64 protein-coding genes and 1 tRNA gene (2 of these 65 only partly in view) are annotated in these 54,248 nt (G+C 69.8%); 60 read left to right on the forward strand and 5 right to left on the reverse strand.

Annotation, left to right across the window (positions count from 1 at the left end; genetic code table 11):
- From J2Z33_RS12740 to recO, 8 genes are all read left to right on the forward strand, one after another.
- Nucleotides 1-22, forward strand: the 3' portion of a protein-coding gene (locus J2Z33_RS12740; protein ID WP_209841620.1) for a hypothetical protein. Its footprint begins 782 nt before the window's first position; 22 of the gene's 804 nt are visible here — the last part of the coding sequence; its start codon lies beyond the left edge, outside the window; its stop codon occupies nt 20-22.
- Complete coding sequence (gene acpS, locus J2Z33_RS12745; RefSeq protein ID WP_209841622.1) at nt 19-426, forward strand: holo-ACP synthase; 408 nt, start codon at nt 19-21, stop codon at nt 424-426. Before J2Z33_RS12740 ends, acpS begins: the two co-directional genes overlap by 4 nt.
- A gap of 92 nt (nt 427-518) precedes the next feature.
- Nucleotides 519-1,430, forward strand: a complete 912-nt coding sequence (gene lepB / locus J2Z33_RS12750) for a signal peptidase I (protein ID WP_209841624.1) — start codon at nt 519-521, stop codon at nt 1,428-1,430.
- A gap of 11 nt (nt 1,431-1,441) precedes the next feature.
- On the forward strand, nt 1,442-2,497 hold the full coding sequence (gene lepB / locus J2Z33_RS12755; RefSeq protein ID WP_209841626.1) for a signal peptidase I: 1,056 nt from the start codon (nt 1,442-1,444) through the stop codon (nt 2,495-2,497).
- A complete protein-coding gene (gene rnc, locus J2Z33_RS12760; RefSeq protein ID WP_209841628.1) occupies nt 2,494-3,168 on the forward strand; it encodes a ribonuclease III in 675 nt (224 codons plus the stop codon). The genes lepB (J2Z33_RS12755) and rnc overlap by 4 nt, the downstream gene beginning before the upstream one ends.
- A gap of 5 nt (nt 3,169-3,173) precedes the next feature.
- Nucleotides 3,174-4,124 (forward strand): GTPase Era, encoded by a 951-nt coding sequence (gene era / locus J2Z33_RS12765; RefSeq protein ID WP_342454180.1) that lies wholly within the window; start codon nt 3,174-3,176, stop codon nt 4,122-4,124.
- 65 nt (nt 4,125-4,189) lie between these two features.
- Nucleotides 4,190-4,528 (forward strand): DUF1491 family protein, encoded by a 339-nt coding sequence (locus J2Z33_RS12770; protein ID WP_209841632.1) that lies wholly within the window; start codon nt 4,190-4,192, stop codon nt 4,526-4,528.
- 811 nt (nt 4,529-5,339) lie between these two features.
- A complete protein-coding gene (recO, locus tag J2Z33_RS12775) occupies nt 5,340-6,062 on the forward strand; it encodes a DNA repair protein RecO (RefSeq protein ID WP_245218829.1) in 723 nt (240 codons plus the stop codon).
- Here recO and J2Z33_RS12780 read toward each other — a convergent pair.
- The 4 genes from J2Z33_RS12780 to J2Z33_RS12795 all read right to left on the reverse strand — a co-directional run bounded on the left by J2Z33_RS12780 (nt 6,059) and on the right by J2Z33_RS12795 (nt 8,469).
- The gene (locus J2Z33_RS12780) at nt 6,059-6,616 is read right to left on the reverse strand and encodes a cob(I)yrinic acid a,c-diamide adenosyltransferase (protein ID WP_209841634.1); all 558 of its coding nucleotides are present in this window, start codon (nt 6,614-6,616) and stop codon (nt 6,059-6,061) included. The genes recO and J2Z33_RS12780 overlap by 4 nt on opposite strands.
- A gap of 5 nt (nt 6,617-6,621) precedes the next feature.
- Nucleotides 6,622-6,831 carry a twin transmembrane helix small protein gene (locus J2Z33_RS12785; protein ID WP_209841636.1) on the reverse strand — a complete coding sequence of 70 codons (210 nt, stop codon included), beginning with the start codon at nt 6,829-6,831 and terminating at the stop codon, nt 6,622-6,624.
- 144 nt (nt 6,832-6,975) lie between these two features.
- Nucleotides 6,976-7,821, reverse strand: coding sequence for an SDR family NAD(P)-dependent oxidoreductase (locus J2Z33_RS12790; protein WP_209841638.1), 846 nt, complete (start codon nt 7,819-7,821; stop codon nt 6,976-6,978).
- 72 nt (nt 7,822-7,893) lie between these two features.
- A complete protein-coding gene (locus J2Z33_RS12795) occupies nt 7,894-8,469 on the reverse strand; it encodes an SH3 domain-containing protein (protein WP_209841640.1) in 576 nt (191 codons plus the stop codon).
- A gap of 136 nt (nt 8,470-8,605) precedes the next feature.
- Here J2Z33_RS12795 and J2Z33_RS12800 point away from each other — a divergent pair, with 136 nt between their 5' ends.
- Entirely contained in the window at nt 8,606-10,948 is a 2,343-nt protein-coding gene (locus J2Z33_RS12800; RefSeq protein ID WP_209841641.1) for a DNA topoisomerase IV subunit A, read from the forward strand.
- A 285-nt stretch (nt 10,949-11,233) separates the two neighbouring features.
- Here the strand turns inward: J2Z33_RS12800 and J2Z33_RS12805 are convergent, their stop codons facing one another.
- Entirely contained in the window at nt 11,234-11,689 is a 456-nt protein-coding gene (locus J2Z33_RS12805) for a hypothetical protein (protein ID WP_209841643.1), read from the reverse strand.
- A gap of 180 nt (nt 11,690-11,869) precedes the next feature.
- Between J2Z33_RS12805 and tuf (J2Z33_RS12810) the strand changes: the two genes are divergently transcribed.
- From tuf (J2Z33_RS12810) to J2Z33_RS13060, 51 genes are all read left to right on the forward strand, one after another.
- Entirely contained in the window at nt 11,870-13,045 is a 1,176-nt protein-coding gene (tuf, locus tag J2Z33_RS12810) for an elongation factor Tu (protein WP_209841645.1), read from the forward strand.
- Nucleotides 13,046-13,217: 172 nt separating this feature from the next.
- Nucleotides 13,218-13,895 carry a tellurite resistance TerB family protein gene (locus tag J2Z33_RS12815; RefSeq protein ID WP_209841647.1) on the forward strand — a complete coding sequence of 226 codons (678 nt, stop codon included), beginning with the start codon at nt 13,218-13,220 and terminating at the stop codon, nt 13,893-13,895.
- An 85-nt stretch (nt 13,896-13,980) separates the two neighbouring features.
- Nucleotides 13,981-14,056 (forward strand) — tRNA-Trp (locus tag J2Z33_RS12820).
- 155 nt (nt 14,057-14,211) lie between these two features.
- On the forward strand, nt 14,212-14,583 hold the full coding sequence (locus J2Z33_RS12825; RefSeq protein WP_209841649.1) for a hypothetical protein: 372 nt from the start codon (nt 14,212-14,214) through the stop codon (nt 14,581-14,583).
- 121 nt (nt 14,584-14,704) lie between these two features.
- Nucleotides 14,705-15,229, forward strand: coding sequence for a 2'-5' RNA ligase family protein (locus tag J2Z33_RS12830; RefSeq protein WP_209841652.1), 525 nt, complete (start codon nt 14,705-14,707; stop codon nt 15,227-15,229).
- A 64-nt stretch (nt 15,230-15,293) separates the two neighbouring features.
- Nucleotides 15,294-15,491, forward strand: coding sequence for a preprotein translocase subunit SecE (secE, locus tag J2Z33_RS12835; RefSeq protein ID WP_209841654.1), 198 nt, complete (start codon nt 15,294-15,296; stop codon nt 15,489-15,491).
- Between the two features lie 182 nt (nt 15,492-15,673).
- Entirely contained in the window at nt 15,674-16,207 is a 534-nt protein-coding gene (gene nusG, locus J2Z33_RS12840; RefSeq protein WP_209841656.1) for a transcription termination/antitermination protein NusG, read from the forward strand.
- Nucleotides 16,208-16,354: 147 nt separating this feature from the next.
- Nucleotides 16,355-16,807 carry a 50S ribosomal protein L11 gene (rplK, locus tag J2Z33_RS12845; protein WP_209841659.1) on the forward strand — a complete coding sequence of 151 codons (453 nt, stop codon included), beginning with the start codon at nt 16,355-16,357 and terminating at the stop codon, nt 16,805-16,807.
- Between the two features lie 2 nt (nt 16,808-16,809).
- Nucleotides 16,810-17,508 carry a 50S ribosomal protein L1 gene (gene rplA, locus J2Z33_RS12850; protein WP_209841661.1) on the forward strand — a complete coding sequence of 233 codons (699 nt, stop codon included), beginning with the start codon at nt 16,810-16,812 and terminating at the stop codon, nt 17,506-17,508.
- A 402-nt stretch (nt 17,509-17,910) separates the two neighbouring features.
- Complete coding sequence (rplJ, locus tag J2Z33_RS12855; protein ID WP_209841663.1) at nt 17,911-18,426, forward strand: 50S ribosomal protein L10; 516 nt, start codon at nt 17,911-17,913, stop codon at nt 18,424-18,426.
- 69 nt (nt 18,427-18,495) lie between these two features.
- Nucleotides 18,496-18,873: a 50S ribosomal protein L7/L12 gene (rplL, locus tag J2Z33_RS12860; protein ID WP_209841665.1), complete on the forward strand. Its 378-nt coding sequence runs from the start codon at nt 18,496-18,498 to the stop codon at nt 18,871-18,873.
- Nucleotides 18,874-19,117: 244 nt separating this feature from the next.
- Entirely contained in the window at nt 19,118-23,254 is a 4,137-nt protein-coding gene (rpoB, locus tag J2Z33_RS12865) for a DNA-directed RNA polymerase subunit beta (RefSeq protein WP_209841760.1), read from the forward strand.
- Nucleotides 23,255-23,335: 81 nt separating this feature from the next.
- Entirely contained in the window at nt 23,336-27,535 is a 4,200-nt protein-coding gene (gene rpoC / locus J2Z33_RS12870) for a DNA-directed RNA polymerase subunit beta' (protein WP_209841667.1), read from the forward strand.
- 576 nt (nt 27,536-28,111) lie between these two features.
- Nucleotides 28,112-29,005: a DMT family transporter gene (locus J2Z33_RS12875; protein ID WP_209841669.1), complete on the forward strand. Its 894-nt coding sequence runs from the start codon at nt 28,112-28,114 to the stop codon at nt 29,003-29,005.
- Nucleotides 29,006-29,306: 301 nt separating this feature from the next.
- Complete coding sequence (gene rpsL, locus J2Z33_RS12880; protein WP_209841671.1) at nt 29,307-29,678, forward strand: 30S ribosomal protein S12; 372 nt, start codon at nt 29,307-29,309, stop codon at nt 29,676-29,678.
- An 11-nt stretch (nt 29,679-29,689) separates the two neighbouring features.
- Entirely contained in the window at nt 29,690-30,160 is a 471-nt protein-coding gene (gene rpsG, locus J2Z33_RS12885) for a 30S ribosomal protein S7 (RefSeq protein ID WP_209841673.1), read from the forward strand.
- A gap of 219 nt (nt 30,161-30,379) precedes the next feature.
- Entirely contained in the window at nt 30,380-32,497 is a 2,118-nt protein-coding gene (gene fusA / locus J2Z33_RS12890) for an elongation factor G (protein ID WP_209841675.1), read from the forward strand.
- A gap of 90 nt (nt 32,498-32,587) precedes the next feature.
- Nucleotides 32,588-33,763, forward strand: a complete 1,176-nt coding sequence (gene tuf, locus J2Z33_RS12895; RefSeq protein WP_209841645.1) for an elongation factor Tu — start codon at nt 32,588-32,590, stop codon at nt 33,761-33,763.
- 131 nt (nt 33,764-33,894) lie between these two features.
- On the forward strand, nt 33,895-34,209 hold the full coding sequence (gene rpsJ / locus J2Z33_RS12900) for a 30S ribosomal protein S10 (RefSeq protein ID WP_139078564.1): 315 nt from the start codon (nt 33,895-33,897) through the stop codon (nt 34,207-34,209).
- 10 nt (nt 34,210-34,219) lie between these two features.
- On the forward strand, nt 34,220-35,074 hold the full coding sequence (gene rplC / locus J2Z33_RS12905) for a 50S ribosomal protein L3 (protein ID WP_209841677.1): 855 nt from the start codon (nt 34,220-34,222) through the stop codon (nt 35,072-35,074).
- Nucleotides 35,074-35,691, forward strand: a complete 618-nt coding sequence (rplD, locus tag J2Z33_RS12910) for a 50S ribosomal protein L4 (RefSeq protein ID WP_209841679.1) — start codon at nt 35,074-35,076, stop codon at nt 35,689-35,691. Before rplC ends, rplD begins: the two co-directional genes overlap by 1 nt.
- Nucleotides 35,688-35,987 (forward strand): 50S ribosomal protein L23, encoded by a 300-nt coding sequence (locus J2Z33_RS12915; protein WP_209841680.1) that lies wholly within the window; start codon nt 35,688-35,690, stop codon nt 35,985-35,987. Before rplD ends, J2Z33_RS12915 begins: the two co-directional genes overlap by 4 nt.
- 129 nt (nt 35,988-36,116) lie before the next feature.
- The gene (rplB, locus tag J2Z33_RS12920; protein WP_209841682.1) at nt 36,117-36,956 is read left to right on the forward strand and encodes a 50S ribosomal protein L2; all 840 of its coding nucleotides are present in this window, start codon (nt 36,117-36,119) and stop codon (nt 36,954-36,956) included.
- Nucleotides 36,957-36,959: 3 nt separating this feature from the next.
- Nucleotides 36,960-37,238 (forward strand): 30S ribosomal protein S19, encoded by a 279-nt coding sequence (gene rpsS / locus J2Z33_RS12925; protein ID WP_209841684.1) that lies wholly within the window; start codon nt 36,960-36,962, stop codon nt 37,236-37,238.
- Nucleotides 37,239-37,241: 3 nt separating this feature from the next.
- Nucleotides 37,242-37,634, forward strand: coding sequence for a 50S ribosomal protein L22 (gene rplV, locus J2Z33_RS12930; RefSeq protein WP_209841686.1), 393 nt, complete (start codon nt 37,242-37,244; stop codon nt 37,632-37,634).
- Entirely contained in the window at nt 37,634-38,368 is a 735-nt protein-coding gene (gene rpsC / locus J2Z33_RS12935) for a 30S ribosomal protein S3 (protein WP_209841688.1), read from the forward strand. The genes rplV and rpsC overlap by 1 nt, the downstream gene beginning before the upstream one ends.
- 13 nt (nt 38,369-38,381) lie before the next feature.
- Complete coding sequence (gene rplP / locus J2Z33_RS12940; protein WP_209841689.1) at nt 38,382-38,795, forward strand: 50S ribosomal protein L16; 414 nt, start codon at nt 38,382-38,384, stop codon at nt 38,793-38,795.
- A gap of 241 nt (nt 38,796-39,036) precedes the next feature.
- Entirely contained in the window at nt 39,037-39,249 is a 213-nt protein-coding gene (gene rpmC / locus J2Z33_RS12945; protein WP_209841692.1) for a 50S ribosomal protein L29, read from the forward strand.
- Between the two features lie 5 nt (nt 39,250-39,254).
- Nucleotides 39,255-39,494 (forward strand): 30S ribosomal protein S17, encoded by a 240-nt coding sequence (gene rpsQ, locus J2Z33_RS12950; RefSeq protein ID WP_209841693.1) that lies wholly within the window; start codon nt 39,255-39,257, stop codon nt 39,492-39,494.
- Between the two features lie 79 nt (nt 39,495-39,573).
- Nucleotides 39,574-39,942, forward strand: coding sequence for a 50S ribosomal protein L14 (rplN, locus tag J2Z33_RS12955; protein WP_002722508.1), 369 nt, complete (start codon nt 39,574-39,576; stop codon nt 39,940-39,942).
- Nucleotides 39,942-40,250 carry a 50S ribosomal protein L24 gene (gene rplX, locus J2Z33_RS12960; RefSeq protein WP_209841695.1) on the forward strand — a complete coding sequence of 103 codons (309 nt, stop codon included), beginning with the start codon at nt 39,942-39,944 and terminating at the stop codon, nt 40,248-40,250. The genes rplN and rplX overlap by 1 nt, the downstream gene beginning before the upstream one ends.
- On the forward strand, nt 40,250-40,813 hold the full coding sequence (gene rplE / locus J2Z33_RS12965) for a 50S ribosomal protein L5 (RefSeq protein ID WP_209841696.1): 564 nt from the start codon (nt 40,250-40,252) through the stop codon (nt 40,811-40,813). The genes rplX and rplE overlap by 1 nt, the downstream gene beginning before the upstream one ends.
- 21 nt (nt 40,814-40,834) lie before the next feature.
- On the forward strand, nt 40,835-41,140 hold the full coding sequence (rpsN, locus tag J2Z33_RS12970) for a 30S ribosomal protein S14 (protein ID WP_209841699.1): 306 nt from the start codon (nt 40,835-40,837) through the stop codon (nt 41,138-41,140).
- A 10-nt stretch (nt 41,141-41,150) separates the two neighbouring features.
- Nucleotides 41,151-41,543: a 30S ribosomal protein S8 gene (gene rpsH / locus J2Z33_RS12975; protein ID WP_209841702.1), complete on the forward strand. Its 393-nt coding sequence runs from the start codon at nt 41,151-41,153 to the stop codon at nt 41,541-41,543.
- Between the two features lie 10 nt (nt 41,544-41,553).
- Entirely contained in the window at nt 41,554-42,093 is a 540-nt protein-coding gene (rplF, locus tag J2Z33_RS12980; protein WP_209841704.1) for a 50S ribosomal protein L6, read from the forward strand.
- Nucleotides 42,094-42,105: 12 nt separating this feature from the next.
- Nucleotides 42,106-42,465, forward strand: a complete 360-nt coding sequence (gene rplR, locus J2Z33_RS12985; RefSeq protein ID WP_209841706.1) for a 50S ribosomal protein L18 — start codon at nt 42,106-42,108, stop codon at nt 42,463-42,465.
- Between the two features lie 11 nt (nt 42,466-42,476).
- On the forward strand, nt 42,477-43,040 hold the full coding sequence (gene rpsE / locus J2Z33_RS12990) for a 30S ribosomal protein S5 (RefSeq protein ID WP_209841708.1): 564 nt from the start codon (nt 42,477-42,479) through the stop codon (nt 43,038-43,040).
- Between the two features lie 3 nt (nt 43,041-43,043).
- Entirely contained in the window at nt 43,044-43,235 is a 192-nt protein-coding gene (rpmD, locus tag J2Z33_RS12995) for a 50S ribosomal protein L30 (RefSeq protein WP_209841710.1), read from the forward strand.
- Between the two features lie 334 nt (nt 43,236-43,569).
- Nucleotides 43,570-44,061: a 50S ribosomal protein L15 gene (rplO, locus tag J2Z33_RS13000; RefSeq protein WP_209841712.1), complete on the forward strand. Its 492-nt coding sequence runs from the start codon at nt 43,570-43,572 to the stop codon at nt 44,059-44,061.
- A 104-nt stretch (nt 44,062-44,165) separates the two neighbouring features.
- Nucleotides 44,166-45,530 (forward strand): preprotein translocase subunit SecY, encoded by a 1,365-nt coding sequence (gene secY / locus J2Z33_RS13005; RefSeq protein ID WP_209841715.1) that lies wholly within the window; start codon nt 44,166-44,168, stop codon nt 45,528-45,530.
- A 32-nt stretch (nt 45,531-45,562) separates the two neighbouring features.
- Nucleotides 45,563-46,231 (forward strand): adenylate kinase, encoded by a 669-nt coding sequence (locus J2Z33_RS13010; RefSeq protein ID WP_209841717.1) that lies wholly within the window; start codon nt 45,563-45,565, stop codon nt 46,229-46,231.
- A 179-nt stretch (nt 46,232-46,410) separates the two neighbouring features.
- Nucleotides 46,411-46,779 (forward strand): 30S ribosomal protein S13, encoded by a 369-nt coding sequence (rpsM, locus tag J2Z33_RS13015; RefSeq protein WP_209841719.1) that lies wholly within the window; start codon nt 46,411-46,413, stop codon nt 46,777-46,779.
- Nucleotides 46,780-46,792: 13 nt separating this feature from the next.
- Nucleotides 46,793-47,185, forward strand: a complete 393-nt coding sequence (gene rpsK / locus J2Z33_RS13020) for a 30S ribosomal protein S11 (RefSeq protein ID WP_037277351.1) — start codon at nt 46,793-46,795, stop codon at nt 47,183-47,185.
- Between the two features lie 120 nt (nt 47,186-47,305).
- The gene (locus J2Z33_RS13025; protein ID WP_209841721.1) at nt 47,306-48,322 is read left to right on the forward strand and encodes a DNA-directed RNA polymerase subunit alpha; all 1,017 of its coding nucleotides are present in this window, start codon (nt 47,306-47,308) and stop codon (nt 48,320-48,322) included.
- 104 nt (nt 48,323-48,426) lie between these two features.
- Nucleotides 48,427-48,852, forward strand: coding sequence for a 50S ribosomal protein L17 (gene rplQ, locus J2Z33_RS13030; RefSeq protein WP_209841723.1), 426 nt, complete (start codon nt 48,427-48,429; stop codon nt 48,850-48,852).
- 106 nt (nt 48,853-48,958) lie between these two features.
- Nucleotides 48,959-50,281, forward strand: a complete 1,323-nt coding sequence (locus J2Z33_RS13035; RefSeq protein ID WP_209841725.1) for a replication-associated recombination protein A — start codon at nt 48,959-48,961, stop codon at nt 50,279-50,281.
- A gap of 58 nt (nt 50,282-50,339) precedes the next feature.
- Nucleotides 50,340-50,687: a fluoride efflux transporter FluC gene (locus tag J2Z33_RS13040; RefSeq protein WP_209841727.1), complete on the forward strand. Its 348-nt coding sequence runs from the start codon at nt 50,340-50,342 to the stop codon at nt 50,685-50,687.
- Nucleotides 50,684-51,715, forward strand: a complete 1,032-nt coding sequence (locus J2Z33_RS13045; RefSeq protein ID WP_209841729.1) for an RluA family pseudouridine synthase — start codon at nt 50,684-50,686, stop codon at nt 51,713-51,715. Before J2Z33_RS13040 ends, J2Z33_RS13045 begins: the two co-directional genes overlap by 4 nt.
- A complete protein-coding gene (locus J2Z33_RS13050) occupies nt 51,712-52,437 on the forward strand; it encodes an ATP12 family chaperone protein (protein ID WP_209841732.1) in 726 nt (241 codons plus the stop codon). The genes J2Z33_RS13045 and J2Z33_RS13050 overlap by 4 nt, the downstream gene beginning before the upstream one ends.
- 201 nt (nt 52,438-52,638) lie before the next feature.
- On the forward strand, nt 52,639-53,655 hold the full coding sequence (locus J2Z33_RS13055) for an amino acid ABC transporter substrate-binding protein (protein WP_209841734.1): 1,017 nt from the start codon (nt 52,639-52,641) through the stop codon (nt 53,653-53,655).
- Nucleotides 53,656-53,725: 70 nt separating this feature from the next.
- A protein-coding gene (locus J2Z33_RS13060) for an amino acid ABC transporter permease (protein WP_209841736.1) crosses the window boundary here: on the forward strand, nt 53,726-54,248 show its start. The gene runs 701 nt beyond the window's last position; 523 of the gene's 1,224 nt are visible here — the first part of the coding sequence; the start codon lies at nt 53,726-53,728; its stop codon lies beyond the right edge, outside the window.

Raw genomic sequence — 54,248 nt, forward strand, 5'->3', positions numbered from 1 at the left:
CTTCGGCAGGGAGCCGGCATGATCCTCGGCATCGGCACCGACCTGTGCAACATCGAGCGGATCGAGGGCACGCTCGCCCGCTTCGGCGATCGCTTCCGGGATCGCGTCTTCACCCAGACCGAGCTGGGCAAGGCCCGCTCGCGCCCCGGCGAGGCGGCGACGCTCGCCAAGCGCTGGGCGGCCAAGGAGGCCTGCTCCAAGGCGCTGGGAACGGGGCTCCGCATGGGGATATCCTGGCGCGACATGGCGGTGACGAACCTGCTCACCGGTCAGCCGGTCATGCGCGTCACCGGCTGGGCGGCGGAGCGGCTGGCCGGGATGACCCCGCCGGGGCACGAGGCGGTGATCCACGTCACGCTGACGGACGACCACCCCTGGGCGCAGGCCTTCGTCGTCATCGAGGCGCGGCCCCTGGCCGGGGGCTGATCCTGGCATCCGCGTGAGCGGCGGGGACGCGCCGGTTGACTTGGGGGGGCGGGGGCGTCAAGGAGGCCTCCGTCGCAAGGAGGCGTTGGGCCATGGCATTCGGACGGGACCGCCGCGCGGCGGCGCAGGAGGAGCGGAGCGCGCTCGGGAGCGTCTGGGAGACGGTCAAGACGGTCTTCTGGGCGCTTCTGATCGCCGGCGTGTTCCGCACGCTGTTCTTCCAGCCGTTCTGGATTCCCTCGGGCTCCATGAAGGACACGCTGCTGATCGGCGACTTCCTGTTCGTCAACAAGATGGCTTATGGCTACTCCTACGCCTCCTGCCCCTCGATCCCGCTGGGGGTCATTGGGCTCGACATCGGCGCGGACGACCTCTGCGGCTGGGCGGACGGCGACAACACGCGCATCTGGGGCGGGGAGCCGCAGCGCGGCGACGTGGTGGTGTTCCGCCATCCGGTGAACGGCACCGACTTCATCAAGCGGCTGGTCGGCCTCCCCGGCGACCGCATCCAGGTGCGGGACGGCGTGCTGAACATCGACGTGGGCGGCACGGGCACCTTCCAGCCCGTCGCCCTGGAGCCCGCCGGCCAGTTCCGCGAGACCTACGAGCCGCAGGGACCGCAGGGGCTCCGGCCCTCCTGCATCGGTGGCGCGCAGCCCGAGGGCGGCGAATGCCTGTCCGACCGCTGGCGCGAGACGCTGCCCGGCACGCCGCAGGCGGACGGCACCCTGTCGACGGGCGTGTCGCACGGCATCCTCGACATCGGCGACCTGCCGCAGGACAGCACCGGCGTCTACACCGTGCCCGCCGGCCACTTCTTCTTCATGGGCGACAACCGCGACAACTCGACCGACTCGCGGTTCGCGCAGCCGCAGGGCGTGGGCTTCGTGCCCTTCGAGAACCTCGTGGGCCGGGCCGACCGCATCATGTTCTCCTCGGCCGGGCGCTCCATGCTGGCCTTCTGGACCTGGCGGGCCGACCGCTTCTTCAGGGCGATCCAATAGGGACGGCACCCATGGCACTCCGCCCGGCGGCGGAGCCCCTCTCGCCGTCCCGCTTCCTTGTCCAGGGCCTCGACCCCACGGGCCGGACACGCCCCGGGGCCTTCGCGGGCCTGCTGCTCGGGGTGGGCGCGCTGGCCGCCCTGCGGCATTGGGGGCCCGACCTCCTCCCAAGCTGGAGCCGCTGGCGCGAGGCGCTGGTCACGATCCCGCTGGCGCTCCTGCTGGTCCCGGCGGTGGGCCACGCGCTGCGGCGGCTCAATGACATGGGCTGGTCGGGCTGGTGGGCCTGGGCTCTCGCGCTGCCCTGGGCGCGCTGGGGGCTCCTGGCGCTGCTGGTCGCCGTCCCCTCCTCGCAGCGGCGGCGGCGGGCCGAGGCGTCGTGGCGGCTCCTGGGCCTCGGCGCGGCCGCGGTCGCCGCGCTCCTCCTGCTGGGCAGCCTCGCCTGGACCGCCGCCGGGGTGGCGGCGCAGGGGATGCGGCCCGCGCTCTGGCCCGGCGACCTCGTGCTGGTGCGGCGCGGCGGCGCGGCCCTGCCCGGCGCGGTGGTGGCCTTCCGCCGTCCCGGCGAGGAGGCCCCGCGCTTCGGCCGGGTGATCGCCACAGCCGGGCAGGCCGTCGCGGTCGAGGGCGGCGTCCCGGTGATCGACGGCGTGGCGGCTCTGCGGCGCGACGACGGCGCGCTCGCCGAACCCTTCGCCCGCCAGGGGCCGCTGGGCGTCATGCCGGTCTGCGGCAACGGCACCGTGGGCCTGGGGGCCGAGTGCCGGACACGGCGATTCCGCGAGATGCTGCCCGGGGGCGCGGACTACGCGGTGCTCGACGCCGGGCTGCGCCCGCTCGACCGGGCGGGGGAGGTCGCGGTTCCCGAAGGCTTCGTCTATATCCTCGGCGACGACCGCGACGCGGCGCGGGACAGCCGCCTCGCGCCGGCGGCGGGGGGCACGGGGCTCGTGGAGGTGGATCGGGTGATCGGACGGGTGGACATGGTGGCGGCGTCGTCTGGCGCGCGGCATCCCTGGGACCTGCGGGGTTGGCGCTGGGGACGAATGGGAAGGATCGTGCGATGAAGCTGTCGAGCGCGCTCAAGGCCCTGTCGGAGCGGCTCGAGCACGAGTTCCGCGACCCCTCGCTGCTGATCCGGGCGCTGACGCACGGCTCGCACGGGGGCGAGGCCGACAATCAGCGGCTGGAGTTCCTGGGCGACCGCGTGCTGGGCCTCGTCATCGCCGAGGCGCTGCTCGAAGCCGACCCCAGGGCGGACGAGGGGCGCATCGCACCGCGCTTCAACACGCTGGTCCGGCGCGAGACCTGCGCCGAGGTGGCGCGGCAGGTCGATCTTGGCGCCGGGCTAAAGCTCGGCCGCTCCGAGATGCTGGGTGGCGGGCGTCGGAAGGAGGCGGTCCTCGCCGACGCGATGGAGGCGGTCATCGCCGCCGTCTACCTCGACGCGGGGCTCGATGCGGCCCGCAGGATGATCCTCCGGCTCTGGGCCGGGCGGATCGCGGCGGCGCCCGAGGACGCCCGCGACGCCAAGAGCGCGCTGCAGGAATGGGCGCAGGCTCGCGGGATGACGCCACCGGACTACGTGCTGGTGAGCCGCGAGGGGCCGGACCACGCGCCGCGCTTCGTGATCGAGGCGCGGCTGTCCACCGGCGAGGTGGAGCGCGCCGAGGCGGCGACCAAGCGCGTGGCGGAGCACGCGGCGGCGGCGGCATTGTTGGGACGATTGGAAGGATGAGGGACGTGGACGAGGATCAAGGACCGGTCGGCGGCGCGGCGACGGAGGCGGGACCGACCCGCGCGGGCTTCGTGGCGTTGATCGGGGAGCCCAACGCGGGCAAGTCCACGCTGCTGAACCGCATGGTCGGCGCGAAGGTGTCGATCGTGACCCACAAGGTCCAGACGACCCGCGCCCGCATCCGGGGCGTGGCGATGGCGGGGCAGGCGCAGATCGTCTTCGTGGACACGCCGGGGCTGTTCCGCCCGCGCCGGCGGCTCGACCGCGCGATGGTGGCCGCCGCCTGGGGCGGCGCGGCCGACGCCGACGTGGTGGTTCTGCTGATCGAGGCGCACCGGGGCCGGACGCCGGGCGTGGACGCGATCCTCGAAACCTTGCGCGACCGCGTGGGCGACCGGCCCGTGGCGCTCGCCATCAACAAGATCGACCGGGTGAAGGCCGAGACGCTGCTGGCGCTCTCGCAGGAGATGAACGCCGCCTTCCCCTTCGAGCGGACCTTCATGATCTCGGCCGAGCGGGGCTACGGGACGGAGGACCTGAAGGGCTGGCTGGCGTCGATGCTGCCCGAGGGGCCGTGGCTCTATCCCGAGGACCAGCTCGCCGACCTGCCGATGCGGATGATCGCCGCCGAGATGACGCGCGAGAAGCTGACGCTGCGGCTCCACCAGGAGCTTCCCTACGAGCTGACGGTCGAGACCGAGGCCTGGGAGGAGCGCAAGGACGGCTCGGCCAAGGTGGACCAGATCGTGTATGTCGCGCGCGAGGGGCACCGGGGCATCGTGCTGGGCAAGGGCGGCGAGACGATCAAGGCCGTGGGCCAGGCGGCACGGGCCGAGATGGAGGCCTTCATGGGCCGCCGCGTCCACCTGTTCCTGACCGTTAAGGTCAAGGAGAACTGGCTGGAGGACCCCGAGCGGTATGGCGAGATGGGGCTCGACTTCCGTGACGGGGCGTAGAGGCCCGCGCCCCGCCGGGCCGACCGTGACGGGGCCTGACCGGCCTGCCTTCGGGCGGCGCGGCCATGACGCCTGAGCCGAGGCTCCGCGCCGGGATCTGGGTCGCGGCCTACCTCGCGCGGCTGCGGGTCGAGGACATCCCCGCCTTCGTCGTCCGGCGCGGCGACGACACGGCGGGCGCGGTTCTGGTGAAGGCCGCGACGCTCGACGGCCGCGCGAGGGCCTTCCAGCGGAGCTTCGATCCCATGACCGGGGCGCGGGCCTGGATGGTGCTGGCCGAGGGCGAGGAGGCCGAGGTCGACGCCGCCATCGCCCGCGCCCGGCGATTCGACCCGGATCTCTGGGTCATCGAGGTGGAGGACCGGCAGGGGCGGCACCTGCTGGGGGACGAGGGGTTGGACTAGGGGTGCCGCCCCTCGCGCCTGCGGCGCTTCACCCCGGCGTATCGGGGCCAAGTTGACAGGCCGGAGCGGACAGGCGGCGGAGCGGACCGGGAGGGGCGTTCCACAAAGAGTAAATCCCCGCGAGGCCTCCGGGTCGACTCCAGGCCTGCGGGTACGGGGCGCGCAGGCGGGAGCACCGGCCGCACCAAAGCGGGCTGGGTCCAAGGGGCGCCGGGGAGGATCTCCCGGTCCCGGTATCTGGCCGCTGCTGGCCCATCGCTGTCGTCTGTGCCCCAGGTTGTCAGGCCGGGGCTGCTCTTCGTCGTCTCTCCTTTCCGCTCCCCGCCGTCGGTGCCGGCGCGTCGCCCCTGCGAGAGGCGCCGGGCCGTGCGGCGGGGCTGCTGTTGCGTGCTCGTGCGGGAGAGAATCGCACGCAAGCGTTAACGAAGGGTGCCAGCAACGAGCGCTCAGCCCCCACTTCGCGCAACACCCCCGGCGGAGTGGCGGGAGCGGGGGCGGGGCCACGTTTGTCGCTGGCGTAAGGCGCGCCGTCCGCGCAGCGGCCATGGACGCGACCTTGGTGCGGGGACGGCGCGCCCGACGCCGACCGGAAGGGCCGGGATGGGTGGGACGGCGCAGGGTGGGGTGGACCCCACCCTGCAGGGGTGGGAGGCGTGGCGCGGAGCTGGACGCCGCCCCTCTTCCTGCCTTGGCCCTTCTTTGGCTCCAAGTATCCCGGGGGGAGTCTCCGCAGGAGACGGGGGGCAGCGCCCCCCTTCGCCGTCGGCCGCCCTCCCTTGCCGTTCGCTTCGCGCGCCCCCACCTTGGCCCCATGATCGAATGGCGCGACGAGGGCATCCTTCTGGCGGTGCGGCCGCATGGCGAGACCTCGGCCATCGCCGAGGCCTTCTGCCGCGACCATGGGCGGCACGCGGGCGTGGTGCTCGGCGGCGTGTCGCGGCGGATGCGGCCGTTCCTCCAGCCCGGCGTGCTGGCGCAACTGGGCTGGCGGGCGCGGCTCGACGAGCACCTGGGGCACTTCGCGGTCGAGCCGATCCGCAACCGCGCCGCGACCGCGCTGGGCGACCGCGTGGCGCTGGCGGGGATCGGGGCGGTGGCGGCGCTGCTGGCCTCGGTGCTGCCGGAGCGGGCGGCGCATCCGGCTCTCTACGACCGGACCAACGCGCTCCTGGACCTGCTGGGGGAGCGGGAGGTCTGGCCGCTCGCCTACCTGCAATGGGAGATGGCGGTGCTGGAGGAGATGGGGTTCGGGCTGGACCTGAACGCCTGCGCGGTGACGGGCGCGCGGGTGGACCTCGCCTATGTCTCGCCGCGCACGGGCCGGGCGGTGAGCCGCGCCGGAGCGGGGGCCTATGCGCCGCGCCTGCTGCCGCTGCCCCCCGTTCTGCGGGGCGAAGGCGAGGCCGACGCCCCGGCCATCGGCGCGGCGCTCGACGTGACGGGGCACTTCCTGCGCGAACGGCTCCTGCCCGAGGGGCGGGAGCTGCCGGCGGCGCGGGCGCGGCTGGTCGAGGCGTTGGCGCGGGACGCCTAGCGGTTCGCCCCCGGCGCCCAGAGCACGTCGGCCCGCCCGCCGTCGTTGGCCATGCGGGCGGCGACGAAGAACCAGTCGGACAGGCGGTTGAGGTAGCGGATCGCGGCGGGGTTCACCGCGTGCTGCTCGGACAGCGACACGGCCAGCCGCTCGGCCCGGCGGGTCACGGTGCGGCAGAGGTGGAGATGCGCGGCGAGCGCGGTGCCGCCGGGCAGGATGAAGCTGCGGAGCGGCTCCAGTCGGGCGGTCAGGGCGTCGATCTGCGCCTCAAGCCGGTCCACCTGCGAATCGACGATGCGGAGGGGCTGGCCCTCGCCCCCTTCGGGGCGGCAGAGGTCGGCCCCGAGGTCGAAGAGGTCGTTCTGGATGGCGGCGAGCTGGGCGTCGAGATCGCCCGACGCATGGATACGGGCGAGGCCGAGGGTCGAGTTCACCTCGTCCACGGTGCCGTAGGTCTCCACGCGCAGGGCGTGCTTGCGGACGCGGGTGCCGTCGCCCAGCGCGGTCTCCCCGGCGTCGCCGGTGCGGGTGTAGATCTTGTTCAGGACGACCATGGCGTTCAGGCCCCTCGGTTGCGGAGGAAGACGTAAAGGAGGATCAGGGCCACGGCGGCGGCCTGGGCATAAATGCGCCAGCGCATGATCCTGTTGGCGTTGCGGCGGTTGAAGTCGCCGCCGCGCCCGAAGCTGCCCACGCCGAAGAGCAGGATGCCCAGAACGAGGAGCACCGCCGCGACGACGAGGTAGAAGAGGGGGTCGCTGAAGTCCATGAGCCGCTCCCGGAGTGACAGGGAGGGTGTAGCGGAGCGGGCGTGGAAGGGAAGGCCCGACGCGCGCCGGACCTGACGCGCGCCGGACCCGACGCGCGCCGGACCTGACGCGTGCGGGCCCCGGTGGCGTCAGGACCTGTGGCGTCAGGACCGGCGCAGCACCCAGTCGAGAGCGCGGCCGGGCAGGGCGCGGCGCAGGAGGCCCGCCGCGTGGGCGGTGGCCGTGACGCGGTAGCGCGGCGCGGGGTGGCGGGATTCGAGCGCGAGGATCAGCCGCTCGGCCACGGCGGAGGGGGGCAGCTCCCAGCGGTCGGGGGTGGCCGGGCCGTAGAGGCGGTGCAGCACGGCCTCGTAGTCGTCGCGGCGGGGCGACGCCCTCCAGTCGATCCAGCGCTCGAAGTGCGGGATGGCGTTCTGGCGGAGCCGGGACGTGATGGGGCCGGGCTCGATCAGCACGACCTGGATGTTGGCGGGGGCCATCTCCAGCCGCAGGACCTCCGAAAGGCCTTCGAGGGCGAACTTGGTGGCGGCGTAGGCTCCGCGCCACCGCGCGCCCACGAGGCCGAGGACGGAGGAGCAGTTGACGATCCGCTCGTGCCCCTGCGCGCGCATGACGGGGATCACCCGGCGGGTGAGGTCGTGCCAGCCGAAGAGGTTGGTCTCGAAGATGGCGCGCAAGGCTTCGGTGGGCAGGTCCTCCACCGCGCCGGGCAGGGCGATGGCGCCGTTGTTGAACAGCGCGTCGAGCGTGCCGCCGGTGGCCTCCAGCACCTCGGACAGGGCCTGGTCGAGCGAGGCGGGGTCGGTGTAGTCGAGGCGGGGGCTCTCGAAGCCCTCGGCGCGCAGGCGGGCGCAGTCCTCGGCCTGGCGGCAGGCGGCGAAGACGCGCCAGCCCCGCGCGCGCAGCGCCAGGGCGGCGGCGGCGCCGATGCCCGAGGAGCAGCCGGTGATCAGGATGCTGCGCGGGCGGGCGGTGGGGGCGTGGGACATGGGCGGGCTCCGGGCCGTGGGGGTCGGGGCCGGATTAGCCCGGCGGGCGGGGGACGCGGAAGGCGTCGGGCGTCAGGGCTCAAGGAATCGTGCGGACATCCAGCCGGCGTCGCCCGAGGGCAGGCGGACGCGCACCCAGCCGCCGTCGCGCTCCAGCACCTCCGTCAGGTCGCCGGCGACGACCTGCCCGACCACGCCGAAGGAGGTGCCGGGGCCGAGCCGGACGTTGACCCGGTCGCCGGTGACGCGGCGGAGGTCGGGGCCGGGCGCGGCAGAGGACGCCGCGACGACCTCCTCCGGCGCGGCCGCCGGTTCGGGGGCGAGGGCGGCCAAGGCCTCGGCGGGGGCGAGCGGCCGGGCGGCGAGCCCCTCGGCGACCGAGGCGGGGAGGGGCGGACCGGGCCGGGCGGGCATGGGCTCGGGCATGGGCTGGGCGGCGGGCGGTGGGGGCTCGGCGACCGTGGGCGCGACGGCGGCGACGGCGCGGAGGTCGAGCGGGGGGCGATCGGGTTCGGGCTCGGATTCGGGCTCGGATTCGGGCTCGGCGGCGGCCTGCGGGCGGGGCTGCGGCTGGAACCCCGCGCCGCCCGAGAGCGCCCAGTAGGCCCAGGCGAGGACGAGGAAGGAGAGGAGGACGAACAGACGCATGGCTGGGCCTCGGGTCGGTCGGGGGTGCCTCGACGGCAATCTAGCGCAAGGGGCGCGGCCCGGGGAGGGGGTGGGCGGATGTTTCCATTTTGTTCTTTCCCTTGTGCCGCGAGTGGCCGGCCGCTACATCGGGTCCATGACCGATGACGCGATCCTTCCCGAGGGGGACGACCCCAGCCTGCTGGTGACGGAGCCGCTGCGCCGCGCGATCGGCGAGCGGTATCTCACCTATGCCCTGAGCACGATCATGCACCGGGCGCTGCCCGATGCGCGCGACGGGCTCAAGCCGGTGCACCGGCGCATCCTTTACGCGATGCGGGAGCTGCGGCTGGCGCCGACGGGGGGCTTCCGCAAGAGCGCGAAGATCTCGGGCGACGTGATGGGGAACTACCACCCGCACGGCGACGCCGCGATCTACGACGCGATGGCGCGGCTCGCCCAGGACTTCAACGTGCGGTATCCGCTCGTGGAGGGGCAGGGGAACTTCGGCAACATCGACGGCGACAACCCGGCCGCCGCCCGCTACACCGAGGCGCGGCTGTCCGCGCTGGGCGAGGCGCTGATGGAGGGCCTCGACGAGGACGCGGTGGACCTGCGGCCGAACTACGACGGCACGCTGACCGAGCCCGTGGTGCTGCCCGCGCCGGTGCCGCACCTCCTGGCCAACGGGTCGTCGGGGATCGCGGTGGGCATGGCGACGAGCATCCCGCCGCACAACCTGGATGAGCTGATCGGCGCTTGCCTGGAGATGATCAAGCGGCCGGACCTGCCGGACGAGAAGCTGCTGGAACTGATCCCGGGTCCGGACTTCCCGACGGGGGGCGTGCTGGTGGAGCCGCCGGAGGGCATCGCGCAGGCGTATCGCACGGGGCGCGGGGCGTTCCGCCTGCGGGCGCGCTGGATGGTGGAGGAGTTGGGGCGCGGAATCCGGCAGATCGTCGTCACCGAGATCCCCTATCAGGTCCAGAAGTCCAAGCTGATCGAGAAGCTGGCCGAGATCGTCCAGACCAAGAAGATCCCGGCCTTGGCCGACGTGCGGGACGAGAGCGCGGACGACGTGCGGATCGTGCTGGAGCCCAGGTCGCGGTCGATCGATCCCGAGATGCTGATGGGGATGCTGTTCCGGCAGTCGGACCTGGAGGTCCGGGTGCCGCTTAACATGAACGTGCTCATCGACGGGCTGACGCCGAAGGTGTGCTCCCTGCGCGAGGTGCTGCGCGCCTTCCTGGACCACCGGCGGGACGTGCTGGGGCGGCGGTCGCGGCACCGGCTGGAGCGGATCGACCGGCGGCTGGAGGTGCTGGGGGGCTTGCTCATCGCCTTCCTGAACCTCGATCGCGTCATCGACATCATCCGCTACGACGACGACCCCAAGGCGGCGTTGCAGGCCGAGGACTGGGACCGCCCGCGCGCGCGGTGCCGGTCCGAGGCGGACTACGTGTCGCCGATCCCCCCCAAGGGCGAGGCCGTGATCCCGCCGGGCGTGGGCATGACCGAGGTGCAGGCCGAGGCCATCCTCAACATGAGGCTGCGGTCCCTGCGGCGCCTGGAGGAGATGCAGCTCATCGCTGAGCGGGATGCTCTGCTGGCGGAGCGGGAGGGGTTGGTGGCCCTGCTCGCCGACGAGGGGCTGCAATGGAAGGCCATCGCGGCGGACCTGAAGGACAGCCGCAAGCGGTTCGGGGCCAAGGCGCCGGGCGGGGCGCGGCGGACGACCCTGTCGGTCGCCGCCGAGACGGCGGACGTGCCCTACGAGGCGATGATCGAGCGGGAGCCGGTGACGGTGGTCCTGTCCGAGATGGGCTGGATCCGCGCCATGAAGGGCCACGTCGAGCCCGAGGGCATCCGCTACAAGGACGGCGACCGGGCGCGCTTCGTGCTGCGGGCCGAAACGACGGACCGGCTTCTGGTGCTGGGCGCGAACGGGCGGGTCTTCACGGTCAACGTCGCGACCCTGCCCGGCGGGCGCGGCATGGGCGAGCCCCTGCGGCTGATGATCGACCTCGACGCGCCGGTGACGGCGGCGCGGGTGCACCGGCCGGGCGGGCGGCTGATCGTCGCCTCGGACCAGGGCGACGGCTTCGTGCTGTCCGAGGACGAGGCGCTGGCGCAGACGCGCGCCGGGCGCGTGGTGCTGAACCTGCCCGAGGGGGCGCGGGCCGCGCATCTGGTCCCGGTGGAGGGCGACCACGTGGCCAGCATCGGGCAGAACCGCAAGGTGCTGGTCTTCCCTGTGGCCGAGCTGCCCGAGATGGGGCGCGGCAAGGGCGTGCGGCTCCAGGCGTTCAAGGACGGCGGCCTGTCGGACGTGACGACGCTGAATCTGTCGGAGGGGCTGACCTGGCTGCTCGACGGCGGCAAGACGCGGCGGGAGCCGGACCTGTCCGAGTGGCTGGGCAAGCGCGGGCAGGCGGGGCGCATGGCGCCGAGGGGCTTCCCCCGGGACAACCGCTTCGCCGCGCCGGTGGCGCAGGGGTGACGGAAAGGGCAGGCCGCAGCCCTTTCCTTGTGGGAGGCGGGTGCCGGTCCCTGTCGGTATCGGACGACGAACGGGACCGGGCCGCCTGCTGATGGGGGACCGGTTCCTCCGGCCCATCATGCGGGTCTGGGGGAGGCGCCCGGCCCTCGGCTGGGTTGGCCGGGATGTCCGCGCGAACCGGGGGCGGTCGAAGGGAGGCCCGGGGGGACCGCTCGGCGACGGCTCACGGGTGCCGGAGCGCTTGGGCTCGCCTGCCGATCGGCGTCGTCCCGGTCGGGGCCGGCATCACGGGGCGAGCAGGCGGCAGGCCAGGACCGGCTCGCGCCGCGCGGCCTGGGCCAGGGGCTCGTCGAGCGCGTCGCAGGCGAGGAGGTTGGCCTCGTCGGACAATCGGGCCGTGAAGACGTTGACGTTGACGAAAGGCTCGGTCACCAGCGCCGCCTGCCCGGGGCCGAACAGGCCGCCGACCGTGAGCCGGGCGTCGCCGGGCGCGACCGTCAGCTCGGCGACGCCAAGATCGACGAGCCCGACCTCGTTCACGGGGGCCTCGGGCGAGGCGGGCTCGCCGTAGAGCCAGACGCGGACGACCACGCTCTCGCCGGCTTCGGCCAGCGCCGCCGACGCCTCGGGCGCGAGGGCGAGGCGGAGGGTCAGGCCGCCTTGGGACGCGACGGCTTGGCCCTGCGCCAGCGCGGGCAGCGGCAGGATCGACAGGAGGAGCGCGAGGAGGCGACGGGGCATGGCGGGCCGAGACTGGTCCGGGGCAAGCGGGCCGTCAAGGCGCGGGCCAAGTCGCGGGCCGCGGCCCGGCGCGCTTGCCACGCCTGCGTCACCCTCTTGCCATGGGGCGGGCGATTGCATAGGAGGCCCGCGGACGTGCGGGCCCGTTTCGGGCTCCGCCCAACTCAGGATGACGGGAACATGGCGAAGGCGAAGTTCGAGCGGAACAAACCGCACGTGAACATTGGGACCATTGGTCACGTGGACCATGGCAAGACGACGCTGACGGCGGCGATCACGCGGTATTTTGGCGACTTCAAGGCCTATGACCAGATCGACGCGGCCCCCGAGGAGCGGGCGCGGGGGATCACGATCTCGACGGCGCACGTGGAGTACGAGACGGCGAACCGTCACTACGCGCACGTGGACTGCCCCGGCCACGCCGACTACGTGAAGAACATGATCACGGGGGCGGCGCAGATGGACGGGGGCATCCTGGTCTGCGCGGCGTCCGACGGGCCGATGCCGCAGACGCGCGAGCACATCCTGCTGGCGCGGCAGGTGGGGGTTCCCGCGCTGGTCGTGTACATGAACAAGATCGACCTGGTGGACGACGAGGAGCTGGTGGAGCTGGTGGAGATGGAGCTGCGCGAGCTTCTGTCGTCCTACGAGTTCCCCGGCGACGACATCCCGATCATCAAGGGCTCGGCGCACCAGGCGATGATCGGCGAGCGCAAGGACATCGGCGAGGACTCGATCCGGGCGCTGATGGCGGCGGTGGACGAGTACATCCCGACGCCGGCGCGGGCGGTGGACCAGCCGTTCCTGATGCCGATCGAGGACGTGTTCTCGATCTCGGGGCGCGGGACGGTGGTGACGGGCCGCGTGGAGCGGGGCGTGATCAACGTGGGCGACGAGATCGAGATCGTGGGCATCCGCGACACGCGCAAGTCGGTGTGCACGGGCGTGGAGATGTTCCGCAAGCTTCTCGACCGCGGCGAGGCGGGCGACAACATCGGGGCGCTGCTGCGCGGCATCGACCGCGAGGGCGTGGAGCGCGGGCAGGTGCTGTGCAAGCCCGGCTCGGTAAAGCCGCACACCCGGTTCGAGGCCGAGGCCTACATCCTGACCAAGGAGGAGGGCGGGCGCCACACGCCGTTCTTCGCCAACTACCGGCCGCAGTTCTACTTCCGCACCACGGACGTCACGGGCACCGTGCAGCTGCCCGAGGGCACCGAGATGGTGATGCCGGGCGACAACCTGAAGTTCAACGTCGAGCTCATCGCCCCCATCGCCATGGAGGACGGCCTGCGCTTCGCCATCCGCGAAGGCGGCCGCACCGTCGGCGCGGGCGTGGTCAGCAAGATCCTGGCGTGATCGCCGGGCCATCGGCCCGAGGTCTTGGACGGCCGCCCCCCGGGGCGGCCGTTTTCCGTTTGGGGGCATGGCAAGGAATCGCCGGGCCGGGAGCGGCGCTCGCGCCCGCGTCCTTGGAGCGAGCCGTGGGGCTTCCTATCTGGAAAGGCGACGCAACCAGATGAGGTCCGCCATGGACACCCCCGCCCGCAGCTTCCTCGACCGGCTCCTGACCGAGGGGCGCGCCCTCGCCCGGCAGGGAGAGGACGCCGCCGCGCAGCGGCTGGGCGTGGGCGAGGACCCGGCCTCGCGCCAGCGGCTCCGCCAGACCGGCATGGCCGGGGGCGCGGCGCTGGGCGTGCTCGCCATGCTGCTGGGCGGGCGGCGGCACAGCCGCTTCTCGCGCAATGCCCTGCTGATGGGCGGTCTGGGCGCGCTGGCCAAGGTCGCCGCCGACGCCTGGGCCCGGCAGGGAGGAACGTCCGAGGGCCGCAGCCTCGCCGACCTGAGCGAGGACGAGGCGGAGGTCCGGGCCCGCACGCTTCTGTTCGCGATGGTGTCGGCGGCCAAGGCCGACGGCCACATCGACGAGGAGGAGCACAGCGCCATCGACGCCGAGGTGGAGGACCTGCCGTCTGCGGTGAAGGGCCTGCTGGGCGAGGCCATCGCCGCCCCCGCCGACCCGGAGGCCATCGCCGCCCGGGTGCGCGGCGGCGCGGAAGGGCGCGAGGTCTACGCCGCCTCGGCGCTGATGTGCGGGCGCGACCATCCGCTGGAGGTGGACTACCTCGACCGGCTGGCCCGCGCCTTGGGCATCCCGGACGAGGAGGCCCGGCGGATCGAGGGCGAGCTGGCGGGCGCCCCCGCCTGAAGCGGGCCCCGGACGGATGCGCCGGACGGGCCTCGCCCGACCCCCTTGATCCCCGGCGCGGTTCGGGCTAGTCGGGGGTCGGCCTAGGGGTATAGCTCAGCCGGTAGAGCGACGGTCTCCAAAACCGTAGGTCGCGGGTTCGAACCCTGCTGCCCCTGCCAACTTCCCACGCACGATGCCCGGTTTCGCGCCGCGTTCTGGCCGGCGTTGAGGTTCCGGGGCCACAGCCCTGCCCCTGCCGCAGGATGGCCCCCGGGGCGTCGTCGTCCTGCTCCGATTCCATGGCAGTCTGGACCCGCAGACCGGAGCGGAGCCCATGACCGAGATACCCGACATCCTCACCTTCCGAGCGCGGCGCATCGCGCTCGACCTGCTGACGGCCTACCAGCGGCAGCGCGACGCCATGCGGATCGCCGGCGTCCCCTCCTCGGAGCTGGCGGAGGGCGACGACGGCGAGACGGTGGTGGCCGACGTCGCCGCCTGCATGACGGTGGCGGCGCGGCTGCCCCGGGCGGGGCTGACGCCGGCCGTGCTGGAACGGATGCGGACGGCGGAGGAGGCGGCCTTCACGGTGCTGCGCCGCGCGGCCGAGGCCTACTTCGCCTCCGGGGAGCTGCGGCGCGAGCTGGGCCGGCCGGCGGTGGAGCCCTTCCTCCACCTGCGCCGGGCGATGTCACAGGCGGCCTGAGCCGTCGCGCGGCGGAGCCTTGGCCCGAGCCTTGGCTGGCGCCTTGGCCGGAGCGTCGGGGTGCGTGGCACCGGGGCGCGGGCGGGCGCGTTGGGGTTCGGGGCGCGCGCGGGAGGGCCGGATGACGGATCACGGGGATGCGGCGCCGCTGATCCTGACGCTGGCGCTGGACGACGCGAGCTTCGGGCGGCTCGACGCCGAGCGGCGGGCGCTGTTCCCGACGCGGATGAACTTGATACCCGCCCATGTCACCCTGTTCCATCACCTGCCCGGGACGGAGCGGGCCGCGGTGGAGGATGCGCTGGCGTCGGCCTGCGCGGGGCGGGGGCCGATGCCGGTGCGGGTGGCGGCGGTGATGCCGCTCGGGCGCGGCGCGGCCTACCGGCTGGAGGCGCCGGAGGTCGCCGCGCTGCGGGCCGCCCTGGCGCGGGCCTGGGAGCCCTGGCTCGGGCCGCAGGACCGCCAGCCCTGGCGGCCGCACGTCACCGTGCAGAACAAGGTTCCGCCCGAGGCGGCGCGGGCGACGCTGGAGCGGCTGCGGGCCGGGTTCGCGCCCTGGACGGCGGTGGGGGAGGGGCTCCTCCTCTGGCGCTACCTCGGCGGGCCCTGGGAGGCGCTGGGACGCATCCCCTTCGCGGGGGCGTGAGGGCGGGCTTGCGCGCGGGCGTGGCCCCCGGTAAGGGACGCGGGTTCCGCCCGGAGGATCGTCCATGGCCGTCAACCCCGTCGAGTTCATCAACCAGGCCCGCGCCGAGATCGGCAAGGTCGTCTGGCCCACGCGGCGCGAGGTGGTGCTGACGACCGCGATGGTCATGATGCTGGCGACGCTGGCCGCGATCTTCTTCAGCCTCGTGGACCTCGCGATCCGCAGCGGGCTGACGGCCATCCTCGGGATCTTCGGGAGCTGACCCCGGCGCGGCGCGGAGCCCTTGCGCTCGCCCCCGGCGGGGAGTAAGAGCGCCGGGCTTTGGACGGAACGGGCGCGGGCGCGCGAATCGCGCGAGCGCCCCGTTTTCATTTGGAGCGCAGGGGCGGCAAGCCCCGGGGAAATCAGCCGGCCTGGGCCGGCCGGACGATGGGTGCGGCAGACATGGCGAAACGCTGGTATTCGGTCTCGGTCCTCTCGAACTTCGAGAAGAAGATCGCCGAGCAGATCCGCGCCAAGGCGGCCGAGAAGGGCCTGGGCGAGAAGCTCGACGAGGTTCTCGTGCCGACCGAGGAGGTCATCGAGATGCGGCGCGGCAAGCGCGTGCAGGCCGAGCGGCGCTTCATGCCGGGCTACGTGCTGGTGCACATGGAGATGGGCGACGACACCTATCACCTCATCACCTCGATCCCCCGCGTCACCGGCTTCCTGGGCCCGCAGGGGCGGCCGATGCCGATGCGGGACTCGGAGGTGAACGCCATCCTGAACCGGGTCGAGGAAGGGGACGTGGCGCCCCGCAACCTCATCCGCTTCGAGATCGGCGAGCGGGTCAAGGTCAACGACGGGCCGTTCGAGGACTTCGACGGCATGGTCGAGGGCGTGGACGAGGCCGCGCAGCGGCTCAAGGTCTCCGTCTCGATCTTCGGCCGGGCCACGCCGGTCGATCTGGAATTCTCTCAGGTGACCAAGGTCTCCTGAGGAGTCGGCCCTCCCCACCGGGAGGGTCCGTGGGAGGGAAGGGGGCCGCGGCCCCGGACCCGGACCACGCGCAATGAGCCCCCGCCCGGCGCGCCGGGACGGGAGTTGGACAAGGGGGCCTGGCCCCCACGATGAAGGAGAGGCCACATGGCCAAGAAAGTCATCGGTTCGCTGAAGCTGCAGGTGAAGGCCCAGCAGGCGAACCCCTCCCCGCCGGTGGGTCCCGCCCTCGGTCAGCGGGGCATCAACATCATGGCGTTCGTGAAGGAATTCAACGCGCGCACGACCGAGATCGAGGCGGGCGCGCCCGTCCCGGTGGTCATCACCTATTACGGCGACAAGTCGTTCTCGCTGGAGTTCAAGACGCCGCCGGCGTCCTACTTCCTCAAGAAGGCGGCGGGCCTGAAGCCCGTGGGCAAGCGCAACCGCCCGAAGGCCTCCACGAAGCCCGGCAAGGAAGTGGCCGGGACCGTGACCCTCGCGCAGGTCCGCGAGATCGCGACCGCCAAGATGAAGGACCTCAACGCGGTCTCCATCGAGGCGGCCATGCAGACGATCCTGGGCTCGGCGAAGTCCATGGGCATCGAGGTGAAGGGCTGATCATGGCGAAGCTTGGCAAGAGAATCCGCGCGGCCCGCGCCGCCTTTGAGGGCAAGGACAACCTGCCCGTCCAGGCGGCGGTGGAGCTCGTGAAGGCGAACGCCTCGGCGAAGTTCGACGAGACGGTCGAGATCGCGCTCAACCTGGGCGTCGATCCGCGCCACGCCGACCAGATGGTGCGCGGCACGGTGACGCTGCCTAACGGCACCGGCAAGACGGTGCGCGTGGCGGTCTTCGCCCGCGGCGAGAAGGCGGACCAGGCCCGCGCGGCCGGGGCCGACATCGTCGGCGCCGAGGACCTGATGCAGGAGATCCAGGGCGGCAAGATCGACTTCGACCGCTGCATCGCGACGCCGGACATGATGCCGATCGTCGGCCGTCTCGGCAAGATCCTGGGCCCGCGCAACCTGATGCCGAACCCCAAGATCGGCACCGTGACCCCCGACGTGGCGGAGGCCGTGCGCGCCGCCAAGGGCGGGCAGGTGCAGTTCAAGGTCGAGAAGGCGGGCGTCGTGCACGCGGGCGTCGGCAAGGCCTCGTTCGACGCCGAGAAGCTGGCCGAGAACATCCGCGCCTTCGTGGACGCCGTGCAGCGCGCCCGTCCGTCGGGGGCCAAGGGCGCCTACCTCAAGAAGGTCTCGATCGCCTCGACCATGGGTCCGGGCGTGTCGGTGGACCTTGCCTCGGCCACGGGCAACTGAGCCCCGGCCAAGGTTTGCGCATCGAAGGGCCGGTCCCCCAGGGGGCCGGCCCTTTCTTGTCCGGTCCGGGCCCGGATGGGGCCGGACGTGGCTTTCGCGCACGGAGCCGTCATCGGCGGCACGATCGGGGTTGGCATTCCCGCGCGGAGGGCGTAAGGGGGTCGCCTGCCTGGGGCGAGCGATTCTGTCGCTGGCCCGAGGCGGCTGTCCAAGACGGTGGGGGCCCGGGTCAGACCGGGCTTAAACATCCTGCCCGAGACGGAGCGCGAGACAACGATTTCCGTAGGGGGCCTGGCGCCCTTCGCGGGCGATCCGAGGCTCGGGTTCCGTAGCAACGGACCCGAACGCGGCCCCCAGGGGTCGCATCATGAGCCGGGGGAAACCCCAACTTGGAGTGAAACTGTGGATAGAGCCCAGAAAGAGAAAGTGGTCGAGGAACTCGGCCAGATCTTCGAAAGCTCTGGCGTCGTGGTGGTCGCCCACTACGAAGGCATGACGGTTGCACAGATGCAGGACCTCCGGGCGCGGATGCGCGACGCCGGGGGCTCCGTTCGCGTGGCCAAGAACAAGCTCGCCAAGATCGCCCTGGAAGGGAAGCCCGGCGCCAGCATGGCTCCCCTTCTCACGGGCATGACCGTGTTCTCCTACTCCGAGGACCCCGTGGCTGCGGCCAAGGTGGTCGATGCCTATGCGAAGACGAACGACAGGTTCGTCATCCTGGGCGGGACGATGGGGAACGCGGCTCTCGACCCGGCCGGGGTCAAGGCCGTGGCCCAGCTGCCGTCGCGCGAGGAGCTCATCGCTTCCGTCGTGGCGTGCATCGGGGCGCCGGCGGCCCAACTGGCCGGGGCGATTGGCGCGCCTGCCGCGAACATCGCGGGCATTCTCTCGACCCTCGAGGAGAAGGCCGCGGCCTGAGCTGCGACGTGATGCCGTGGGGGTCCCTGGACCCTCGCGTTGGAACCCTTATCTCAACGGAAAGCGAAAATGGCTGATCTGAACCAACTGGCCGAGCAAATCGTCGGCCTCACCCTCCTGGAAGCCCAGGAGCTCAAGACCATCCTCAAGGACAAGTACGGCATCGAGCCCGCCGCCGGCGGCGCGGTGATGATGGCCGCCGGTCCCGCCGCGGCTGCCGCCCCGGCCGAGGAAGAGAAGACCGAGTTCGACGTCGTCCTCAAGGACGCCGGCGCGAACAAGATCAACGTCATCAAGGAAGTCCGCGCCATCACCGGGCTCGGGCTGAAGGAAGCCAAGGACCTCGTGGAAGCCGGCGGCAAGGTCAAGGAAGCCGTGTCCAAGGCCGACGCCGAGGCCATGAAGAAGAAGCTCGAAGAGGCTGGCGCCAAGGTCGAGCTGGCCTGAGCGTGATGCGCCTCGGCGCGACGCGATAGATGTTACCGGGCTGGGGCTGCCCTTTCGGCGGCTCCAGCCTGACCCGTCTTGGAGGCCGGTCCCGCGCGGACCCGCCCCTTGGACCGGTCGAATGGGTCGAGAGGCTGCCCGTGGGACGGCGGCTTCGGATGGACCCTCGACGATCCGCTCTCACGGAGAGGCGCGCCGCGGCCCCGGCGTCGTGCCCCTCGCAGAGACATAGGTGATGACGCTCATGCCCCAGTCCGTCCGCGGCCAGAAGCGCCTCCGCAAGTATTACGGCAAGATCCGTGAAGTGCTGGAGATGCCGAACCTCATCGAGGTCCAGAAATCCTCCTACGACCTGTTCCTCAAGTCCGGCGAGGGCGACAAGCCCGCCGACGGCGAGGGCATCCAGGGCGTCTTCCAGTCGGTCTTCCCCATCGAGGACTTCAACGGGACCGCCCGGCTCGAGTTCGTGAAATACGAGCTGGAGAAGCCGAAGTACGACGTCGAGGAATGCCAAGCGCGCGACATGACCTATGCCGCGCCGCTCAAGGTCACGCTGCGCCTGATCGTCTACGAGGTGGACGAGATCACCGGCGCCAAGACCGTCAAAAACTTCAAGGACCAGGAAGTCTACATGGGCGACATGCCCCTGATGACCTCCAACGGGACGTTCATCGTGAACGGCACCGAGCGGGTGATCGTGTCCCAGATGCACCGCTCGCCCGGCGTGTTCTTCGATCACGACAAGGGCAAGACCCATTCCTCGGGCAAGCTGCTGTTCGCCTGCCGGATCATTCCCTATCGCGGCTCGTGGCTGGACTTCGAGTTCGACGCCAAGGATCTCGTCTACGCGCGCATCGACCGCCGCCGGAAGCTGCCGGTGACGACGCTGCTCTATGCCATGGGGCTGGATCAGGAGGCGATCGTCGGGGCCTATTACGACACCGTGGACTACCGGCTGGAGCCCCGGACCCGGCAATGGGTCACGAAGTTCTTCCCGCGCCGCGTGTCCGGCACCCGGCCGACCTTTGACCTGATCGACGCCGCCACGGGCGAGGTCATCGTCAAGGCGGGCGACAAGGTCACGCCGCGCATGGTCAAGAAGCTCCAGGACGAGGGCAAGGTCACCGACCTCCTCGTGCCGTTCAAGAGCATCGCCGGCCGCTACGTCGCCCGGGACATCATCAACGAGGAGACGGGCGCGATCTACGTCGAGGCGGGCGATGAGCTGACCCTGGAAACGGACCGCGACGGCGAGATCGTTGGCGGCACCGTCAAGGCGCTGATCGACGCGGGGTTCACGGAGGTCCCGGTCCTCGACATCGACAACGTGAACGTCGGTCCCTACATCCGCAACACCATGGCGGCGGACAAGAACATGGGGCGGGACACCGCGCTCATGGACATCTACCGCGTCATGCGTCCGGGCGAGCCGCCGACCGTCGAGGCGGCCTCGGCGCTGTTCGACACGCTGTTCTTCGACAAGGAGCGGTATGACCTGTCCGCCGTCGGCCGCGTGAAGATGAACATGCGGCTCGACCTCCAGAAGCCGGACACCCAGCGGACGCTGGATCGCGACGACATCATCGCCTGCATCAAGGCGCTGGTCGAACTGCGCGACGGCAAGGGCGAGATCGACGACATCGACCACCTCGGCAACCGCCGGGTGCGGTCGGTCGGCGAGCTGATGGAGAACCAGTATCGCGTCGGCCTCCTGCGGATGGAGCGGGCGATCAAGGAGCGGATGTCCTCGGTCGATATCGACACCGAGATGCCGCAGAACCTCATCAACGCGAAGCCCGCCGCGGCGGCGGTGCGGGAGTTCTTCGGCTCCTCGCAGCTCTCGCAGTTCATGGACCAGACCAACCCGCTGTCCGAGGTCACGCACAAGCGGCGTCTCTCGGCCCTCGGGCCGGGTGGTCTGACGCGGGAGCGCGCGGGCTTCGAGGTCCGCGACGTTCACCCGACGCACTACGGCCGGATGTGCCCGATCGAGACGCCGGAAGGCCCGAACATCGGTCTCATCAACAGCCTCGCCACCTACGCCCGCGTGAACAAGTACGGCTTCATCGAGACGCCCTACCGCAAGGTGGTGGACGGCAAGGTCACCGACGACGTGCAATACATGTCGGCGACCGAGGAGATGCGCCACGTCGTCGCCCAGGCGAACGCCAACCTCACCGAGGACGGCGGCTTCGCCAACGAGCTGGTCAACACCCGCCAGTCGGGCGACTACACCCTCGCGCCCCGCGAGCAGGTGGACCTGATCGACGTGTCGCCGAAGCAGCTCGTGTCGGTCGCGGCCTCGCTGATCCCGTTCCTCGAGAACGACGACGCGAACCGCGCGCTGATGGGCTCGAACATGCAGCGGCAGGCGGTGCCGCTCCTCCAGGCCGAGGCCCCTCTCGTGGGGACCGGCATCGAGGAGGTCGTGGCGCGCGACTCCGGGGCGGCCATCATGGCCCGCCGGGGCGGCATCATCGACCAGGTGGACGCGACCCGCATCGTGGTCCGCGCGACCGAGGATCTCGAGCTCGGCGACGCCGGGGTGGACATCTACCGGATGCGCAAGTTCCAGCGGTCCAACCAGAACACCTGCATCAACCAGCGTCCGCTGGTGAAGGTGGGCGACGTGGTGACCAAGGGCGAGGTGCTGGCCGACGGGCCGTCCACCGACCTGGGCGAGCTGGCCCTTGGCAAGAACGTGGTCGTCGCGTTCATGCCGTGGAACGGCTACAACTACGAGGACTCCATCCTCATCTCCGAGCGCATCGTGCAGGATGACGTGTTCACGTCCATCCACATCGAGGAGTTCGAGGTCGCGGCGCGGGACACCAAGCTCGGCCCCGAGGAGATCACGCGCGACATCCCGAACGTGGGGGAAGAAGCCCTCCGCAACCTCGACGAGGCCGGGATCGTCTACATCGGCGCCGAGGTCGGGCCGGGCGACATCCTGGTGGGCAAGATCACGCCCAAGGGCGAGAGCCCGATGACGCCCGAGGAGAAGCTGCTCCGCGCCATCTTCGGCGAGAAGGCGTCCGACGTGCGCGACACCTCGCTCCGGCTGCCGCCGGGCGACTTCGGCACGGTGGTCGAGGTGCGCGTCTTCAACCGGCACGGCGTGGACAAGGACGAGCGGGCGCTGCAGATCGAGCGCGAGGAGGTCGAGCGCCTGGCCCGTGACCGGGACGACGAGCTCGCCATCCTCGACCGCAACATCTACGCGCGCCTGAAGGGCGTCCTGCTCGGCAAGACCGCCGTGAAGGGACCGCGCGGGTTCAAGGCCAACTCGGTCGTGACCGAGGAGTCGCTCCGTGAGATCGGGCGCGGCGCCTGGTGGCAGTTCGCGCTGGCCGACGAGGCCGACGCCAAGATCGTCGAGGCCCTGAACGAGCAGTACGAGGTGCAGAAGCGCACGCTCGACGCCCGCTTCGAGGACAAGGTCGAGAAGGTCCGTCGCGGCGACGACCTGCCCCCCGGCGTGATGAAGATGGTCAAGGTCTTCGTGGCCGTGAAGCGCAAGCTTCAGCCCGGCGACAAGATGGCCGGTCGTCACGGCAACAAGGGCGTCATCTCGCGCGTGGTGCCGATCGAGGACATGCCGTTCCTGGCGGACGGCACGCCCGTGGACTTCTGCCTCAACCCGCTCGGCGTGCCGTCGCGGATGAACGTGGGGCAGATCCTGGAGACGCACATGGGCTGGGCCAGCCGTGGCCTGGGCATCCAGATCGACGAGGCGCTGCACGAGTATCGGCGGTCCGGCGACCTGACCCCGGTGCGCGAGGCCATGCGGATCGCCTATGGCGAGGAGGCCTACGAGGAGGCCCTGGCGCAGATGGGCGAGGACGAGATCGTCGGCACCGCCCAGGTCGTGTCGAAGGGCGTTCCCATCGCGACCCCCGTCTTCGACGGCGCGAAGGAGCAGGACGTCAACGACGCGCTGACGCGGGCGGGCTTCGACACCTCGGGGCAATCCGAGCTGTTCGACGGCCGCACGGGCGAGAAGTTCCAGCGGAAGGTCACGGTCGGCGTGAAGTACCTGCTGAAGCTGCACCACCTCGTGGACGATAAGATCCACGCGCGTTCGACCGGGCCCTACTCCCTTGTCACCCAGCAGCCGCTGGGCGGGAAGGCGCAGTTCGGCGGCCAGCGCTTCGGGGAGATGGAGGTCTGGGCGCTCGAAGCCTACGGCGCCGCCTACACCCTGCAGGAGATGCTGACGGTGAAGTCGGACGACGTGGCGGGCCGGACCAAGGTCTACGAGTCGATCGTCAAGGGCGAGGACAACTTCGAGGCCGGCGTGCCGGAATCGTTCAACGTCCTCGTCAAGGAAGTCAGGGGCCTCGGCCTCAACATGGAGCTGATGGACGCGGAGGAGGAGTGATCCCTTCTCACGGCTTCGGGACGGCCCCTTGCGGGGGGCCGTCCTCGTCCCCAATTCCATCGGCCCCCGGAAGGGAATGAGATGAACCAGGAACTGACGAACAACCCGTTCAACCCCCTGACTCCCGCCAAGACCTTCGACGAGATCCGCGTCTCGCTGGCCTCGCCCGAGCGCATCCTGTCCTGGTCCTTCGGGGAGATCAAAAAGCCCGAGACCATCAACTACCGCACGTTCAAGCCCGAGCGTGACGGCCTGTTCTGCGCGCGCATCTTCGGTCCGATCAAGGACTACGAGTGCCTGTGCGGCAAGTACAAGCGCATGAAGTATCGCGGCGTCGTCTGCGAGAAGTGCGGCGTCGAGGTGACGCTCCAGAAGGTGCGCCGCGAGCGGATGGGCCATATCGAGCTCGCCGCCCCCGTCGCGCACATCTGGTTCCTGAAGTCGCTCCCCAGCCGGATCGGCCTCATGCTCGACATGACGCTCCGCGACCTGGAGCGCATCCTCTACTTCGAGCAGTACGTCGTCATCGAGCCGGGCCTGACCGACCTCCAGCAGAACCAGCTGCTGACCGAGGAGCAGTTCCTCGACGCGCAGGATCAATACGGCTCGGACGCCTTCCAGGCGAACATCGGCGCCGAGGCGATCCGCGAGATGCTGGCCGCCATCGACCTCGAGGGCGAGGCCGAGCGGCTGCGCGAGGAGCTGAAGGAAGCTACCGGCGAGCTGAAGCCCAAGAAGATCATCAAGCGGCTGAAGATCGTCGAGTCCTTCATCGAGTCGGGCAACCGGCCCGAGTGGATGATCATGACCGTGATCCCGGTGATCCCGCCCGAGCTGCGCCCTCTGGTGCCTCTCGACGGCGGCCGCTTCGCCACGTCCGACCTCAACGACCTGTATCGCCGCGTCATCAACCGGAACAACCGCCTCAAGCGGCTGATCGAGCTGCGCGCGCCCGACATCATCGTCCGCAACGAGAAGCGGATGCTCCAGGAGTCGGTGGACGCGCTGTTCGACAACGGCCGTCGCGGCCGCGTCATCACGGGGGCCAACAAGCGCCCGCTGAAGTCGCTGTCCGACATGCTCAAGGGCAAGCAGGGCCGGTTCCGCCAGAACCTGCTCGGCAAGCGCGTGGACTTCTCGGGCCGCTCGGTCATCGTGACCGGGCCGGAGCTGAAGCTGCACCAGTGCGGGCTGCCCAAGAAGATGGCGCTGGAGCTGTTCAAGCCGTTCATCTACTCGCGGCTGGAGGCGAAGGGGCTGTCCAGCACCGTCAAGCAGGCCAAGAAGCTGGTCGAGAAGGAACGTCCCGAGGTCTGGGACATCCTGGATGAAGTCATCCGCGAGCATCCGGTGCTCCTCAACCGCGCGCCGACGCTGCACCGGCTGGGCATCCAGGCCTTCGAGCCCATCCTGATCGAGGGCAAGGCGATCCAACTCCACCCGCTCGTCTGCTCGGCCTTCAACGCCGACTTCGACGGCGACCAGATGGCCGTGCACGTCCCGCTGTCGCTGGAGGCGCAGCTGGAAGCGCGCGTCCTGATGATGTCCACGAACAACGTGCTGTCGCCCGCCAACGGCAGCCCGATCATCGTGCCGTCGCAGGACATGGTGCTTGGCCTCTATTACACCACGATCGAGCGCGAGGGGATGCCGGGCGAAGGCATGACCTTCACCGACATCGACGAGGTGGAGCAGGCGCTGAACGCCGGGGCCGTGCACCTGCACGCCAAGATCACCGCGCGGATCAAGCAGATCGACGAGGAAGGCCAGGAGGTCTGGGTCCGCACGGAGACCACGCCCGGCCGGCTGCGGCTGGGCAACCTCCTGCCGCTCAACGCCAAGGCACCGTTCTCGCTCGTCAACCGGCTCCTTCGCAAGAAGGAGGTGCAGCAGGTCATCGACACCGTCTACCGCTACTGCGGCCAGAAGGAGTCGGTCATCTTCTGCGACCAGATCATGGGGGCGGGCTTCAAGGAGGCCTTCCGCGCCGGGATCTCGTTCGGCAAGGACGACATGGTGGTGCCCGAGGCCAAGTGGCGGCTGGTCGATGAGACCCGCGACCAGGTCAAGGACTTCGAGCAGCAGTACATGGACGGCCTGATCACCCAGGGCGAGAAGTACAACAAGGTCGTCGATGCCTGGTCCAAGTGCAACGACAAGGTCACGGCCGCGATGATGGAGACCATCTCGGCCGTCCACAAGGACGAGAACGGCGCCGCGATGGAGCCGAACTCGGTCTACATGATGGCCCACTCGGGGGCGCGGGGCTCCGTGACCCAGATGAAGCAGCTTGGCGGGATGCGGGGGCTGATGTCCAAGCCGTCCGGCGAGATCATCGAGACGCCGATCATCTCGAACTTCAAGGAAGGCCTGACTGTGCTGGAGTACTTCAACTCCACCCACGGCGCGCGGAAGGGCCTGTCGGACACCGCGCTCAAGACCGCGAACTCCGGGTATCTCACCCGGCGGCTCGTGGACGTGGCGCAGGACTGCATCATCCGCATCCTCGACTGCGGCACCGACCGGGCGATCACCGCCACGGCCGCCGTCAACGACGGCGAGGTCGTGTCCTCGCTGTCCGAGCGGGTGCTGGGCCGGGTGGCGGCGGACGACGTGCTGCGGCCGGGCACGGACGAGATCCTCGTCCGGGCGGGCGAGCTCATCGACGAGCGGCGGGCCGACCTCATCGAGACCTCGGGCGTCAACAAGATGCGCATCCGCTCCCCGCTCACCTGCGAGAGCGAGGACGGGGTCTGCGCGGCCTGCTACGGGCGCGACCTGGCGCGCGGCACGATGGTCAACATCGGCGAGGCGGTGGGGATCATCGCGGCGCAGTCGATCGGCGAGCCGGGCACGCAGCTCACCATGCGGACCTTCCACATCGGGGGCGTCGCGCAGGGCGGGCAGCAGTCCTTCCTGGAGGCCAGCCAGACCGGCACGATCGAGTTCCGCAACGCCAACGTCCTCGTGAACGCGGCGGGCGAGCAGATCGTCATGGGCCGCAACATGGTCGTCGCCATCGTGGACGACCAGGGCGAGGAGCGGGCGCAGCACAAGGTCGGCTACGGCACCAAGATCTTCGTGAAGGACGGCCAGCGGGTCGAGCGGGGCGCCCGGCTCTTCGAGTGGGACCCCTACACGCTGCCGATCATCGCGGAGAAGGCGGGCATCGCGCGCTACATGGACCTCGTGAGCGGCATCTCGGTGCGCGAGGACACCGACGAGGCCACCGGCATGACCCAGCGGATCGTGTCGGACTGGCGGTCGGTGCCCAAGGGCGGCGACCTCAAGCCGACGGTGCTCGTGGTCAGCGAGGACGGCGAGCCGATCCTCAACGACGCGGGCAACCCCGTGTCCTACCAGATGTCGGTGGACGCGGTGCTGTCGGTCGAGGACGGCCAGCCGGTCCAGGCCGGCGACGTGGTGGCCCGCATCCCCCGCGAGGGGGCGCGGACCAAGGACATCACCGGGGGCCTTCCCCGCGTGGCCGAGCTCTTCGAGGCGCGGCGTCCGAAGGACCACGCGATCATCGCCGAGATCTCGGGCTACGTGCGCTTCGGGAAGGACTACAAGAACAAGCGCCGCGTCACCATCGAGCCGCTCGACGGCTCGGAGGAGAAGCGGGAATACATGATCCCCAAGGGCAAGCACATCCCCGTGCAGGAGGGCGACCTCATCCAGAAGGGCGAATACGTGATGGACGGCAACCCCGCCCCGCACGACATCCTCGCCATCCTGGGCGTCGAGGCCCTGGCCGAATACATGATCGACGAGGTGCAGGAGGTCTATCGCCTGCAGGGCGTGCGGATCAACGACAAGCACATCGAGGTCATCGTCCGGCAGATGCTCCAGAAGTGGGAGATCTCGGACTCGGGCGACACCGTGCTGCTCAAGGGCGAGACGGTGGACAAGGCCGAGTTCGACGAGGCCAACGACAAGGCCATCGCGCGGGGCGGCCGTCCGGCGCAGGGCGAGCCGATCCTCCTCGGCATCACCAAGGCGTCGCTGCAGACCCGCAGCTTCATCTCGGCGGCGTCGTTCCAGGAGACCACCCGCGTCCTCACCGAGGCCTCGGTGCAGGGCAAGGTCGACAAGCTCGTGGGCCTCAAGGAGAACGTGATCGTCGGCCGGCTCATCCCGGCGGGCACCGGCGGCGCGACCTCGCGCATCCGCAAGATCGCGACCGACCGCGACCAGACGGTCATCGAGCAGCGGCGCGAGGAGGCCGAGGCGGCCGTGGCCCTGGCCGCGCCGCAGCCGGCCGAGGGCGGCGAGGGCTGACCTCGCCCGCTGCCGCAGACGGTTGGAAAGGCCCCCGGAGACGGGGGCCTTTTCGTTTGCGGGGCCCTGATCCGGGTCCACGACGCGCGCAGCCGCCGACGGGCCCCGGAGGAGGGGGCCTTGGTCGGGGGTCGGGGCGGCGGCGTCGAACGGCATGGGCGGACTCCTGGCTGTGGTCTGACAGGGGACAGATTCGCACGAAGGGGTTAACGGAGGCCGACAGCAACGAACGGTCAGGCGCGTTTCGCGCAACGCCCCTGGGGGGGTGGGCGAATCGGGGCAGGGAGCGGAAGCTTTTGACGGCGGGCTTTGGGGGACAGGGCAGACTGGCGTATTTGGACCAAGTTGAGAGGCAGTGGCCGAAGCGGGGGAGCGTCGGGCCGGGCGACGAGCGACCGCACGGCGGCAGGCACGGGCGGCAGGCACGGGGGGCAGGCACGCGCGGCAGGCACGGGCGGCGGTGTGCCGAAGCGCAGCCTGCGGCGGGGATGAGGGCGTGGCGGGCTGGCGCGGGCGTCGGGCCTGGGCGGCGCGTGTCCCCTGGAAGCGGGCGGGGGCGGCTGCTAGCTGGCGGGCATGAGCCTCTCCCCCAACCTGCGCGGCGCGGCGCTGATGACCGCGGCCATGGCCGGCTTCGTCGTGAGCGACGCGGCCATGAAGGGGCTCGGGGCGCATTGGCCGCTGTTCCAGTCGATCTTCGTCCGGGGCTGCGGCACGACGCTGGTGCTGGGCGGGCTGGCGCTCGCGCTCGGGCAGGTGCGGGCGGTGGGGCGGCGGGACGCGGGGCTGATCCTGCTGCGGACGGTCTTCGAGATGGCGGCGGGCTGGTGCTACCTGACGGCGCTGAACCGGATGCCGCTGGCCAACGTGTCGGCCATCCAGCAGGCGGTGCCGCTGGCGGTCACGCTGGGCGCGATGGCGGTGCTGGGCGAGCGGGTGGACCGGGCGCGGCTCCTGGCCATCCTGGCGGGGCTCGGGGGCGTGCTGCTGATCCTGCAGCCGGGCGGGGGCGGCTTCACCTGGGCCTCGCTCCTGGTGCTGGGCAGCGTCGCCGCGACCAGCGCCCGCGACCTGACGAGCCGGGTGATCCGGCCGGAGGTGCCGTCGGTGCTGATCGCCGCCGCCGCCTCGGCGGGGATGGCGCTCATGGGCGGGGTCGGCGCGGCCTTCGTGGACTGGCAGCCGCTGACCCCGGCGTCGGGCCTCCTGCTGGCGGCGACGGTGAGCTTCGTGGTCCTGGGCTATGTCGCCTCGGTCAGCGCGATGCGGGTGGGGGAGATCGCGGCGGTGACGCCGTTCCGCTACACGGCGCTGGTCATGGCGATCGGGCTGGGGGCCGTGGCCTTCGGCGACGTGCCCGGCCCCCTGACGGTGGCGGGCGCGGGCGTGGTGGTGGGGACCGGGCTCTACACGCTGCTGCGCGACCGCCGCCGGGCGCGGCCCGAGGAGGAGGCGAGCCCGGGTCTCTGACGAAGGCGTGCGGAGGGACGCCGTGCGAAGGGCCGGGGGGCCGTTGACACCCCGGCGCGATTCCCATATGTCCCGCGCACCCTGGGCCTGGGCGAATTGCGTCCGTGCCCGGGCCGAACATAGCAAGGTCAAGATCCGGGCCGGCAACGCCCCGATCCTCTGGTGACCCACCGCCCCGTTCTGCAGGTTGCGTGAACTGGGCGGGCTTTTTGTGCTTCACGCGTGCCGTGGGGCTTCATCGACGGCGGAGCCCTTCGGGCCCGCGGCACAAGAAAACGGTAGGAAACGGGAAACACAGCCCATGCCGACGATCCAGCAGCTGATCCGGAAGCCCCGGCAGCGCCAAGTCAACAAGAGCAAGTCGCAGCACCTCGGGGGCTGCCCGCAGAAGCGCGGCGTCTGCACCCGGGTCTACACCACCACGCCGAAGAAGCCGAACTCGGCGATGCGGAAGGTCGCCAAGGTGCGGCTGACCAACTCGTTCGAGGTGATCTCCTACATCCCCGGCGAGGGCCACAACCTCCAGGAGCACTCGGTCGTGCTCATCCGCGGGGGCCGGGTCAAGGACCTTCCGGGCGTCCGCTACCACATCCTGCGCGGCGTGCTCGACACGCAGGGCGTCAAGAACCGCAAGCAGCGCCGCTCGCTCTACGGCGCCAAGCGTCCGAAGTGAGGATCCAGTAAATGTCCCGTCGCCACGCCGCCGAGAAGCGCGAAGTCCTGCCCGATGCCAAGTACGGCGATCGGGTCCTGACCAAGTTCATGAACAACCTGATGGTGGACGGCAAGAAGTCCGTCGCCGAGACCATCGTCTACAACGCCTTCGAGCGGGTGCAGACCCGCGTGAAGCGCGAGCCCGTGGACGTGTTCCACGAGGCGCTGGACAACATCAAGCCGTCGGTCGAGGTCCGCTCGCGCCGGGTCGGCGGCGCGACCTACCAGGTCCCCGTCGAGGTGCGCCCCGAGCGCCGCGAGGCGCTGGCCATCCGCTGGCTGATCGACGCCAGCAAGAAGCGCAACGAGAACACCATGGAGGAGCGCCTGGCCGGCGAGCTCATGGACGCGATGAACAACCGCGGCAGCGCGGTGAAGAAGCGCGAGGACACCCACAAGATGGCCGACGCCAACAAGGCGTTCAGCCACTACCGCTGGTAAGAGCCAGGGCCGGCGCCGCGCGCCCCGGAGCCCCTTCGATGGGCCTGGGGCGCGCGGCGCCGGCCTCGGACGCGACGGGCCGCGTCGCGACCTCGCGGAGACGGGCGCAGCGGCCGAGGCCCTTGCGCGCCGCGCCCACATCGGGGATGCCCACCGGGTGTCTTCGGACAAGACGAACTGACCGCCCGAGGCCCTAGGCCTCACATCAGAGGACCTGACATGGCCCGCGAATATCCCCTGCGCCTCTACCGGAACTTCGGTATCATGGCGCATATCGACGCCGGCAAGACCACCACGACCGAGCGCATCCTGTATTACACCGGCAAGTCCCACAAGATCGGCGAAGTCCATGACGGCGCCGCGACGATGGACTGGATGGAGCAGGAGCAGGAGCGCGGCATCACCATCACGTCCGCCGCGACGACCACCTTCTGGGAGCGCACCGAGAACCCCGGCGAGCACATCGGCGACAAGCACCGCTTCAACATCATCGACACCCCCGGCCACGTGGACTTCACCATCGAGGTGGAGCGCTCGCTCGCCGTGCTCGACGGCGCGGTGTGCCTTCTGGACGCCAACGCCGGCGTGGAGCCGCAGACCGAGACCGTCTGGCGGCAGGCCGACCGTTACGAGGTCCCCCGGATCGTGTTCGTCAACAAGATGGACAAGATCGGCGCGGACTTCTTCAACTGCGTCCGCATGATCAAGGATCGCACGGGCGCGACCCCGTGCCCCGTCGCGCTGCCGATCGGGGCCGAGGACAAGCTCGAGGGCATCATCGACCTCATCACGATGGAAGAGTGGACCTGGAAGGGCGAGGACCTGGGCGCGTCCTGGACCCGCCAGCCGATCCGCGAGGAGCTCCAGGAGCTTGCCGCCGAATGGCGCGGCAAGATGGTCGAGCTCGCCGTCGAGATGGACGACGAGGCGATGGAGGCCTACCTCGAAGGCGAGGAGCCCACGGCCGACAAGCTGCGCGAGCTGATCCGCAAGGGCTGCCTCGCCATGAAGTTCGTCCCCGTCACCGCGGGTTCGGCCTTCAAGAACAAGGGCGTGCAGCCCATGCTCAACTGCGTCATCGACTTCCTGCCGAGCCCGCTCGACGTGCCCGCCTACATGGGCTTCAAGCCGGGCGACGAGACCGAGACGCGGAGCATCCCCCGTTCGGCCGATGACACCCAGCCCTTCTCGGCGCTGGCCTTCAAGATCATGAACGACCCCTTCGTGGGCTCGCTCACCTTCACGCGCATCTACTCGGGCGTCCTCAAGAAGGGCGACGCGATGCTGAACTCGACCAAGGGCAAGCGCGAGCGCGTCGGCCGGATGATGATGATGCACGCCATCAACCGGGAAGAGATCGAGGAAGCCTTCGCGGGCGACATCATCGCGCTGGCGGGCCTGAAGGACACCACGACCGGGGACACGCTCTGCTCGGACAAGGAGCCGGTGGTCCTCGAGACGATGACCTTCCCGCAGCCGGTGATCGAGATCGCCGTCGAGCCCAAGACCAAGGCCGACCAGGAGAAGATGGCGACCGCCCTCGCTCGCCTGGCCGCCGAGGACCCGTCCTTCCGCGTCGAGACGGACATCGAGTCCGGCCAGACGATCATGAAGGGCATGGGCGAGCTTCACCTCGACATCCTCGTCGACCGGATGCGGCGCGAGTTCAAGGTCGAGGCCAACATCGGCGCGCCGCAGGTGGCCTACCGGGAGACGATCTCCCACCCGGTCACGCACACCTACACGCACAAGAAGCAGACGGGCGGCTCGGGCCAGTTCGCCGAGGTCAAGCTCGACATCACGCCGACGGAGCCCGGCGAGGGCTTCAGCTTCGAGTCGAAGATCATCGGCGGCGCGGTGCCCAAGGAATACATCCCGGGCGTCGAGAAGGGCGTGAAGTCGGTCATGGACTCGGGCCCGCTGGCGGGCTTCCCGGTGATCGACTTCCGGGTGGCGCTGGTGGACGGCAAGTTCCACGACGTGGACTCCTCGGTCCTCGCCTTCGAGATCGCCTCGCGCATGTGCATGAGGGAAGGTCTCAAGAAGGCCGGCGCCAAGCTGCTGGAGCCGATCATGAAGGTCGAGGTGGTCACGCCCGAGGAATACACGGGCGGCGTCATCGGCGACCTGACCTCGCGCCGGGGCATGGTGCAGGGGCAGGACTCGCGCGGGAACGCGAACGTCATCAACGCCTTCGTTCCGCTGGCCAACATGTTCGGCTACATCAACACGCTGCGCTCCATGACCTCGGGCCGCGCGCAGTTCACGATGCAGTTCGACCACTACGAGCCGGTGCCCGAGAACATCTCGCAAGAGATCCAGAAGAAGTACGCCTGACGGCGGGGCGGGGCGCTTGCGAAGGGCGCCCCGCCGACCCACATGGCAGGTCCCGGCCTGCCGACAGTCTGACGAACAGGAGAAGCCATCATGGCGAAGGCGAAGTTCGAGCGGAACAAACCGCACGTGAACATTGGGACCATTGGTCACGTGGACCATGGCAAGACGACGCTGACGGCGGCGATCACGCGGTATTTTGGCGACTTCAAGGCCTATGACCAGATCGACGCGGCCCCCGAGGAGCGGGCGCGGGGGATCACGATCTCGACGGCGCACGTGGAGTACGAGACGGCGAACCGTCACTACGCGCACGTGGACTGCCCCGGCCACGCCGACTACGTGAAGAACATGATCACGGGGGCGGCGCAGATGGACGGGGGCATCCTGGTCTGCGCGGCGTCCGACGGGCCGATGCCGCAGACGCGCGAGCACATCCTGCTGGCGCGGCAGGTGGGGGTTCCCGCGCTGGTCGTGTACATGAACAAGATCGACCTGGTGGACGACGAGGAGCTGGTGGAGCTGGTGGAGATGGAGCTGCGCGAGCTTCTGTCGTCCTACGAGTTCCCCGGCGACGACATCCCGATCATCAAGGGCTCGGCGCACCAGGCGATGATCGGCGAGCGCAAGGACATCGGCGAGGACTCGATCCGGGCGCTGATGGCGGCGGTGGACGAGTACATCCCGACGCCGGCGCGGGCGGTGGACCAGCCGTTCCTGATGCCGATCGAGGACGTGTTCTCGATCTCGGGGCGCGGGACGGTGGTGACGGGCCGCGTGGAGCGGGGCGTGATCAACGTGGGCGACGAGATCGAGATCGTGGGCATCCGCGACACGCGCAAGTCGGTGTGCACGGGCGTGGAGATGTTCCGCAAGCTTCTCGACCGCGGCGAGGCGGGCGACAACATCGGGGCGCTGCTGCGCGGCATCGACCGCGAGGGCGTGGAGCGCGGGCAGGTGCTGTGCAAGCCCGGCTCGGTAAAGCCGCACACCCGGTTCGAGGCCGAGGCCTACATCCTGACCAAGGAGGAGGGCGGGCGCCACACGCCGTTCTTCGCCAACTACCGGCCGCAGTTCTACTTCCGCACCACGGACGTCACGGGCACCGTGCAGCTGCCCGAGGGCACCGAGATGGTGATGCCGGGCGACAACCTGAAGTTCAACGTCGAGCTCATCGCCCCCATCGCCATGGAGGACGGCCTGCGCTTCGCCATCCGCGAAGGCGGCCGCACCGTCGGCGCGGGCGTGGTCAGCAAGATCCTGGCGTGATCGCTGCTTGACTTCTCTGAGGGCGCGCGCTAGACGCGCGCCCTCAGCATTACGTGACGACCGGTCCGACGTGGCCCGGCAATCCCGCCGGTCCACCTCTCGACCGTTTTTGAGCCTTGAAAGGCATACCCATGGCCGGCAACAGCCAGACCATTCGCATTCGCCTCAAGGCGTTCGACTATCGCGTGCTGGACGCCAGCACCGCCGAGATCGTGTCGACCGCCAAGCGCACCGGCGCCAACGTCCGGGGCCCCATCCCGCTCCCGAACAAGATCGAGAAGTTCACGGTCCTGCGCGGCCCGCACATCGACAAGAAGTCCCGTGACCAGTTCGAGATCCGCACCCACAAGCGGCTCCTGGACATCGTGGACCCGACGCCCCAGACCGTGGACGCGCTGATGAAGCTCGACCTCGCGGCCGGCGTCGATGTCGAGATCAAGGTCTGAGGTGCCAGGGATGCTTCGTTCCGGTGTGATCGCCAAGAAGGTGGGCATGACCCGCCTGTTCCTCGAGGATGGCAAGCAGGTCCCGGTGACCGTGCTCCAGCTCGACAACGTCCAGGTCGTGGCCCAGCGCACGGTCGAGTCGGATGGCTACACCGCCGTCCAGCTCGGCGCGGGCACGGCCAAGGCCAAGCGCACGACCCAGCCGATGCGCGGCCACTTCGCCAAGGCGGGCGTCGAGCCCAAGCGCAAGATGGTCGAGTTCCGCGTCGATCCCGAGGCGCTGATCGGCGTGGGCGAGGAAATCATCGCCGCCCACTACTTCCCCGGCCAGTTCGTGGACGTGTCCGGCACGTCCATCGGCAAGGGCTTCGCGGGCGCCATGAAGCGGCACAACTTCGGCGGCCTCCGGGCCTCGCACGGGGTGTCGGTGTCGCACCGCTCGCACGGGTCCACGGGCCAGTGCCAGGACCCCGGCAAGGTGTTCAAGGGCAAGAAGATGGCCGGCCACATGGGCACCGCCCGCGTGACCACGCAGAACCTGCAGGTCGTCCGCATCGACACCGACCGTGGCCTCGTGATGGTCAAGGGCGCGGTGCCGGGCAACAAGGGCGGCTGGGTGACGGTCAAGGACGCCGTCAAGAAGCCGCAGCCCGAGAACCTGATCCTGCCGGCCGCGCTGCGCTCGGCCGAGCGTGAGGCCCGGCGCCTCGCCGAGGAAGCCGCCGCCCAGGCCGCCGCCGAGGCGGACGCCGCCGCGCGCGCCGCCGCCGAGGCCGAGCAGGCCGCCATCGAGGCCGCGGAAGCCGCCGCCGCCAACGAAGCCCCGGCCGGCGACGCCGCCGCCGAAGAGGGGAGCAAGGACTGATGCAGGCCACCGCCATCACCCTGACCGGCGAATCCGCCGGCACCGTGGAGCTGGACGACGCGATCTTCGGCCTGGAGCCGCGCGCCGACATCTTGCACCGCGTCGTGCGCTGGCAGCGCGCCAAGGCCCAGGCCGGCACGCACTCGACCCTGACCCGGGCCGAGGTCAGCTACTCGACCAAGAAGATCTATCGCCAGAAGGGCACCGGCGGCGCGCGCCACGGCTCCAAGAAGGCGTCGATCTTCCGTCACGGCGGCATCTCGAAGGGCCCCAAGCCCCACAGCCACGCCCATGACCTCAACAAGAAGTTCCGCCGTCTCGGCCTGATGCACGCCCTCTCGGCGAAGGCGCGCGCCGGCGAGCTGGTGGTCATCGAGGAGGCCCGCGTCGGCGAGGCCAAGACCCGGATGCTCGCCAAGCAGCTCGACACGCTGGGCTGGAAGCGGGCGCTGGTGATCGACGCGACCGTGGACGAAGGCTTCGCCCGCGCCGCGCGCAACATCGAGACCCTGGACGTGCTGCCGGTCATCGGCGCCAACGTCTACGACATCCTGCGCCGCGACACGCTCGTGCTCACGCGCGCCGGGGTCGAAGCCCTGGAGGCCCGACTGAAATGACCGCGACCCCCGCGCAGTACGACATCATCCGCCGCCCGGTGATCACCGAGAAGGCGACCCTGGCCTCGGAGTCGAACGCCGTGGTGTTCGAGGTCGCCCCCGAGGCGACCAAGCCGCTCATCAAGGCGGCGGTCGAGGCCCTGTTCGGCGTCAAGGTCAAGGCGGTCAACACCGTCGTCACCAAGGGCAAGACCAAGCGCTTCCGGGGCCGCCCCGGCACGCGCAACGACGTCAAGAAGGCCTACGTGACCCTCGAAGAGGGCCACAGCATTGACGTCTCCACGGGTCTCGCGTAAGGGACCGCACCACCGACCGGCCCCGGACCAGTTCCGGGGCCTCGTCGTTCCAACCGGGGACCTTCGGGGCCCTATACCTCAGAGACGCGGCCCCTCGGGGTCGCGCCAAGCAGACGGAAGACAGAAAGCATGGCACTCAAGTCGTACAAGCCGACGACGCCTGGCCAGCGAGGGCTGGTTCTGATCGACCGTTCGGAGCTTTGGAAAGGGCGCCCCGTCAAGACCCTGACGGAAGGTCTGACGAAGACCGGCGGCCGGAACAACACCGGGCGGATCACGATGTGGCACAAGGGTGGCGGCGCCAAGCGCCTCTACCGCGTCGTCGATTTCAAGCGTCGCAAGTTCGACGTCCCCGCGACCGTGGAGCGGATCGAGTACGATCCCAACCGGACCGCGTTCATCGCCCTGATCCGCTACACTGACGGCGAGCAGGCCTACATCCTCGCGCCCCAGCGCCTCGCGGTGGGTGACACCGTGGTGGCCGGCGCGAAGACCGACGTGAAGCCCGGCAACGCGATGCCCTTCTCGGGGATGCCGATCGGGACGATCGTCCACAACGTCGAGCTGAAGGCCGGCAAGGGCGGGCAGATGGCCCGCGCCGCCGGGACCTACGCGCAGTTCGTGGGCCGCGATGGCGGCTACGCGCAGATCCGCCTGTCGTCGGGCGAGCTGCGGCTGGTCCGGCAGGAATGCATGGCCACCATCGGCGCGGTGTCGAACCCCGACAACTCGAACCAGAACTACGGCAAGGCGGGCCGGATGCGGCACCTGGGCGTCCGTCCGACGGTGCGCGGCGTCGCCATGAACCCCATCGACCACCCGCACGGCGGTGGCGAGGGCCGGACCTCGGGTGGCCGCCACCCGGTCACGCCCTGGGGCAAGGGCACCAAGGGCAACCGCACCCGCAACCGCAACAAGGCGTCCGAGAAGCTCATCGTGCGCTCGCGCCACGCGAAGAAAGGCCGCTGATCCATGTCGCGTTCCGTTTGGAAAGGCCCCTTCGTCGATGCCTACGTCCTGAAGAAGGCCGAGGCGTCGCGGGGGTCGGGCCGCAACGAGGTCATCAAGATCTGGTCGCGCCGCTCCACCATCCTGCCCCAGTTCGTGGGCCTCACCTTCGGCGTCTACAATGGCAGGAAGCATATCCCGGTGAACGTCACCGAGGAGATGATCGGCCAGAAGTTCGGTGAATACTCGCCGACGCGGACCTATTACGGCCACGCCGCCGACAAGAAAGCCAAGAGGAAGTAAGCCATGGGTCAGGAGAAGAATCCGCGCCGCGTGGCGGACAACGAGGCGATGGCGAAAGCGAAGATGCTTCGCATCAGCCCGCAGAAGCTGAACCTCGTCGCGACGCTGATCCGCGGCAAGAAGGTGGAGAAGGCCCTGGCCGACCTCACCTTCTCGCACAAGCGGATCGCGGGCGACGTGAAGAAGTGCCTGCAGTCGGCCATTGCCAACGCCGAGAACAACCACAACCTGGACGTTGACAGCCTCATCGTCGCGGAGGCCTGGGTCGGCAAGAACCTCACGATGAAGCGGGGCCGTCCGCGCGCGCGCGGCCGCTTCGGCAAGATCGTGAAGCCGTTCTCGGAACTCACCATCACCGTGCGTCAGATCGACGCCGTTCAGGGGGAGCAAGCCTGATGGGCAACAAGGTCAACCCCGTCGGCATGCGCCTTCAGGTCAACCGGACCTGGGACAGCCGGTGGTTCGCCAACTCGAAAGACTTCGGCGACCTGCTTCTTGAGGACATCCGCATCAAGGATTTCATCAAGAAGGAAGCCAAGGCCGCCGGCATCAGCCGCGTCATCATCGAGCGTCCGCACCGCAAGTGCCGGGTGACGATCCATGCCGCCCGTCCGGGCGTCATCATCGGCAAGAAGGGCGCCGACATCGAGACGCTCCGCCGGAAGGTGGCGGCGCTGACGAAGTCGGAGCTGCACCTCAACATCGTCGAGGTCCGCAAGCCCGAGCTGGACGCCGCCCTGGTCGGCGAGAGCATCGCCCAGCAGCTCGAACGCCGGGTGTCGTTCCGCCGCGCCATGAAGCGCGCCGTGCAGAGCGCCATGCGGATGGGCGCGCTCGGCATCCGGGTCAACGTCGCGGGCCGCCTCGGCGGCGCCGAGATCGCCCGGACCGAATGGTACCGCGAGGGCCGCGTGCCCCTGCACACCCTGCGGGCCGACATCGACTACGCGCTGTCCGAGGCCACGACGCCCTATGGGATCATCGGGATCAAGGTCTGGATCTTCAAGGGCGAGATCATGGAGCACGACCCGCAGGCGCGCGACCGCAAGGCCGCCGAGCTGCAGGACACCGCCGTTCCGCGTGGCGCCCGCCCCGAGCGTCGCGACCGCGACCGCGACCGCGACCGCTGAGGAGTGAGATAAGATGCTTCAACCGAAGCGCACCAAGTTCCGCAAGCTCCACAAGGGCCGCATCCATGGCGACGCCAAGGGTGGCTCCGACCTCAACTTCGGCACCTACGGCCTGAAGGCCACGGAGCCGGAGCGGGTCACCGCCCGCCAGATCGAGGCCGCGCGCCGCGCGCTGACGCGCCACATGAAACGGCAGGGCCGGGTGTGGATCCGCATCTTCCCGGACGTGCCCGTGACCTCCAAGCCCATCGAGGTGCGGATGGGCAAGGGCAAGGGCTCGGTCGATTTCTGGGCCTGCCGCGTGAAGCCCGGCCGCATCATGTTCGAGGTCGATGGCGTGCCCGAGGATGTCGCCCGCGAGGGCCTTCGGCTGGCCGCGATGAAGCTGCCGGTCAAGACGCGCACCATCGTCCGCGAGGACTGGTAAGCGTCCGCCCCCTGATGGGGGCGAGACACGACAAGCGGGACCCCGGCCCAGCCCGGCCGGGGTCCCTTCGTTTCGGAGGGGCGGGGACGCCGCTCGGGCGATCGAAGGTGAGCCGAAGATTCGCGCTTGCCTCTGCGTCGCCCAGGCTGTAAGAGGCCCCCTCATCCCCTCCACCGGGATCCAGGGTGACCTGGCCGACAAGGCTCGGGGCTCTCCGGTGATGTTGAAGAAAGGACGAACGATGGCGACGAACGCCAAGGACCTTCGCGGGCAGACGCCCGACCAGCTTCGCGACCAGCTCGCGAACTTCAAGAAAGAGGGCTTCAACCTGCGCTTCCAGCAAGCGACGGGCCAGCTCGAGAACACCGCGCGGATCCGCGCCGCCCGCCGGGAGGCCGCCCGCGTCCTGACCATCCTCAACGAAAAGGCGGCCCAGGCCGCGCAAGAGGCCTGAGCTCCATGCCCAAGCGCATCCTTTCGGGCGTCGTGACCTCCGACAAGAACGACAAGACGGTGACCGTCCTCGTCGAGCGTCGCTTCACCCACCCCATCCTGAAGAAGACGATCCGATCGTCGAAGAAATACCGTGCCCACGACGAGAACAACGTGTTCAAGGCGGGCGACACGGTCCGCATCATCGAATGCGCCCCGAAGTCCGCGTCCAAGCGCTGGGAAGTCCTTCTGGCCGAGCAGGCCTGAGGATCACCGTGAAATCGAAACCCTGGGGACACGGGACAGCCGTTAGGTCGGGTCCCCCCCACAGGTCGGGAGAAACCACATGATCCAGATGCAGACCAATCTGGATGTCGCTGACAACTCCGGCGCCCGCCGGGTTCAGTGCATCAAGGTCCTGGGCGGATCGCACCGGCGCTACGCGTCGGTGGGCGACATCATCGTCGTCTCCGTCAAGGAAGCGATCCCCCGGGGTCGCGTCAAGAAAGGCGACGTCCGCAAGGCCGTCGTCGTCCGCACCGCGAAGGAAGTGCGCCGTGAGGATGGCACCACCATCCGCTTCGACCGCAACGCCGCCGTCATCCTGAACAACCAGGGCGAACCGGTCGGCACTCGCATCTTCGGGCCGGTCGTGCGCGAGCTGCGCGCGAAGAACTTCATGAAGATCATCTCGCTGGCTCCGGAGGTGCTCTGATGGCCGCCAAGATCCGCAAGGGTGACCGCGTGGTCGTGCTCGCCGGCAAGGACAAGGGCAAGACCGGCGAGGTCGCGTCCGTCCTTCCCAAGGAGAACCGCGCCGTCGTCGAGGGCGTCAACGTGGCGATCCGCCATGTGAAGCCGTCGCAGACCAACCAGGGCGGCCGCCAGCCGAAGGCGATGCCCATCGACCTGTCGAACCTCGCGCTCGTGGACGCCAACGGCAAGGCCACGCGCGTCGGCTTCCGCTTCCAGGAAGACGGGACCAAGGTCCGCTTCGCCAAGACCACGGGGGACGTGATCTGATGCTCGACACCACCACCTACACCCCGCGCCTGAAGGCGGACTACAAGGCCCGCATCCGCGCCGCTCTCAAGGAAGAGTTCGGCTACAAGAACGACATGATGATCCCGAAGCTCGAGAAGATCGTGCTGAACATCGGGGCCGGCTCGGAGGCCGTTCGGGACTCCAAGAAGATCAAGTCGGCGCAGGAGGACCTGTCCACCATCGCCGGCCAGAAGGCCGTCATCACCAAGGCCAAGAAGTCGATCGCGGGCTTCCGCGTCCGCGAGGAGATGCCTCTCGGCGTCAAGGTCACGCTGCGCGGCGACCGGATGTACGAGTTCCTGGATCGTCTCGTCACCGTGGCGATGCCCCGCATCCGCGACTTCCGCGGCGTGAAGGGCACCTCGTTCGACGGACGCGGCAACTACGCGACCGGCCTCAAGGAGCATATCGTGTTCCCCGAGATCAACTTCGACAAGGTCGATGAGGTCTGGGGCATGGACATCGTGATCTGCACCACGGCCAAGACCGACGCCGAGGCGAAGTCGCTGCTGAAGCACTTCAACATGCCGTTCAACAGCTGAGCCGCGGGAGAGAATAGCACCATGGCCAAGAAATCCATGATCGAACGCGACAAGAAGCGCGCCCGCCTGGTCGAGCAGTACGCCGCCAAGCGCGCCGCCCTGAAGGTCGTCGCGAACGACAAGAATGCCCCCGTCGAGGAACGCTTCAAGGCGACGCTCAAGCTCGCCGAGCTGCCGCGCAACTCCTCGGCCACCCGCGTGCGGAACCGCTGCCAGCTCACCGGCCGGCCCCGCGCCTACTACCGCAAGCTGAAGATCAGCCGGATCATGCTGCGCGAGCTCGGCTCGAACGGCGAGATCCCGGGCCTGGTGAAGTCGAGCTGGTAAGGAGGTCATCATGAACGATCCGATCGGCGATATGCTGACCCGCATCCGCAACGCCCAGATGCGTGGCAAGACCGTGGTCCTGACCCCGGCCTCCAAGCTGCGCGCCCGCGTGCTCGACGTGCTCAAGGACGAGGGCTACATCCGGGGCTACGAGGCGGCCACCAACGCGGCCGGCCACCCCGAGCTGCGCATCGAGCTCAAGTATCACGAGGGCATCCCGGTCATCCGCGAGATCAAGCGGGTCTCCAAGCCGGGCCGCCGCGTCTACTCGGGCGTCAAGGAGCTTCCGAGCGTCCGTCAGGGCCTCGGCGTTTCCATTGTCTCGACGCCTCGTGGCGTGATGTCCGATGCGCACGCACGCGCCGCCAATGTCGGCGGCGAAGTGCTCTGCACCGTGTTCTGAGGAGGCTTCCATGTCTCGAATCGGCAAGAAGCCCGTCCCGCTCCCGACGGGGGTCACCGCGAATATCAGCGGCCAGACCATCGAGGTGAAGGGGCCCAAGGGCACCCTGACCTTCAAGGCCACGGACGACGTGACCATCGCGCAGGAGAACGGCGCCATCGCCGTCACCCCGCGCGGCCTGTCCAAGCGCGCCCGCCAGCAATGGGGGATGTCGCGCTCCATGGTGGAGAACCTGGTCACCGGCGTGACCCAGGGCTTCAAGAAGGAGCTGGACATCACCGGCGTGGGCTACCGCGCCACGATGCAGGGCAACACGCTCAAGCTCGCTCTCGGATACAGCCACGACGTGAGCTACGATCCGCCGGCGGGCATCAAGCTCTCCACGCCGAGTGCGCGGAACGACGTGATCGTGGTCGAAGGCATCGATCCGCAGCAGGTCGGCCAGGTCGCGGCCGAGATCCGCGAATGGCGCGCGCCCGAGCCCTACAAGGGCAAGGGCATCCGCTACCGGGGCGAGTTCATCTTCCGCAAGGAAGGCAAGAAGAAGTAAGGAACGCACATCATGGCCAGCACGAAGCTCGAGCTGTTCCAGAAGCGCCGGATGCGCGTTCGGAACAAGCTCAAGACGGTCAACACGGGCAAGCTCCGCCTGTCCGTCCACCGCTCCAGCAAGAACATCTCGGCCCAACTCATCGATGACGCGCGGGGCGTGACGCTCGCCTCCGCCTCGACGCTTGAGAAGGACCTGGGCCTTGTCGGGAAGAACAACCTGGAGGCCGCCGCGAAGATCGGCGCCACCATCGCCGAGCGGGCCAAGGCCGCCGGCGTGACGGAAGCCTACTTCGACCGGGGTGGCTTCCTGTTCCACGGCAAGATCAAGGCGCTTGCCGACGCGGCCCGTGAAAACGGCCTGACGATCTGAGGGGCGAGAGAATGGCAGAACGTGAACAACGCCGCGATCGTCGGGACCGCGAGGACGCGGCCCCCGAGTTCGCCGATCGCCTCGTCGCGATCAATCGGGTGTCCAAGACCGTGAAGGGGGGCAAGCGGTTCGGCTTCGCCGCTCTCGTGGTGGTGGGCGACCAGAAGGGCCGCGTGGGCTACGGCAAGGGCAAGGCCAAGGAGGTCCCCGAGGCCATCCGCAAGGCCACCGAGCAGGCCAAGCGCAGCATGATCCGGGTTCCCCTTCGGGAAGGTCGGACCCTGCACCACGACATCGAAGGGCGCCACGGCGCCGGCCGCGTCGTGATGCGGACCGCCGTCGCGGGCACCGGCATCATCGCCGGCGGCCCGATGCGCGCGGTCTTCGAGATGCTGGGGCTTCAGGATATCGTGTCCAAGTCCCTCGGCTCGAACAACCCCTACAACATGATCCGCGCGACCATCGACGGCCTCACCAAGGAAGCGTCGCCCCGGTCCGTGGCCCAGCGTCGCGGCAAGAAGGTAGCGGAGATCCTCCGCCAGCCCGAGGCCGAGACCCAAGCGGCGGAGGCCTGATCCATGGCCAAGACCATCGTCGTCCAGCAGATCGCCTCGCCTGCCCGTCGGCCCGACGTGCAGCGCCAGACGCTCATCGGGCTGGGCCTGAACAAGATCCGCGCGACCCGCGAGCTGGAGGACACTCCTTCGGTGCGTGGCATGGTCAACGCGATCCCGCACCTCGTGCGGATCGTCGAGGAGCGGGGCGAGTAAGCTCTCCGTCCTCGGGTGAAACGCATCGGAGCGCCCCGCGGGAGACCGCGGGGCGCTTTCGTTCGTGGCACGGCCCGGTCCCGCCGATGACCTATCCTGCGTCACGTGGTGGCCTGGAGCCGGTCGTCCGGCCTGCTGCGGACCCGGCGGGAAAGGGAGGGGAGAGTGGGTCGTGGGACAGGGCCCCGGTGGCGTCGAGATCCCTGGGGGACTTGAGCGCCTGGCGAATCCGGTGTATCGGGCCGGGCTCCCGTTCGGGACGCATCGTTCGATCATATGCCGAGTCCCCCCGCATCGTCGCTCGCGGGGCGTGTCCGGCCAAAGGAGAAGCGACATGAAACTGCATGAGCTCCGCGACAACCCGGGCGCGGCCAAGAAGAAGGTCCGCGTCGGCCGTGGCCCCGGCTCGGGCGTCGGCAAGACCGCCGGGCGCGGCATCAAGGGCCAGAAGTCCCGGTCGGGCGTGGCCCTGGGCGGCTACGAGGGCGGGCAGATGCCGCTCTACATGCGGCTGCCGAAGCGTGGCTTCAACAAGCCGAACCGCAAGGAATACGCCGTGGTGAACCTGGGCCTGATCCAGAAGTTCATCGATGCCGGCAAGATCGACGCCGCCCAGCCGATCACCGAGACGGTGCTGGTCGGGGCCGGCGTGCTGCGCCGGTCGCGCGACGGCATCCGCGTGCTGGCCAAGGGCGAGCTGACGGCCAAGGTCGTCCTCGACGTGACCGGAGCCTCGGCCGGCGCCATCGCCGTCGTGGAGGCCCTGGGCGGCACCCTGACCGTCAAGCAGGCGGCCGTGGAGGCCCCGGCGGACAACGCCGCGTGAGACGGGGCGCGAGCCCCGTTCCCCTCAGCGCCCCACCCGGGTAAGGTCCCCCACGCGCCGCCGCCGGCTCTCCGGTCGGCGGCGCTGTCCTGACGGAGAAAGCCATGGCATCGGCAGCGGAACAGATGGCCTCGAACATGAGCTGGGCGGCCTTCGGAAAGGCCACCGAGCTCAAGCAGCGAATCCTTTTCACGATCGGGCTGCTGATCGTCTACCGGCTGGGCACCTACATCCCCGTCCCGGGGATCGACGGCGCCGCGCTCCGGAACTTCATGCAGGACGCGGCGGCCGGGATCGGCGGCATCCTGTCGATGTTCACCGGCGGCGCGTTGTCGCGGATGGGGATCTTCGCCCTCGGCATCATGCCCTACATCTCGGCCTCGATCATCATCCAGCTCGTCGCCTCCATGTACGAGCCCTGGAAGGGCCTGAAGAAGGAAGGCGAGCAGGGCCGCAAGAAGCTGAACCAGTACACGCGCTACTTCACGCTCGTGCTGGCGACGTTCCAGGCCTACGGCATGGCGGTGAGCCTTGAGGCCGGCGGCCTGGTGGCGAGCCCGGGGCCGTTCTTCCTGGCCTCCTGCGTCATCACGCTGGTGGGCGGCACGATGTTCCTGATGTGGATCGGCGAGCAGATCACCTCGCGCGGGATCGGCAACGGAATCTCGCTCATCATCTTCGTCGGCATCATCGCCGACCTGCCGGGCGCGGTGGCCCAGTTCCTCAGCCAGGGCCGCACCGGAGCGGTGAGCCCGCTGGTCATCCTGATCGTGGCCGTGATGGTCGTGGTGGTGCTGGCCTTCGTGGTCTTCATGGAGCGCTCGCTCCGCAAGATCCACATCCAGTATCCGCGCCGGCAGGTCGGCATGAAGGTCTACGACGGCGGCTCGTCGCACCTGCCGATCAAGGTGAACCCGGCGGGCGTGATCCCGGCGGTCTTCGCCTCGGCGCTGCTGCTGCTGCCCTCGACCATCGCCACCTTCTCGCACACGACCTCGGGGCCGATCATGTCGACCTTCCTGGCCTATTTCGGGCCGGGGCAGCCGCTCTACCTGCTGTTCTTCGTCGGCATGATCGTGTTCTTCACCTACTTCTACACGCACGAGGTCGCCTTCAAGACCGACGACGTGGCCGAGAACCTGAAGAACCAGAACGGCTTCGTCCCAGGCATCCGGCCCGGCAAGCGGACGGCGGACTACCTGGAATACGTCGTCAACCGCCTGCTGGTGCTGGGCTCGGCCTACCTCGCGCTCGTGTGCCTCCTGCCCGAGATCCTGCGGGCCGAGCTGGCGGTGCCCTTCTACTTTGGTGGCACTTCCGTGCTCATCATCGTCTCGGTAGGGATGGACACGATCCAGCAGATCCAGTCCCATCTGCTCGCGCATCAGTACGAGGGGCTGATCGAGCGGTCGCAGCTCCGGGGACGCAAGGCCCGGACGCCGCGCACGGGCGGCCCCGCGCGCCGCTGAATGGAAGACCCCAAGGGGAGGGCGAGGCGTCCATGAACATCATTCTTCTCGGGCCGCCGGGTGCCGGCAAGGGAACGCAGGCTCGGCTGCTGGTGGAGGGGCGGGGCATGGTCCAGCTTTCCACGGGCGACATGCTCCGCGCCGCGCGGAAGTCGGGCACGGAGATGGGGCGGCGCGTCGCCGAGGTGATGGACAAGGGCCACCTCGTCACCGACGAGATCGTCGTCGGCCTGATCCGCGAGCGGCTGCTGCAGGGGGATCTGGGCGGCGGCGTCATCTTCGACGGCTTCCCGCGCACGCTGCGGCAGGCGGATGCCCTCGAGGAGATGATGGCGGGCGAGGGGATGCGGCTCGACCACGTGATCGAGATGCGCGTGGACGACGACGAGGAGCTGGTGGCCCGGGTGTCCGGGCGGTCCACCTGCGGCGCCTGCGGCGAGGTCTACCACGACCGAACCAAGCCCGTGCCCCCGGACGGGCATTGCGTCAAGTGCGGCGGCACGAGCTTCACACGGCGCGGCGACGACAACGCCGAGAGCATGAGGACGCGTCTCTTCGCCTACTACAAGGAGACGGCGCCGCTTGTGGGCTACTACCACGTCAAGCGGCTGCTGCGGTCGGTGGACGGCCTGCGCGAGATGGACGCCGTGTCGCGCGACATCGGGCGGGTCCTTGAGGGCCAGGTCCTCGAACGGGCCTGACGGCCGGGGTTGACGGCGGCCGGGACTGCCACTAAGACGCCCCATCCCAGCTGGGAATCACCGGCCATGGGCCCGGCGGCCCTGGCCCGACCGCCTCTGAGGAGCGGCGTCCCGAGCAGGCGTCGCGGTTGTGAAAAAAGGCTCCGGCACCACGGAGCCGCAACGAAAGGACCACCCACGTGGCACGTATCGCCGGGGTCAACATCCCGACCAAGAAGAGGGTTCCGATCGCCCTCACCTACATCCACGGCATCGGCCCCGCGACGGCCGAGGAGATCACCAAGGCGCTGGGCATCGAAGCCAGCCGCCGGGTGGACTCGCTGACCGACGCCGAGATCCTCGCCATCCGCGAGCACATCGACGCGAACTTCGTCGTCGAGGGCGACCTGCGCCGCGAGGCGACCATGAACATCAAGCGGCTGATGGACCTCGGCTGCTACCGTGGCCTGCGCCACCGCCGGAACCTGCCGGTTCGCGGCCAGCGCACCCACACGAACGCGCGGACCCGCAAGGGCCCGGCCAAGCCGATCGCCGGCAAGAAGAAGTAAGGGGTAGACTGACATGGCTCGTGATACCCGCCGCGGCGGCAAGAAGAAGGTCTCGAAGAACATCGCGGCGGGCGTGGCCCACGTGAATTCCTCGTTCAACAACACCAAGATCCTGATCTCGGACGTGCAGGGCAACGCCATCGCCTGGTCGTCGGCCGGCACCATGGGCTTCAAGGGCTCGCGGAAGTCCACGCCCTACGCCGCCCAGATGGCCGCCGAGGACGCCGGCCGCAAGGCGCAGGAGCATGGCGTCAAGACCCTCGAGGTCGAGGTGCAAGGTCCCGGCTCGGGTCGTGAATCGGCGCTCCGCGCGCTGGCGGCGGTGGGCTTCTCCATCACCTCCATCCGCGACGTGACGCCCATCGCGCACAACGGCTGCCGCCCGCCGAAGCGCCGCCGCGTCTGACGCCGCCAATATCCATGGGCGGGGCTGCGCTGTCGCGCGGCCCCGTCTCGTCGTTTTCAAGTCAACCTCGGGAGTGGAGCCTTGTTGGACATGAAGGGCACCGCGCGAATGGAGGGACGCATGATCCACAAGAACTGGTCCGAGCTCATCAAGCCGCAGCAGCTCGAGGTCCGGCCCGGCAACGATCCGCAGCGCCAGGCGACCCTCGTCGCCGAGCCGCTGGAGCGGGGCTTCGGCCTGACGCTCGGCAACGCGCTGCGCCGGGTGCTGCTGTCGTCGCTCCAGGGCGCTGCCATCGTGTCGGTTCAGATCGATGGCGTGCTTCACGAGTTCTCGTCGGTGGCGGGCGTCCGCGAGGACGTGACGGACATCGTCCTCAACCTCAAGGGCGTGGCGATCCGCATGGACGTGGACGGGCCCAAGCGGCTGACCGTCCAGGCCAAGGGGCCGGGCGCGGTCACGGCGGGCGACATCTCCGAGTCGTCCGGGATCGAGGTCCTGAACAAGGACCATGTGATCTGCCACCTCGACGAGGGTGCGTCGCTCTACATGGAGCTGACCGTCGCGCAGGGGAAGGGCTACGTCTCGGCCGACAAGAACAAGCCCGAGGATGCGCCGATCGGCCTGATCCCGATCGACGCCATCTATTCGCCGGTCAAGAAGGTCAGCTACGACGTCCAGCCCACCCGAGAGGGGCAAGTCCTGGACTACGACAAGCTGACCATGAAGCTGGAGACGAACGGCGCGCTGACCCCGGACGATGCCGTGGCCTACGCCGCGCGCATCCTCCAGGACCAGCTCTCGATCTTCCTCAACTTCGAGGAGCCCGAGTCGGCCACCGCCGGCGCGCTGGAGGACGGGCTGGAGTTCAACCCGCTCCTGCTCAAGAAGGTGGACGAACTGGAGCTGTCGGTCCGTTCGGCCAACTGCCTCAAGAACGACAACATCGTCTACATCGGCGACCTCATCCAGAAGACCGAGGCCGAGATGCTGCGGACGCCCAACTTCGGGCGGAAGTCGCTCAACGAGATCAAGGAGGTGCTCTCGGGCATGGGCCTGCACCTCGGCATGGAGGTCGAGGACTGGCCGCCGGAGAACATCGAGGAACTGGCCAAGAAGTTCGAGGACCAGTTCTGAGGAGGGCGGGGCCACGGCCCCGCCGCATCGGGCATCACGCCCCAAGGTGAGCGGACCCTCATGAGGTTCGCCGGACAAAGCAAAACACGGATCAGGAGATCATCATGAGACATGGCAGCGGCTACCGCCGTCTGAACCGCACGCCCGAGCACCGCAAGGCGCTTTTCGCCAACATGGCGGGCTCGCTCATCGAGCATGAGCAGATCAAGACCACGCTCCCCAAGGCCAAGGAGCTGAAGCGGATCATCGACAAGCTGATCACGCTGGGCAAGCGCGGCGACCTGCACGCCCGTCGCCAGGCGGCGGCGCAGCTCAAGCAGGACATCCACGTGAAGAAGCTCTTCGACGCGCTGGGGCCCCGCTATCAGGAGCGTCAGGGCGGCTACTGCCGCGTGCTGAAGGCCGGCTTCCGCTATGGTGACATGGCGCCGATGGCGATCATCGAGCTGGTGGACCGCGATCCCGAGGCGAAGGGCGCGTCCGATCGTGCCTTCCTCGCCGCGCAGGAAGAGTTCGCGAACGCGGAGTGATCCGGCGTCCCGGCTGACTATTTCGAGGCCCCGTCCCGACCGGACGGGGCCTTTTTCGTCAAGGGCGCCATGTTGCATCGGCGTCGGTGCCGGATAGACTCGTCCCATGTCCGACCTTTTCGACCTCCTGCCCTCCGACCGCGAGCCCGGCCCCGGCGCCCCGCGTCCCTTGGCCGACCGGCTGCGGCCGCAGTGGCTGGCCGAGGTCATCGGGCAGGATCACCTGCTCGGTCCCGAGGGGCCGATCGGGGCGATGCTGGCGGCGCGGAGCCTGTCGTCTCTGGTGCTCTGGGGACCGCCGGGGGTGGGCAAGACGACCATCGCCCGGCTTCTCGCCCGCGAGACGGACCTGCATTTCGAGCAGATCAGCGCGATCTTCACCGGCGTGCCGGAGCTTCGGAAGGTGTTCGACGCCGCGCGGCTGCGGCGACGGCAGGGGCGGGGGACGCTGCTCTTCGTAGACGAGATCCACCGCTTCAACCGCGCGCAGCAGGACGGCTTCCTGCCGCTGATGGAGGACGGCACCATCGTCCTCGTGGGCGCGACGACCGAGAACCCGAGCTTCGAGCTGAACGCGGCGCTGCTGTCGCGGGCGCAGGTGCTGACGCTCAACCGCCTGACGCTGGCGGATCTGGAGCGGATGACGCAGAGGGCCGAGAAGGAGCTGGGGCGGCGGCTTCCGCTCGACGGACCGGCGCGCGAGGCGATGCAGGAGATGGCTGACGGGGACGGGCGGGCGCTCCTCAACCTCATCGAGCAGGTGGCGTCGTGGACAGGGGCCGGGACGCTAGACACCGCCACTCTGTCGAGCCGGCTGCGGCGGCGGGCGGCGAACTACGACAAGAATGGGGACGGGCACTACAACCTGATCTCGGCGCTGCACAAGTCGGTGCGGGGGTCGGACCCGGACGCGGCGCTGTATTGGTTCGCACGGATGCTGGAGGGGGGCGAGGACCCGCGCTTCCTCGCGCGCCGCATCACGCGGATGGCGGTGGAGGACATCGGGCTGGCCGATCCGCAGGCGCAGGGCGTGTGCGTCGAGGCATGGGAGACCTACGAGCGGCTGGGTTCGCCGGAGGGGGAACTGGCGCTGGCGCAGGCGGTGATCTACCTCGCGCTCGCCCCCAAGTCGAACGCGGTCTACGTGGCCTACAAGGCGGCGCGCGAGGCAGCGCGCAGGACCGGCTCGCTCCTGCCGCCCAAGCACATCCTGAATGCGCCGACGCGGCTGATGAAGGAGCAGGGGTTCGGGGCGGGCTACGAATACGACCATGACGCCGAAGGGGGCTTCTCGGGGCAGGACTACTTTCCGGAAGGGATGAAGCGGGGCGTCTACTACGTGCCGGTGGACCGGGGGTTCGAGAGGGAGCTGCGCAAGCGCGTGGACTTCTTCGCAGGGCTGCGGGTGAAGCGGCGCGACGGCCGCTGAGAACTTCCGCGCCGTTCCGTGTGTTGACACCGGGAGCGTCCGCCCCAAGAAGGCCCGCATGACACGCACATTCCTCCTCGTCGCTCTCGGCGGCGCGCTCGGCTCCTCGGCGCGGGCGCTGGTCGGGCTTCTCGTGCCTTCGCCTTGGGCCACGCTCCTCGTCAACGTCGCGGGCGGGCTCCTGATGGGCTGGCTTTTCGCGCTCCTCGGCTCTGGAACGGCGCTGGGCGCGCTGCTGATGACCGGGGCGCTCGGTGGCTTCACCACCTTCTCGGCCTTCTCGCTCGACGCACTCCGGCTGGTCGAGGGCGGGCGCGGCGGGCAGGCGCTGGCCTATGTTTCGGCCTCGGTCGCCCTGTCGCTCCTGGCCTGCTGGGTCGGGCTCCGGCTCGGGAGGCTCGCATGAGCGGGGTGCAGATGCTGATGGTCGCGGCGGGCGAGGGGGAGCAGCGGCTGGACCGCTGGCTCCGGAAGCGGTTCCCGCTGCTGACGCAGGGAGCCATCGAGAAGATGTGCCGCAAGGGGGAGCTGCGGGTGGACGGCGGGCGCGTGACCTCGGCGACCCGGGTGGCCGAGGGGCAGACCGTCCGGATTCCGCCGCTGCCGGACATGGATCAGCCTGCACCGCCGGCCTCGAGGCTGTCGCGGAGCGACGAGGCGATGATCCAGGCGGCGGTGATGTGGAAGGACGAACACATCATCGTGCTGAACAAGCCGCCGGGGCTGCCGTCGCAGGGTGGCTCGGGGCAGGGGGACCGGCACGTGGACGGGCTGACCCCGGCCTTGGCCTTCGGCTACAAGGACCGGCCGAAGCTCGTGCACCGGCTCGACAAGGACACGTCGGGGGTGCTGCTGCTGGCGCGGACGGACCGGGTGGCGCGGGGACTGTCCGAGGCGCTGCGGCACCGGAACGTGCGGAAGATATATTGGGCGGTGGTCGCTGGCGTGCCTTATCCAAGAGCCGGGACGATCAAGTTCGGCCTCGTGAAGGAAGGCGGGCGCGGGGACGAGAAGATGCGTTGCGTCCACCCGCGCGAGGTCGACTCCACGCCGGGGGCCAAGCGTGCGGTGACCGAGTTCATGACCGTGGAGAACGCCGGCGGGCGGCTGTCCTGGGTCGCGATGCAGCCGGTGACGGGGCGGACGCACCAGCTTCGCGCCCATATGGCCGAGCTGGGGCATCCGATCCTGGGCGACGGCAAGTACGGCGGCAGCGCGCAGGAGAACCTGGGCGACGGCTGGGGCGCGGGGATGGGCGGCGACCTGTCGCGCAAGCTGCATCTCCACGCCCGCACCCTGATCGTCGAGCATCCGATCACCAAGGCCCTGCTGACCCTGACCGCGCCCTTGCCCCCGCACATGAAGGACACCTGGGATTACTTGGGCTGGGACCCGAGGGAGGCCCTTGTCGATCCGTTCGAGGATCGCGAATGAGCGGCTGGGCCTCGAAGCGGTTCTGGACCGAGGTCGCGGTCGTTCCCGAGGGCGATGGTTTTGCCGTGACGCTTGACGGGCGGCCAGTGAGGACGCCGGGCAAGGCGCGGCTGGTGGTGCCGACGCGCGCCTTCGCCGAGGAGGTGGCGCGGGAATGGGCGGCGCAGGAGGGGCAGGTCGATCCGGTCACCATGCCGGCGACGCGGCTTGCCAACGCCGCCATCGACAAGGTGAGCGCGAGCCGCCCCGAGGTGGTCGAGATGCTCTCGGCCTTTGGAGCTTCGGACCTGCTCTGCTACCGCGCCGAGGCGCCGGAGCGGCTGGTGGCGCGGCAGCGGGCAGGCTGGGACCCGCTTTTGGCCTGGAGCGCCGAGGCGCTGGGCGCGGACCTGTGCGCCGTGCAAGGCGTGATGCCGGTGGCCCAGGCCGAGGCCGACCTCGCGCGGCTGCGCGAGCCAGTCGAGGCGATGGACGCCTTCGAGTTGGCGGCGTTCCACGACCTCGTGTCGCTGTCCGGGTCGCTGGTGCTAGCGCTGGCGGTGGTGGAGGGGCGGCTCTCGGCCGAGGAGGCGTGGCGGCTGTCGCGGCTCGACGAGGACTTCCAGATCGAGGAATGGGGCGAGGACGAGGAGGCGGCCGAGGCCGCCGAGCTGCGGCGGACGGCCTTCCTGGACGCGGCCCGCTTCCACGCCCGGCTCACGCCTCGCAGGCCCCGGGTCTGACGCCACGGAATCGGGCAGGTGCCGCCGCGTTGGGCGGTCCTTTGTTCGATTTTCGTCATGGACCGCTTGACCGTCGTGAATGTTTGCGCCGACAGTTTGGGCAGTCGGGGCGAGGTGGCCCCGCCGTCCCCCGCCGTCGCGGGGGATGGCCACAAGAGAGCGCGCCGCCGACGCGGCGCGACGCAACGGGAAGGACGACCGATGAAGACATCCGTCATGCTGGGCACGCTGGCCTTGGCCGGTCTGGCCGGGGCGGCCCAGGCCGCGACCCTGGACGACGTGAAGGCGCGCGGCACGCTGAACTGCGGCGTGAACCCGGGCCTGACCGGCTTTGCCGCGCCGGACGCGAGCGGCACCTGGCAGGGCTTCGACGTGGACCTCTGCCGCGCCATCGCCGCCGCGGCGCTGGGCGATCCGGCGAAGGTCAACTACATCCCCCTGTCGGGCGAGACGCGCTTCACCGCCCTGGCGGCGGGTGAGGTGGACGTCCTGGCCCGGAACTCCACCTGGACCTTCTCGCGCGACACCGACCTCAAGCTCGACTTCCCGGCGGTGAACTACTACGATGGGCAGGGCTTCCTGGCGCCGCGCGCGCTGGGCGTGGCCTCGGCCAAGGAGCTCGACGGCGCGACCGTGTGCATCCAGACCGGCACCACGACCGAGCTGAACCTCGCGGACTTCTTCCGCGTCAACAACATCACCTACGAGCCCGTGCCGATCGCCAACGACGCCGAGGGCCGGCAGCAATACCTCGCCGGCGCCTGCGACGTCTACACGACCGACGCCTCGGGCCTCGCCTCGGTCCGCGCCACCTTCGAGACGCCGGACGACCACGTGATCCTGCCCGAGATCATCTCCAAGGAGCCGTTGGGCCCGGCCGTGCGCCACGGCGACACGGAATGGGCCGACATCGTGCGCTGGACCTTCTACGCGCTCGTCACCGCCGAGGAGCTGGGCATCACCGCCGCCAACGTGGCCGAGATGGCCGCCGCCCCGACCGAGAACCCGGAGATCAACCGCCTGCTCGGCACCGAGGACGAATACGGCACGATGGCCGGCCTCGATCAGCAATGGGCCGTCCGCGTCGTCCAGGCCGGCGGCAACTACGGCGAGATCTTCGAGCGCAACCTGGGCGAAAGCACCTCGATCGGGCTGGCGCGCGGGCTCAACGCCCTGTGGACGCAGGGCGGCCTGATGTACGCGCCGCCGTTCCGCTGATCGGCCGTTCCGGGGGCGCCCAGCGAGGGCGCCTCCACCGCATCCCGAGACCGAGAGGCGAGACGACCGCATGACCATCGCAGCCGAGCCGCCGCGACGCGCGTTCCGGCCCAGCCAGCTCATCAACGACAGCCGCTATCGGGGCCTCACCATCCAGGTGGTCGCGCTCCTGCTGCTGGCCGGGTTGATCGCCTATCTCGGGCACAATCTCGTCGTGAACCTCCGCGCGCTGGGGAAGGATTTCGACTTCGGCTTCCTGGGCAACCGCGCCGGCTACGACATCGGCCAGACGCTGATCTCCTATACCAACAACGACACCCACGCCCGCGCCGCCTTGGTGGGGATGCTGAACACGCTGCTGGTCGCGGCCCTGGGCTGCGTGACCGCCACTGTGATCGGCGTCCTGGCCGGGGTGCTGCGGCTGTCGAAGAACTGGCTCATCGGGCGGCTGATGACCGTCTACGTGGAGTTGTTCCGCAACGTGCCGCTGCTGCTCTGGATCGTGCTGGTTCATGCGGTTCTCAGCAACGCCACGCCGATCCCGGCCGAGTTCCGGGGCGAAGGGGCGACAGCCTCGATGGTCTTCGGGGTGA

This window comes from Rubellimicrobium aerolatum (assembly GCF_017872975.1).
GTDB lineage: Bacteria > Pseudomonadota > Alphaproteobacteria > Rhodobacterales > Rhodobacteraceae > Rubellimicrobium > Rubellimicrobium aerolatum.

Coding starts and splice junctions, on each gene's coding strand:
- acpS (WP_209841622.1), top strand. CDS start 19: ATGATCCTCGGCATCGGCACCGACCTGTGCAACATCGAGCGGATCGAG.
- lepB (WP_209841624.1), top strand. CDS start 519: ATGGCATTCGGACGGGACCGCCGCGCGGCGGCGCAGGAGGAGCGGAGC.
- lepB (WP_209841626.1), top strand. CDS start 1,442: ATGGCACTCCGCCCGGCGGCGGAGCCCCTCTCGCCGTCCCGCTTCCTT.
- rnc (WP_209841628.1), top strand. CDS start 2,494: ATGAAGCTGTCGAGCGCGCTCAAGGCCCTGTCGGAGCGGCTCGAGCAC.
- J2Z33_RS12770 (WP_209841632.1), top strand. CDS start 4,190: ATGACGCCTGAGCCGAGGCTCCGCGCCGGGATCTGGGTCGCGGCCTAC.
- recO (WP_245218829.1), top strand. CDS start 5,340: ATGATCGAATGGCGCGACGAGGGCATCCTTCTGGCGGTGCGGCCGCAT.
- J2Z33_RS12780 (WP_209841634.1), bottom strand. CDS start 6,616: ATGGTCGTCCTGAACAAGATCTACACCCGCACCGGCGACGCCGGGGAG.
- J2Z33_RS12785 (WP_209841636.1), bottom strand. CDS start 6,831: ATGGACTTCAGCGACCCCCTCTTCTACCTCGTCGTCGCGGCGGTGCTC.
- J2Z33_RS12790 (WP_209841638.1), bottom strand. CDS start 7,821: ATGTCCCACGCCCCCACCGCCCGCCCGCGCAGCATCCTGATCACCGGC.
- J2Z33_RS12795 (WP_209841640.1), bottom strand. CDS start 8,469: ATGCGTCTGTTCGTCCTCCTCTCCTTCCTCGTCCTCGCCTGGGCCTAC.
- J2Z33_RS12800 (WP_209841641.1), top strand. CDS start 8,606: ATGACCGATGACGCGATCCTTCCCGAGGGGGACGACCCCAGCCTGCTG.
- J2Z33_RS12805 (WP_209841643.1), bottom strand. CDS start 11,689: ATGCCCCGTCGCCTCCTCGCGCTCCTCCTGTCGATCCTGCCGCTGCCC.
- tuf (WP_209841645.1), top strand. CDS start 11,870: ATGGCGAAGGCGAAGTTCGAGCGGAACAAACCGCACGTGAACATTGGG.
- J2Z33_RS12815 (WP_209841647.1), top strand. CDS start 13,218: ATGGACACCCCCGCCCGCAGCTTCCTCGACCGGCTCCTGACCGAGGGG.
- J2Z33_RS12825 (WP_209841649.1), top strand. CDS start 14,212: ATGACCGAGATACCCGACATCCTCACCTTCCGAGCGCGGCGCATCGCG.
- J2Z33_RS12830 (WP_209841652.1), top strand. CDS start 14,705: ATGACGGATCACGGGGATGCGGCGCCGCTGATCCTGACGCTGGCGCTG.
- secE (WP_209841654.1), top strand. CDS start 15,294: ATGGCCGTCAACCCCGTCGAGTTCATCAACCAGGCCCGCGCCGAGATC.
- nusG (WP_209841656.1), top strand. CDS start 15,674: ATGGCGAAACGCTGGTATTCGGTCTCGGTCCTCTCGAACTTCGAGAAG.
- rplK (WP_209841659.1), top strand. CDS start 16,355: ATGGCCAAGAAAGTCATCGGTTCGCTGAAGCTGCAGGTGAAGGCCCAG.
- rplA (WP_209841661.1), top strand. CDS start 16,810: ATGGCGAAGCTTGGCAAGAGAATCCGCGCGGCCCGCGCCGCCTTTGAG.
- rplL (WP_209841665.1), top strand. CDS start 18,496: ATGGCTGATCTGAACCAACTGGCCGAGCAAATCGTCGGCCTCACCCTC.
- rpoB (WP_209841760.1), top strand. CDS start 19,118: ATGCCCCAGTCCGTCCGCGGCCAGAAGCGCCTCCGCAAGTATTACGGC.
- rpoC (WP_209841667.1), top strand. CDS start 23,336: ATGAACCAGGAACTGACGAACAACCCGTTCAACCCCCTGACTCCCGCC.
- J2Z33_RS12875 (WP_209841669.1), top strand. CDS start 28,112: ATGAGCCTCTCCCCCAACCTGCGCGGCGCGGCGCTGATGACCGCGGCC.
- rpsL (WP_209841671.1), top strand. CDS start 29,307: ATGCCGACGATCCAGCAGCTGATCCGGAAGCCCCGGCAGCGCCAAGTC.
- rpsG (WP_209841673.1), top strand. CDS start 29,690: ATGTCCCGTCGCCACGCCGCCGAGAAGCGCGAAGTCCTGCCCGATGCC.
- fusA (WP_209841675.1), top strand. CDS start 30,380: ATGGCCCGCGAATATCCCCTGCGCCTCTACCGGAACTTCGGTATCATG.
- tuf (WP_209841645.1), top strand. CDS start 32,588: ATGGCGAAGGCGAAGTTCGAGCGGAACAAACCGCACGTGAACATTGGG.
- rpsJ (WP_139078564.1), top strand. CDS start 33,895: ATGGCCGGCAACAGCCAGACCATTCGCATTCGCCTCAAGGCGTTCGAC.
- rplC (WP_209841677.1), top strand. CDS start 34,220: ATGCTTCGTTCCGGTGTGATCGCCAAGAAGGTGGGCATGACCCGCCTG.
- rplD (WP_209841679.1), top strand. CDS start 35,074: ATGCAGGCCACCGCCATCACCCTGACCGGCGAATCCGCCGGCACCGTG.
- J2Z33_RS12915 (WP_209841680.1), top strand. CDS start 35,688: ATGACCGCGACCCCCGCGCAGTACGACATCATCCGCCGCCCGGTGATC.
- rplB (WP_209841682.1), top strand. CDS start 36,117: ATGGCACTCAAGTCGTACAAGCCGACGACGCCTGGCCAGCGAGGGCTG.
- rpsS (WP_209841684.1), top strand. CDS start 36,960: ATGTCGCGTTCCGTTTGGAAAGGCCCCTTCGTCGATGCCTACGTCCTG.
- rplV (WP_209841686.1), top strand. CDS start 37,242: ATGGGTCAGGAGAAGAATCCGCGCCGCGTGGCGGACAACGAGGCGATG.
- rpsC (WP_209841688.1), top strand. CDS start 37,634: ATGGGCAACAAGGTCAACCCCGTCGGCATGCGCCTTCAGGTCAACCGG.
- rplP (WP_209841689.1), top strand. CDS start 38,382: ATGCTTCAACCGAAGCGCACCAAGTTCCGCAAGCTCCACAAGGGCCGC.
- rpmC (WP_209841692.1), top strand. CDS start 39,037: ATGGCGACGAACGCCAAGGACCTTCGCGGGCAGACGCCCGACCAGCTT.
- rpsQ (WP_209841693.1), top strand. CDS start 39,255: ATGCCCAAGCGCATCCTTTCGGGCGTCGTGACCTCCGACAAGAACGAC.
- rplN (WP_002722508.1), top strand. CDS start 39,574: ATGATCCAGATGCAGACCAATCTGGATGTCGCTGACAACTCCGGCGCC.
- rplX (WP_209841695.1), top strand. CDS start 39,942: ATGGCCGCCAAGATCCGCAAGGGTGACCGCGTGGTCGTGCTCGCCGGC.
- rplE (WP_209841696.1), top strand. CDS start 40,250: ATGCTCGACACCACCACCTACACCCCGCGCCTGAAGGCGGACTACAAG.
- rpsN (WP_209841699.1), top strand. CDS start 40,835: ATGGCCAAGAAATCCATGATCGAACGCGACAAGAAGCGCGCCCGCCTG.
- rpsH (WP_209841702.1), top strand. CDS start 41,151: ATGAACGATCCGATCGGCGATATGCTGACCCGCATCCGCAACGCCCAG.
- rplF (WP_209841704.1), top strand. CDS start 41,554: ATGTCTCGAATCGGCAAGAAGCCCGTCCCGCTCCCGACGGGGGTCACC.
- rplR (WP_209841706.1), top strand. CDS start 42,106: ATGGCCAGCACGAAGCTCGAGCTGTTCCAGAAGCGCCGGATGCGCGTT.
- rpsE (WP_209841708.1), top strand. CDS start 42,477: ATGGCAGAACGTGAACAACGCCGCGATCGTCGGGACCGCGAGGACGCG.
- rpmD (WP_209841710.1), top strand. CDS start 43,044: ATGGCCAAGACCATCGTCGTCCAGCAGATCGCCTCGCCTGCCCGTCGG.
- rplO (WP_209841712.1), top strand. CDS start 43,570: ATGAAACTGCATGAGCTCCGCGACAACCCGGGCGCGGCCAAGAAGAAG.
- secY (WP_209841715.1), top strand. CDS start 44,166: ATGGCATCGGCAGCGGAACAGATGGCCTCGAACATGAGCTGGGCGGCC.
- J2Z33_RS13010 (WP_209841717.1), top strand. CDS start 45,563: ATGAACATCATTCTTCTCGGGCCGCCGGGTGCCGGCAAGGGAACGCAG.
- rpsK (WP_037277351.1), top strand. CDS start 46,793: ATGGCTCGTGATACCCGCCGCGGCGGCAAGAAGAAGGTCTCGAAGAAC.
- J2Z33_RS13025 (WP_209841721.1), top strand. CDS start 47,306: ATGATCCACAAGAACTGGTCCGAGCTCATCAAGCCGCAGCAGCTCGAG.
- rplQ (WP_209841723.1), top strand. CDS start 48,427: ATGAGACATGGCAGCGGCTACCGCCGTCTGAACCGCACGCCCGAGCAC.
- J2Z33_RS13035 (WP_209841725.1), top strand. CDS start 48,959: ATGTCCGACCTTTTCGACCTCCTGCCCTCCGACCGCGAGCCCGGCCCC.
- J2Z33_RS13040 (WP_209841727.1), top strand. CDS start 50,340: ATGACACGCACATTCCTCCTCGTCGCTCTCGGCGGCGCGCTCGGCTCC.
- J2Z33_RS13045 (WP_209841729.1), top strand. CDS start 50,684: ATGAGCGGGGTGCAGATGCTGATGGTCGCGGCGGGCGAGGGGGAGCAG.
- J2Z33_RS13050 (WP_209841732.1), top strand. CDS start 51,712: ATGAGCGGCTGGGCCTCGAAGCGGTTCTGGACCGAGGTCGCGGTCGTT.
- J2Z33_RS13055 (WP_209841734.1), top strand. CDS start 52,639: ATGAAGACATCCGTCATGCTGGGCACGCTGGCCTTGGCCGGTCTGGCC.